The following is a 57,671-nucleotide window of genomic DNA, read 5'->3' on the forward strand; positions in this document are numbered from 1 at the left end:
TCGGGTCTCAGTCCAGGGCATAGCGAGTCTCCTCTTCTATGCCAGTTATAACTGTTACCCATGTATCCGGTCTAAAGTGTCACCCATGTTTCCGGTTCATACCGTAGCGCCACCCGGCAGGAAAGGCGGTTGTATAAAAGAGGGTAGGGTTTTTCATAAATTTAAGGCCGGGAATTTCCCGGCCTTATTAAATATTCATCTGCCATTACAGGCGAAAACAATTAGCGACTACGGAAGACAATGCGGCCTTTGCTCAGGTCGTACGGGGTCAGTTCAACAGTCACTTTGTCGCCCGTCAAAATGCGGATATAGTTTTTGCGCATTTTACCGGAGATGTGCGCAGTTACCACGTGACCGTTTTCCAGCTCTACGCGAAACATGGTGTTAGGCAACGTATCAAGTACGGTACCCTGCATTTCAATATTGTCTTCTTTGGCCATCTAATCCTCTGGGGTATCACTACCAAGTTTTGAACCGGCAAGATAATGCCGAAATTCATCAATTAAGTAAAGAATTGCGCGTTTAAAACGCAGCAAAACAGTTTCGGCGCATTGCCCAAGCGTCACGGTACAACCGAACGGAAAGCGCATTCGTAAAGGGGATACAACAGGATAAACGTCAGGACGTTATCTGAAGCGAAGGTCCCAAACGGCGGCGGGGCAACAGGCAGAAGCTACTCTGCGGCATAATTATAACACCCTCATAAAAAATATGCGGAAAACATTTAGACATTGGGCATAAAGAGTGTCCGCGGTACCCAAAAATCGCGCGGCAGCTTCTCCTGACGGCAGTTATCCAGGTGCTCAATGTAGTGGCGGCGGGAGATTTCAACCGCACCGAGGGAGGCGGTATGCTCGTTCAGAACCTGACAATCCAGCAACTGCCCGCCGCGCTGAGCAAACTCCTGGCAGAAAACTAGCAGGGCCGTTTTCGAGGCGTTTACCGCCCGGGAGAACATCGACTCACCGCAGAACAACGTCCCCTGCGCGACGCCGTACATACCGCCAACAAGTTCGCCACCTTCCCACACCTCAATGGAGTGGGCGTAGCCAAGCTCGTGCAGTTGATGATAGGCAGTGATGATATCGCGGGTGATCCATGTCCCCTCATGACGGTCTTCCGCACACCCTTCTATCACCTGACCGAAGGCGTGATTCAATGTGACCCGGTACGGTGATTTTGCGTGGAAACGCTTCATGCTGCGGCTCAGGTGAAACTGCGTGGGCCAGAGCACGGCGCGCGGATCGGGAGACCACCATAAAATAGGGTCGCCAGGTGAAAACCACGGGAATATGCCGCGCTGGTAGGCCATCAGGAGCCGGGCAGGGCTGAGATCGCCGCCAAGTGCCAGCAGCCCATTGGGTTCACGCAGCGCTCCCTCTGGCGACGGGAACGCAATGTTATGACGAGAAAGCTGGACCAGGCGCATGACAGCAAAACTCCAGTACGCGAGTGAGGACGCTACAAATATAGTCTACAGACGCTGTTTAAACTGGTAGTAGCGACCCTGTTTCGTCAACAGCTCTGCGTGACTACCTTGCTCAATAATGTGTCCGTTGTCCATCACAATTATCCGATCAAAACTTGCCAGTCCACGCAGGCGGTGTGTCACCATCAGGACGGTTTTACCGGCCATAACATTCGCAAGTAAATCAAGGATCTGGCTTTCAGTTGTCGCATCAAGCCCTTCTGTGGGCTCGTCGAGCAACATTAGCGGCGCATCATGCAGCAGCGCGCGCGCAATCGCCAGACGACGCAGCTCACCGCCAGAGAGTTGACGACCGCCTTCACCCAGCCAGCTGTTCAGGCCATCGTCTTCAAGCAGCTTATGCAGCCCGACCTGCTCCAGCATGGCGCGGAGTACGTCATCAGTGGCTTCCGGTGCAGCCAGCAGCAGGTTATCGCGCAGCGTGGCGCTGAAAAGATGAACGCGCTGCGGAACCACGCTGACGGTTTTGCGCAGCGCCTGTTCGCTGAAGTCTGTCAGCGGAGTTCCGTTAAACTGAATCTGACCTTGCTGTGGATCCCAGGCTCGCGTTAACAACTGCAAAAGCGTGGATTTGCCGCAGCCGGTACGGCCGAGGATCGCAATCCGCTGACCCGCATCCACAGCGAGGCTGATGCCTTCCAGCGCATTCTGTGCCTGCTTGTCATAGGCGAAGGTGACGTTACTGAGCGTCAGGGCAACCTGCTCAGGCGTGGCCGTTTGCTCTGCGGTGAACTTCACCTCCGGATCCTGCTCCGCAATCTCCGTGATGCGCAGGGCAGAGGCGATGACCTGGCCGAGATGCTGGAAGGCACCCGTCACCGGCGCCAGCGCTTCAAAGGCCGCCAGGGCACAGAATACGAACAAGGCAATCAGAGGGCCCGGCTGTGCGTTATTGCCAACGCCACCGGACGCCATCCAGAGCATGGCGATGACCGCGACACCCCCGATTAACATCATAAGCGCCTGAGAGAACGCGGTAAGCTCAGACTGACGGCGCTGGGCTTCATGCCAGTTCAGTTCTGTGTTCTCCATTCGCGCACGGTAGCGCTCGCTGGCGCCAAATATCGTCAGTTCGGCCTGCCCCTGTAACCAGGAGGTGAGCTGCTGGCGGTACTCCCCGCGCAGACGCGTCAGGTTCTCTCCGGTGGATTTACCCGCGCGGTAAAATAGCGGCGGCAGGATAATGAGCGTCAAAAGCATGATCCCGCCCAGCGTCAGCGCAACAGCGACATCCAGCACCGACAGACCCAGCGTGACCACCACAATCACCACAAACGCGCCGACTATCGGGGAAATCACGCGCAGGTAGAGGTGATCCAGGGTGTCGACATCCGCAACCACACGGTTGAGCAATTCCCCCTGACGAAAACGCGCCAGTCCGGCAGGGGAGAGGGGCAGCAGTTTACTGAAGGTGTAAATGCGCAGATGTTGCAGCACGCGGAATGTCGCGTCATGGCTGACCAGTCGCTCGAAGTACCGTCCTGCCGTACGGGTAATGGCAGTGCCGCGGACGCCCGCCGCCGGAAGCATGTAGTTGAAGCTGTAGAGCCCGGCGACCCCCGCCACGGCAGAGGCAGACAAGAACCAGCCGGAAAGCGTGAGCAGGCCGATGCTGGCAAGCAGGGTCACAATGGCCAGCACGATGCCCAGCGTCAGCATCCATTTATGGCGTTTATAGAGCGCGAGATAGGGAAGCAGGGCACGCATCAGATGTCCTCCTGACGATTCGCCAGCAGGGCAGCGAAAGGACCCTGCGCGGTAACGAGAGAGGCGTAATCGCCTTGCTCAACAATACGACCGTTTTCCATGACCCAGATCTGGTCCCAGTCGGCAATGCCTTCCAGCTGATGAGTGACCATCAGGGTGGTTTGCTGCCGCGAGGCGGCGTTCAGGGCCGCCATCACGCGCTGTTCACTGTGCGCATCCAGGCTGGCCGCTGGCTCGTCCAGCAGCATTAACTGGCATGGATTAAGCAACGCGCGGGCGACCGCCACGCGCTGCGCCTGGCCCACGGATAACCCGGCAGACTGATCGCCGACAACGGTATCGACGCCATGCGGAAGCAGCGGCAGAAACTCGCTGACCCAGGCGCGGTCGAGAACAGATTGCAACTCGTCTTCACGTGCATCCGGGCGAGCCAGCAGGACGTTTTCCCGCAGCGTCGGGGCTGGCAGCTGCGGGTTTTGCCCCACCCAACTGAGCTGTTTTCGCCAGGCGTTCGGATCGAGATCGCGCAGTTCGGTTTTGTTGATGCGCAGTGAGCCGGTATAAGCCATAAAACCGGATAACGCATTAATCAGCGAGCTTTTCCCTGAACCACTGGTCCCTACCAGCACCACCCGTTGCCCGGCGGGTAAGGTAAAGTTCAGTGGGCCAGCCAGCACTTTCCCTTCCGGTGACAGGATAGAGAAATCACGTGCTTCAATGGTAACGGGTTCATTGGCGTTCAGCGTTACCTCTCCCCGCTCCGGATGCGCCAACGGCGTCTCCAGGAACGTTTTCAGGCTGTCAGCCGCGCCAACGGCCTGCGCTTTGGCATGGTAGAAGGTGCCAAGATCGCGAAGCGGCTGGAAAAATTCCGGAGCCAGAATAAGCGCCAGGAAACCGGCCGACAGCGTTACCGCCGTACCGTAGTGACCAAAATCCAGCGCGCCGAGATACGAGAAACCAAAATAGACCGCCACGAGGGCGATAGAGAGCGAGGTAAAGAATTCCAGTACGCCAGACGACAGAAACGCCAGACGTAACACTTCCATCGTGCGCTGACGGAAATCCTGCGACGCCAGGCGAATGTTTTCCGTTTCGGCTTCACCCCGGCCAAAAATGCGTAACGTCTCCATCCCGCGCAGACGATCAAGGAAATGGCCACTCAGGCGACCCAACGCAAGGAAGTTACGGCGGTTCGCATCGGCCGCTCCCATCCCCACCATCGCCATAAACAGGGGGATCAGCGGGGCGGTGCCCAGCAGGATCAGCGCAGCTACCCAGTTGACAGGGAAAATGGTTATCACAATCAGCAGCGGGACGCAGACGGCAAGCGCCATCTGCGGAAGATAGCGGGCGTAGTAGTCGTGCATATCGTCAATCTGTTCAAGGATTAACGTTGCCCAGCTTCCGGCTGGTTTTCCCTGGATCCATGCGGGCCCGGCTTCCTGAAGACGATCAAGCACCTGTCGGCGAATTTCGTAGCGAATATGCTGCCCTGCGTGAAAACCAACGCGTTCGCGCAGCCAGACGACCCAGGCGCGCAGAATGAAAACCAGGATCAGGACGATGAAGGGCAGCAGAAGCGCTTCACGCGGAATGTTCTCCATGATCATATGATTGAGAATGCGGGCCAGCAGCCATGCCTGGGCAACAATCAACAGACCACTGATCAGTCCCAGAAGACGGGAAATCATGAGCCAGCGGCGGGAAAGAACGCTCTGCTGTTTTAGCCAGCGTGTTAACTCTTGTTGACGGGTTTTTTCCATTGCGTGCTTTGCAGGTGATGTTATTAGAAAGTGGGCAGCGCAATGTTACAACGAGGAGACAATAAAGGCGACTTATCGCCGCCTTTATTTACGTTTGTTACTGACTTGTAAAGATTATTTACCTTGTTCAGCCAGCCCATCAAGGTAGCGTTCAGCGTCCAGCGCGGCCATGCAACCGGTGCCTGCGGAGGTGATCGCCTGACGGTAAATGTGGTCCATGACGTCACCAGCAGCGAACACACCCGGGATACTGGTCTGGGTCGCGTTGCCGTGAATACCGGACTGCACTTTGATGTAGCCGTTTTCCAGCTCCAGTTGCCCCTCGAAGATCGCCGTGTTCGGGCTGTGGCCGATAGCCACAAACAGGCCCGCCACTTCCAGCGTTTCGACGTTATCGGTGTTCTGGGTATCACGAATACGCAGACCGGCAACGCCCATCTGATCGCCCGTCACTTCTTCCAGCGTACGGTTAGTGTGCAGCACAATGTTGCCGCTTGCCACTTTATCCATCAGACGTTTGATCAGGATCTTCTCGGCGCGGAAAGTGTCGCGACGGTGGATCAGGTGCACTTCTGAAGCGATGTTCGCCAGATAGAGCGCCTCTTCTACGGCGGTGTTACCGCCGCCGATGACCGCGACTTTCTGGTTGCGATAGAAGAAACCGTCGCAGGTTGCGCAGGCAGAAACGCCGCGACCTTTGAACGCCTCTTCTGACGGCAGGCCAAGGTAGCGGGCAGAAGCGCCCGTTGCGATAATCAGCGCATCGCAGGTGTACTCGCCGCTGTCGCCCGTCAGGCGGAACGGACGGTTCTGCAAATCGACCTTGTTAATATGGTCGAACAGAATTTCGGTTTCGAATTTAGCCGCATGCTCGTGCATACGCTCCATCAGCAGCGGCCCGGTCAGGTCGTTAGGGTCGCCTGGCCAGTTTTCCACTTCAGTGGTGGTGGTCAGCTGACCGCCTTTTTCCATACCGGTAATCAAAACCGGTTGCAGGTTAGCGCGTGCAGCATAGACCGCCGCGGTATATCCCGCAGGTCCAGAACCAAGAATTAGCAGCTTACTGTGTTTGGCCGTGCCCATGAGATCCCCATTGTTGTTGGCAGACAGTTGGCTGGATTGTAGGGAATTTGTTGCCGTAAAAAAAGAGCACAGCAATGTTGATCTCAATCTGTACGATAGGCAATGACGATAAATTGAGCGCTATAACATCAGGCTTACTTCTTAAATTCGCTTGTTTATAAGGCAATAAAATGAGGATTAATACCCCACCGAAATGAATATCCGGCATGTTGTACTAAAAATCGATGTTTTGCTTTGACAATCCCCTGCGCTTTTGCGAAAACATTCAAGGAAGAAAAAAAACCGCGTTAACCGTGTGCCGCATAGGCATGCATGTAAATGCCATTTTTACCGGGTCAGTGAAATCTACGCATGGCGTGGACAGACGCCATACGTGATGTCGGTGACTGCCTTCGGGCAACGGTCTTCTTACCAACAGAACCCGAATCCGCATCGCGTCTAATAGATAACCAGGCGATGTGATGACTAACGGGTACAGGCTCTGAACAGTGATGTGCACAGGGTCCAGGCAGGAGTAGGGAAGGAATACAGAGAGACAATAATAATGGTAGATAGCAAGAAGCGCCCTGGCAAAGATCTCGACCGTATCGATCGTAACATTCTTAATGAATTGCAAAAGGATGGGCGTATTTCCAACGTCGAGCTTTCAAAACGTGTGGGACTTTCCCCGACGCCGTGCCTTGAGCGTGTGCGCCGACTGGAAAGACAGGGTTTTATTCAGGGCTATACGGCTCTGCTGAACCCGCATTATCTGGATGCCTCACTTCTGGTATTTGTTGAGATTACTCTGAATCGTGGTGCACCGGATGTGTTTGAGCAATTTAACGCCGCTGTACAAAAACTTGAAGAAATTCAAGAGTGTCATCTGGTTTCTGGCGATTTCGACTACCTGTTGAAAACCCGCGTACCAGATATGTCCGCCTACCGTAAGCTGCTGGGTGAAACCCTGCTGCGTCTGCCAGGCGTGAACGACACCCGTACCTATGTGGTGATGGAAGAGGTCAAACAGAGCAATCGTCTGGTTATTAAGACGCGCTAACACGGAACAGGTGCAAAATCAGTGTAGTTTGATTACACTCCTGTTAATCCATACAGCAACAGTGCCGGGGTGTCCCGGCGCTGTTGTCCGTTTTAGCAAACAGGCAGGATATGCCTGATACCTGGAGAGCCTTTCTTGAGCCAGGAATACACTGAAGACAAAGAAGTCACATTATCGAAGCTAAGCAGCGGACGTCGGCTCCTTGAGGCGTTGCTGATTGTTATTGCCCTTTTTGCCGTCTGGCTGATGGCAGCCTTACTCAGTTTCAACCCCTCAGATCCCAGCTGGTCACAAACTGCATGGCATGAGCCTATCCATAATTTAGGCGGCGTTCCCGGTGCCTGGCTTGCGGACACCCTGTTTTTCATTTTCGGTGTGATGGCCTATACCATTCCCGTCATTATTATTGGCGGATGCTGGTTTGCCTGGCGCCATCGTCAGAATGACGACTACATCGATTATTTCGCGGTTTCGCTGCGCCTGATAGGCGCGCTGGCGTTGATCCTCACTTCCTGCGGGCTGGCAGCCATCAACGCCGATGACATCTGGTATTTCGCGTCTGGCGGGGTCATCGGTAGCCTGCTGAGCTCTGCACTGCAGCCTATGCTTCACAGCAGCGGCGGTACCCTGGCACTGCTGTGCATCTGGGCGGCAGGATTAACGCTGTTCACCGGCTGGTCGTGGGTGAGCATTGCCGAGAAGATCGGCAGTTTTGTCCTCACTATTCTGACCTTTGCCAGCAACCGTACCCGTCGTGACGACACATGGGTCGATGAAGACGAATATGAAGATGAGTACGAAGAGGAAGACGATGCGCCCGTACAGCGTCGTGAATCTCGTCGTGCACGTATTTTGCGTGGAGCACTGGCACGCCGTCAGCGCGTCGCCGAGAAATTTGCCAACCCACTGGGCCGTAAAACCGATGCGGCGCTCTTCTCCGGTAAACGCATGGACGAAGACGATCATGTTGAGTACCGTTCAGCCGGTGCCGCCGTCGATCCTGATGATGTGCTTTTCTCTGGCAGTCGCGCCACGCCGGGCGATTTTGATGAATACGATCCACTGCTAAACGGTCACTCTGTTACCGCACCGGTTGCCGCCGCGGCAGCCGCGACCACGGCGGCGCAGGCTTATGCTGCACCAGCGGAAGCCGTTATGCCGTCTGCGTCGGTTCCCGCTCCCGAGTCCGCTATTCAACAGCCTCAGGTAGAGTGGCAAACGGCGCCTGGCGTTCATACGCCAGAGCCGGTTATCGCACCAGAGCCAGAAAGCTATGCGCCGGTCCAGCAGGAGCCGTGGCAGCAACCTTATCAGCCTGAGCCCGTTCATGAGCCGCAGGGGTACCCGTACGACGAGCAGCCCGTCGCGCAACCGTATCAGGAGTATGTCCCTGAGCCTGTTCCGCCTGCTGAGCCTTACGTCGCGCCTCAACCAGAACCTGAGGTGGTGGAAGAGGTCAAACCCTCTCGTCCGCCAATGTACTATTTCGAAGAGGTTGAAGAGCGCCGTGCCCGTGAGCGCGAGCAACTGGCAGCATGGTATCAGCCTGTTCCCGAGCCGGTGCAGGAGCCTGTTGTGAATACACCTTCTTTCTCCGGACCGCCGGCTACTTCAACGCCTGCGGTTGCACCAGTGGCAGAGAGCGTGAAACAGGCTACAGCAGCCGCTTCGGCTGCGGCGCCGGTCTTTAGCCTGGCGACAGGTGGAACACCACGTCCTCAGGTAAAAGAGGGGATTGGCCCGCAGTTGCCGCGTCCTAACCGCGTGCGTGTGCCAACCCGCCGCGAGCTGGCATCCTATGGCATTAAACTGCCTTCTCAGCGTATGGCTGAGGAGAAAGCCCGTGAATCTGATTACGACGATGATGCAGATGAAATGCAGCAGGACGAACTGGCGCGTCAGTTCGCCGCACAGCAGCATCAGCGCTATGGCGAGGAGTATCAGCACGATCATCCTGCTCAGGCGGACGATGATGATGCCGCAGAGGCAGAATTAGCACGCCAGTTTGCGGCCACCCAGCAGCAACGCTATTCAGGCGAGCAGCCTACTGGTGCGAACCCGTTCTCGCTGTCGGATTTCGAATTCTCACCGATGAAAGATCTGGTGGATGATGGTCCGAGCGAACCGCTGTTCACGCCGAGCGTCATGCCGGAAGCCGAGCCGGTGCGTCAGCAGCCGGCCCCAGCGCCACAGGCTTACGCCCAGCCGCAGCAGCCTGCGCCACAATCTTATGCGCAGCCACAGCAGCCACAGCAGCCACAGCAGCCACAGCAGCCGCAATTCCAGCAGCCTCAGGCACAGCCGCAGGAAAGTCTCATTCATCCGCTGCTGATGCGTAACGGTGACAGTCGTCCGTTGCAACGTCCGAGCACGCCTCTGCCGTCGCTGGATCTGTTAACGCCGCCGCCAGCAGAAGTTGAGCCGGTCGATACCTTCGCGCTGGAGCAAATGGCCCGTCTGGTAGAAGCGCGTCTGGCTGACTTCCGTATTAAGGCGGACGTGGTCAACTACTCTCCAGGCCCTGTCATTACCCGTTTCGAACTCAACCTGGCGCCTGGCGTTAAAGCCGCGCGTATTTCAAACCTGTCCCGCGACCTGGCACGTTCTCTGTCGACCGTTGCGGTTCGTGTGGTTGAAGTCATTCCTGGTAAACCTTATGTCGGCCTTGAGTTGCCGAACAAAAAACGTCAGACCGTTTACCTGCGTGAAGTGCTGGACAACACCAAATTCCGCGACAACCCTTCACCACTGACCGTGGTGCTGGGTAAAGATATCGCGGGTGAGCCGGTGGTAGCCGATCTGGCGAAAATGCCTCACCTGCTGGTCGCGGGTACAACCGGTTCCGGTAAGTCGGTAGGTGTGAACGCCATGATCCTCAGCATGCTCTACAAAGCGCAGCCGGAAGATGTCCGTTTCATCATGATCGATCCGAAAATGCTGGAACTGTCGGTCTATGAGGGGATCCCGCATCTGCTGACGGAAGTTGTGACCGACATGAAAGACGCGGCCAACGCTCTGCGCTGGAGCGTCAACGAGATGGAGCGCCGCTATAAGCTGATGTCGGCTCTGGGCGTGCGTAACCTTGCCGGTTATAACGAGAAAATCGCCGAGGCGGCGCGGATGGGGCGTCCAATTCCCGATCCATACTGGAAACCGGGCGATAGCATGGATGCCCAGCATCCGGTGCTGGAAAAACTGCCTTACATCGTCGTGCTGGTGGATGAGTTCGCCGACCTGATGATGACCGTCGGTAAGAAAGTGGAAGAGCTGATTGCCCGTCTGGCACAGAAAGCGCGTGCGGCCGGTATTCACCTCGTCCTGGCGACGCAGCGTCCTTCTGTGGACGTCATTACGGGTCTGATTAAAGCCAACATTCCGACCCGTATCGCCTTTACCGTATCAAGCAAAATTGACTCGCGTACCATCCTTGATCAGGGCGGTGCTGAATCGCTGCTGGGGATGGGGGATATGCTCTACTCCGGCCCGAACTCCACCTCTCCGGTGCGCGTTCACGGCGCATTCGTTCGCGACCAGGAAGTGCATGCCGTGGTGCAGGACTGGAAAGCGCGCGGTCGTCCACAATACGTTGACGGCATTACCTCCGACAGCGAAAGCGAAGGCGGCGGCGGTGGCTTTGACGGCGGCGAAGAGCTGGATCCGTTATTCGACCAGGCGGTTAATTTTGTTACCGAAAAACGCAAAGCGTCGATCTCCGGCGTTCAGCGTCAGTTCCGTATTGGCTACAACCGCGCGGCGCGCATCATTGAGCAGATGGAAGCTCAGGGCATTGTCAGTGAGCAGGGGCATAACGGTAACCGTGAGGTGCTGGCTCCGCCGCCGTTTGATTGATCTTCAGCGTGTGCAAAGAAGGGTAAATCAGCCAAATTTAAGCATTTTCTTCTGTCACCTGCCTGCGGGCAGGTCCAGAATAGAAAACGGAAACCCCATTTCGGGATGACGTATTTTAAGGAACAACAATGAAAAAAATCGCAATCGCCTGTGCATTACTCACCAGTTTTGTCGCCAGCAGCGTCTGGGCTGATGCGGCCAGCGACCTTAAAAGCCGCCTGGATAAAGTGAGCAGCTTCCACGCCAGCTTCACGCAAAAAGTGACTGACGGCAGCGGTAATGCGGTGCAGGAAGGCCAGGGCGATCTGTGGGTAAAACGCCCAAATCTTTTCAACTGGCACATGACTCAGCCTGATGAGAGCATCCTGGTCTCTGACGGCAAAACCCTGTGGTTCTTCAACCCGTTTGTTGAGCAGGCAACCGCCACCTGGCTGAAAGATGCGACCAGCAACACGCCCTTTATGCTGATTGCCCGTAACCAGGCCAGCGACTGGCAGCAGTATAATATTAAGCAGAACGGTGATGAGTTTGTCCTGACGCCAAAAGGCAGCAACGGCAACCTGAAGCAGTTCACCATCAATGTAAGCACCAACGGTACCATCAATCAGTTCGGCGCCGTTGAGCAGGACGATCAGCGCAGCAGCTATCAGCTCAAATCACAGCAAAATGGCGCTGTCGATGCATCTAAATTTACCTTTACCCCGCCGCAGGGCGTAACGGTGGACGACCAACGTAAGTAAGAGGCATGAGTGGGCAACCTGTCGCTCGATTTTTCAGATAATGCGTTTCAACCTCTGGCCGCGCGTATGCGGCCAGAAAATTTAGCTCAGTATATTGGCCAGCAGCACCTGCTGGCTGCGGGTAAGCCGTTGCCGCGGGCCATTGAGGCCGGGCATCTGCACTCGATGATCCTCTGGGGACCACCCGGTACCGGTAAAACCACGCTTGCTGAAGTGATCGCCCGCTACGCTAACGCGGACGTCGAGCGCATCTCGGCCGTCACATCCGGTGTGAAGGAGATCCGCGAGGCAATTGAGCGCGCGCGGCAGAACCGTAACGCCGGGCGACGAACCATCCTCTTTGTGGACGAAGTCCATCGCTTTAATAAAAGTCAGCAGGATGCATTCCTGCCACACATCGAAGATGGCACCATCTTCTTCATCGGTGCCACCACCGAAAACCCGTCGTTTGAACTCAACTCAGCACTGCTTTCCCGGGCGCGCGTCTACCTGCTTAAATCGCTTACCACCGAGGATATTGAAAAAGTCCTCACCCAGGCGATGGACGACAAAGCCCGCGGCTATGGCGGACAGGACATTGTCCTGCCTGACGACACGCGTCGGGCAATTGCGGAACTGGTTAACGGCGATGCGCGGCGGGCGCTGAATACCCTGGAAATGATGGCCGATATGGCCGAAGTCGACGACGCCGGCAAACGGGTATTAAAACCGGAACTGTTGACCGAAATTGCCGGTGAGCGTAGCGCCCGTTTTGATAACAAAGGCGATCGCTTTTACGATCTGATCTCGGCGCTGCATAAGTCGGTACGCGGCAGCGCGCCGGATGCCGCGCTTTACTGGTACGCTCGCATTATCACTGCCGGTGGCGATCCGCTGTACGTCGCGCGTCGCTGTCTGGCGATTGCCTCAGAAGATGTTGGCAATGCCGATCCGCGCGCCATGCAGGTGGCGCTTTCGGCCTGGGATTGTTTTACTCGCGTCGGGCCGGCAGAAGGTGAGCGCGCTATTGCTCAGGCGATTGTCTATCTGGCCTGCGCGCCGAAAAGTAATGCCGTCTATACCGCATTCAAAGCGGCCATGTCAGATGCGCGTGAGCGCCCGGACTACGATGTGCCGGTGCATCTGCGTAATGCGCCAACGAAGCTGATGAAAGAGATGGGGTACGGGCAGGAGTATCGTTACGCTCACGATGAACCCAACGCTTACGCGGCCGGGGAGGAGTATTTCCCGCAGGAAATGGCACAAACCCGCTATTATCACCCCACAAACAGAGGTCTTGAAGGCAAGATTGGCGAAAAGCTCGCCTGGCTCGCCGGACAGGATCAAAATAGCCCTATAAAACGCTACCGTTAGTTCAGTCGTTGCGGTAATGTTGGCATTGTATCCCTGTGGCTGCAGGCTGTGGCCACATTTTCCTATTTTAATTCGATAAGCACAGGATAAGCATGCTCGATCCCAATCTGCTGCGTAATGAGCCAGACGCAGTCGCTGAAAAACTGGCACGCCGGGGCTTTAAGCTGGATGTAGATAAGCTGCGCGCTCTTGAAGAGCGTCGTAAAGTTCTGCAGGTACAAACTGAAAATCTGCAGGCAGAGCGTAACTCTCGATCGAAGTCCATCGGCCAGGCGAAAGCGCGCGGGGAAGACATTGAGCCATTACGCCTGGAAGTGAACAAACTGGGTGAAGAGCTGGACCAGGCGAAAGCTGAGCTGGACGTTCTTCAGGCCGAAATCCGTGATATCGCCCTGGCTATCCCGAACATTCCTGACGACAGCGTTCCTGTCGGTAAAGACGAAAACGACAACGTTGAAGTGAAACGCTGGGGTACGCCTCGTGAGTTCGACTTCGAGGTTCGCGATCACGTTACTCTGGGCGAAATGCACGCGGGCCTGGACTTTGCGGCAGCCGTGAAGCTGACCGGTTCTCGCTTCGTGGTGATGAAAGGTCAGATTGCTCATCTGCACCGTGCGCTGGCACAGTTCATGCTGGATCTGCACACTGAGCAGCACGGTTACAGCGAAACCTACGTTCCGTATCTGGTTAACCACGATACTCTGTACGGTACCGGACAACTGCCGAAATTTGCCGGCGATCTGTTCCATACCCGTCCGCTGGACGAGGAAGCCGACAGCAGCAACTACGCGCTGATCCCAACTGCGGAAGTGCCGCTGACCAACCTCGTGCGTGATGAGATCATCGACGAAGACGACCTGCCAATCAAATTGACGGCGCACTCTCCGTGCTTCCGCTCTGAAGCGGGTTCTTACGGCCGTGACACGCGTGGTCTGATCCGTATGCACCAGTTCGATAAAGTTGAGATGGTACAGATCGTTCGTCCGGAAGAGTCCATGGACGCGCTGGAAGAGATGACCGGCCACGCGGAGAAAGTGCTGGAGCTGCTCGGCCTGCCGTACCGTCGTATGGCGCTGTGCACCGGTGATATGGGCTTTGGCGCCTGCAAAACCTTCGATCTGGAAGTGTGGGTACCTGCGCAGAACACCTACCGTGAAATCTCCTCCTGCTCTAACGTCTGGGATTTCCAGGCGCGTCGTATGCAGGCACGCTGCCGCAGCAAGTCCGACAAGAAAACCCGTCTGGTGCATACCCTGAACGGCTCAGGTCTGGCTGTTGGCCGTACGCTGGTTGCCGTGCTGGAAAACTATCAGCAGGCAGACGGACGTATTGAGATCCCTGAAGTGCTGCGCCCATACATGAAAGGCCAGCAGTACATCGGCTAATTCTTTGCCTTACAACAAAAAAGCGCCTTTTGGCGCTTTTTTTATACCCTCGGTTTGATACGACGCAATACCCCCTCCCTCTAAAGTAGTAATACTCCTGCGAATGAAAGCCAGCATAAAACACGCATAACGCATTAGCTCGTTATATATAAAACTATATCGCGGTTAATTCCGCCCCTTATTCTTTGTGAGCAACCAAAGTGAGTCTTTATGAAAATCAAAGCGCCTGAAGCGTTAATGGCTGCCGAGGTCACTCGCCGTGGGTTGATGAAAACCACGGCTATTGGCGGTCTCGCCGTTGCCAGCAGTGCCTTCACTCTCCCTTTTACCCGACTGGCGTCGGCGGCGGATGCGTTTTCCCCGGCTACGGCCCCGGAAAACGTGGTGTGGAGCGCCTGTACCGTAAACTGTGGTAGCCGTTGTCCATTACGTATGCATGTGGTGGATGGCGAGATCAAATACGTCGAAACCGACAATACCGGTGACGATAACTACGACGGCTTGCATCAGGTTCGCGCCTGTCTGCGTGGCCGCTCAATGCGCCGCCGGGTTTATAACCCGGACCGTCTGAAGTACCCGATGAAACGCGTCGGTAAGCGCGGGGAAGGGAAGTTCGAGCGCATCAGCTGGGATGAAGCTTACGATATCATCGCCAGCAATATGCAGCGTCTGATAAAAGAGTACGGTAACGAATCCATCTACCTGAACTATGGCACCGGAACGCTCGGGGGAACGCTGACCCGCTCCTGGCCACCGGGCAAAACGCTGGTGGCGCGCTTGATGAACTGCTGCGGCGGTTATCTCAATCACTACGGTGACTACTCTTCTGCACAGATTGCTGCCGGTCTGAACTACACCTACGGTGGCTGGGCAGATGGTAACAGCCCGTCCGATATCGAAAACAGTAAGCTGGTGGTGCTTTTCGGTAACAATCCTGGTGAAACGCGCATGAGCGGCGGTGGGGTAACCTATTACCTTGAGCAGGCTCGCGCCAAATCTAACGCCCGGATGATCATCATCGATCCGCGTTATACCGATACGGGTGCAGGCCGGGAAGATGAGTGGATCCCTATTCGCCCGGGCACCGATGCGGCGCTGGTCAGTGCGCTGGCGTGGGTCATGATCACCGAGGACCTTGTCGATCAGCCATTCCTCGATAAATACTGCGTCGGATATGACGAGAAAACCCTGCCCGCCAGTGCCCCTGCCAACGGGCATTACAAGGCGTATATTCTGGGTCAGGGCAGTGACGGCGTGGCGAAGACCCCGGAGTGGGCATCAAAAATCACCGGGATACCGGCGGAACGTATTGTCCAGCTGGCGCGTGAAATCGGTTCAGCGAAACCGGCCTATATCAGCCAGGGCTGGGGGCCACAGCGTCATGCGAATGGCGAAATCGCCACTCGTGCTATTTCGATGCTCTCCATTCTGACCGGTAACGTGGGTATTAATGGTGGGAATAGTGGCGCGCGCGAAGGTTCCTATTCGCTGCCGTTTGAACGGATGCCAACCCTGGAAAACCCGGTTCAGACAAGTATCTCCATGTTTATGTGGACCGACGCCATTGAGCGCGGGCCGGAGATGACCGCCCTGCGCGATGGCGTACGGGGCAAAGACAAGCTGGATGTGCCGATCAAGATGATCTGGAACTACGCGGGTAACTGCCTTATTAACCAGCACTCGGAGATCAACCGCACCCACGAAATCCTGCAGGATGACAAGAAGTGCGAGATGATTGTGGTGATCGACTGCCATATGACCTCATCGGCGAAATATGCGGATATTCTGCTGCCGGATTGCACCGCCTCGGAGCAGATGGATTTCGCGCTGGATGCCTCCTGCGGCAACATGTCCTACGTGATCTTCACCGACCGGGCCATCAAACCGCGTTTCGAGTGCAAAACCATCTATGAGATGACCTCTGAGCTGGCGAAACGTCTTGGCGTCGAACAACAATTCACAGAAGGCCGCACTCAGGAAGAGTGGATGCGTCATCTGCATGAACTTTCCCGTAAAGCGATCCCTGACCTGCCGGATTTCGATACCTTCCGCAAGCAGGGCATCTATAAACAGCGCGATCCGCAAGGGCACCACGTGGCGTACAAAGCCTTCCGCGACGATCCGCAGGCGAATCCGCTGACCACGCCATCGGGCAAAATCGAGATTTACTCCGAAGAGCTGGCAAACATTGCCGCAACCTGGGAATTGCCGGAAGGGGATGTTATCGATCCCCTGCCGATCTACACGCCCGGGTTTGAAAACTATAACGATCCGCTGACCGCAAAATTCCCGCTGCAACTGACCGGATTCCACTACAAAGCGCGCGTTCACTCCACCTACGGCAACGTTGATGTGCTGAAAGCCGCCTGCCGCCAGGAGATGTGGATTAACCCGATGGATGCGAAAGCGCGAGGCATCAGTAATGGCGATCGCGTGCGTATCTTTAACGGTCGCGGCGAGGTGCATATTGAAGCCAAAGTGACGCCCCGCATGATGCCTGGCGTTGTCGCACTGGGGGAAGGCGCGTGGTACAGCCCGGATGCAAACCGCATCGACCAGGCTGGCAGTATTAACGTACTGACCACGCAACGCCCGTCGCCGCTGGCGAAAGGTAACCCGTCCCACACAAACCTTGTTCAGGTTGAGAAGGTGTAAGGAGTAACCGATGACAACCCAGTATGGATTTTTTATTGATTCCAGCCGTTGCACCGGGTGCAAAACCTGCGAGCTGGCCTGCAAGGATTACAAAGACCTGACCCCGGACGTCAGCTTCCGCCGGATCTACGAATACGCGGGCGGCGACTGGCAGGAGGATAACGGCGTCTGGCATCAGAACGTCTTTGCCTATTACCTGTCGATTGCCTGTAACCACTGTCAAGATCCGGCCTGCACCAAAGTGTGCCCGAGCGGGGCGATGCACAAGCGTGACGACGGGTTTGTGGTGGTGGATGAGGATGTCTGCATTGGCTGCCGCTACTGCCATATGGCCTGTCCGTACGGTGCGCCGCAGTACAACGCCGCCAAAGGCCACATGACCAAGTGCGACGGCTGCCACGACCGCGTCGCAGAGGGCAAAAAGCCGATTTGCGTGGAGTCCTGTCCGCTGCGGGCGCTGGACTTCGGCCCGATTGACGAGCTGCGTAAAAAACACGGCCAGCTTGCGGCCGTCGCGCCACTGCCGTCCGCGCACTTCACCAAGCCGAGCATTGTGATTAAACCTAACGCCAACAGCCGCCCGACGGGAGATACCACCGGCTATCTGGCAAACCCGAAGGAGGTGTGAGATGGGAAGTGGATGGCATGAATGGCCGCTGATGATCTTCACGGTCTTTGGGCAGTGCGTGGCGGGTGGCTTTATTGTGCTCGCGCTGGCGTTACTGAAAGGCGATTTGAAAGCTGAACAGCAGCAGCGCGTGGTGCTGAGTATGTTTGGTCTGTGGGTGTTGATGGGGATCGGTTTTATTGCCTCTACGCTGCACCTCGGCTCGCCAATGCGCGCGTTCAACTCTCTCAATCGCGTGGGGGCATCCTCACTGAGTAACGAAATTGCCAGCGGGGCGATCTTCTTTGCCGTCGGTGGGCTGGGTTGGCTGCTGGCAGCCCTGAAAAAGCTTCCTGCGGGGCTGCGCAACGTGTGGCTGATCGTGACAATGGTGCTGGGCGTGGTCTTCGTGTGGATGATGGTGCGGGTTTATAACACCATCGATACCGTTCCCACCTGGTATAGCGTCTGGACGCCAATGAGTTTCTTCCTGACGATGTTTATCGGCGGGCCGCTGCTGGGCTACCTGCTGCTGCGCGTGGCGGGTGTGGACGGCTGGGCGATGCGTCTGCTCCCTGCCGTTTCGCTGTTGGCGCTGGTGGTGAGCACGATGGTTGCGCTGATGCAGGGCGCTGAGCTGGCAACCATTCACAGCTCCATTCAGCAGGCCTCAGCCCTGGTGCCAGAGTACGGTTCTCTGATGGCCTGGCGTGTGGTGTTGCTGGCTGTTGCGCTGGTGTGCTGGATCGCCCCTCAGCTTAAAGGTTATCAGCCTGCACTGCCGTTACTGTCAGTGGCCTTTGTGCTGGTGCTGGCAGGAGAGTTGATCGGTCGCGGTGTGTTTTACGGCCTGCATATGACGGTAGGCATGGCTATCGCCAGCTGATTTGATTTTTCGTTATAAAAAGCCGGGACATAGCGCCCGGCTTTTCTTTTTTCCATCATGAAATTTTTCGACTGATGTTTGGTATTAAAAATCCCCTGAAATAAATAAAAACAACCAGATAATTAATATCAGTAGCAGACTTTGCATTAGCAGGATGAGTTTTTTAAATCGACATGGCACATATCGTGCGTGACGCCTGAATCGGTGGATTGACTTTGTTTTTGCCAGTGGCATGATGCGCACGAAATCTGAACTTCCTCACGGTTTTTAATCCATGACCATCTATACCCGGCCAGTGCTCCTGTTGCTCTGTGGCCTGCTTTTGTTGACCCTGGCGATCGCAGTGTTGAATACGCTCGTCCCGCTATGGCTTGCCCATGAAAACTTACCAACCTGGCAGGTGGGTATGGTCAGCTCGTCCTTTTTCACGGGGAACCTGCTGGGCACCCTGATGACGGGGAGCCTGATTAAACGCGTTGGCTTTAACCGTAGCTATTATCTGGCCTCGCTGATTTTCGCTGCCGGATGTGCCGGGCTGGGCCTGATGGTCGGCTTCTGGAGCTGGATGATCTGGCGCTTTATCGCTGGCGTAGGCTGCGCGATGATTTGGGTTGTGGTGGAAAGTGCGCTGATGTGCAGCGGTACCTCGCGCAACCGGGGACGTCTGCTGGCAGCGTATATGATGGTCTATTACGTCGGAACCGTGCTTGGGCAATTAATGGTCAGCAAACTGCCGACCGACCTGATGAGCGTTCTGCCGTGGGTAACGGGTATGGTCCTGGCGGCGATCCTGCCGCTGCTCTTTACACGCATTGTGAATCAGAACAGTGAGCATCAGGAAGCGACCCACGTCTGGCCGATGCTGAGACTGCGACAGGCGCGTCTGGGCGTGAACGGCTGCATCATCTCCGGGATTGTTCTGGGGTCGCTTTATGGTCTGATGCCGCTCTACCTGAACCATCAGGGCGTCAGTGATTCCGGGATCGGCTTCTGGATGGCGGTAATGGTCAGCGCGGGCATCGTCGGACAGTGGCCGATTGGCCGTCTGGCAGACCGTTTTGGGCGTCTGCTGGTGTTGCGCGTTCAGGTCTTCGTGGTGATCATGGGTTGCCTTGCCATGCTCAGCAATGCCGCGATGGCGCCAGCGCTGTTTATTCTGGGGGCGGCAGGTTTCACACTTTATCCGGTCGCGATGGCCTGGGCCTGTGAAAAAGTTGAACATCACCAGCTGGTGGCGATGAACCAGGCGCTGTTATTAAGCTATACCATTGGCAGTTTGCTGGGGCCGACATTCACCGCGATGCTGATGCAGAATTATTCCGACAATTTGCTGTTTATCATGATTGCCAGCGTGTCGTTTATTTATCTCTTAATGCTGCTGCGCAAAGCGGGCGAACATCCCACGCCAGTGGCGCATGCCTGATGAATTAAAAGCCAGTCGTTGACTGGCTTTTTTGTCCCCATCACATATAAGAATTTTACGCATTGTTTGTTTATCACGCCAGGCGATAATTCAGGTGAGTTCTAACACTAAAAGGCAGCAATCATGGCTACACGTCGTTTAACCACTACCGCACTGGCAGTAGTGTTGTCTTTAACGTTTGCTACAGCACCGGTCATGGCTAACCCTGGAAACGGGAATGGCGGTGGTGGTCACGGTAACAGTGGCGGACAAGGTAATGGCGGTAATCACGGCAACGGGAATTCCGGCAATCATGGCAACGGTAAGTCCGATACCCATGGCAATAAAAAAAGTGGTCTGGACAACCCGGGTAAATCGAATAAAAGCGTCAGCGATGATGTCGATGCTCGCGTGAGCTTCGATCATGCTCGCCATCTGGCAGTGAACTATGGATTAACGGGGTATGAATCGCTGCCTCCGGGCATCGCTAAAAACCTCGCACGCGGCAAACCACTGCCTCCAGGTATTGCGAAGAAAACCGTGCCAGCCTCCATGCTGGGCCAGCTCCCTAACTATCCTGGCTATGAATGGCGCGTGGTCGGTGACGATCTGGTCCTGGTTGCGCTGAGTACTGCGATTGTGACTTCCATTATTAATGGTGTCTTTAAATAAAATACAAAAAGGCCCGGTTCTCACCGGGCCTCTTCTTTAATACATGACCTTGTGTCCGTATTGTTCCAGAATACCTTTCACGCGCTCCATCGTCTCTTTCTTCGGCGGTTTAACGCCATCAAGCTTATATTCTTCACCCATCGCCACCCATTTATGTTTACCCAGCTCATGGTAGGGCAGAAGCTCAATTTTCTCGACGTTGCCCATATCGCGGGTAAATTCGCCCAGGCGATGTGCGGAATCATCATCATCAGACCAGCCTGGAACCACGACATAGCGGATCCAGGTTTTGATGCCCTTGGCTGAAATATATTTGGCGAACTCCAGCGTACGGTGGTTGGATACGCCAACCAGGTTCTGGTGGATCTCATCATTCATCTGTTTGAGATCGAGCATGACCAGGTCGGTGACTTCAAGCAATTCATCGATGACCGGATCGTAGCGTCGCACAAACCCGTTCGTGTCGAGGCAGGTGTGTATGCCTTCTTTGTGGCAGGCGCGGAACCAGTCGCGCACAAATTCCGCCTGAAGAATGGCTTCACCACCGGATGCGGTGACGCCCCCGCCGGACGCGTTCATAAAGTGGCGGTAAGTCACCACCTCTTTCATCAGATCTTCAACGGTCACTTCTTTGCCGCCGTGCGTATCCCATGTGTCACGGTTGTGGCAGTACAGGCAGCGCATCAGGCAGCCCTGGAAAAAGGTGATAAAACGGATGCCCGGGCCATCAACAGTGCCACAGGATTCAAAGGAGTGAATGCGACCAATAATTGACATTGCGGTGATATCTCCGAATTTGGCCCATCCCGGGGCCTGTGTTGATGCACAGCTCAAAGGCTATGTCGAGTCTGTTTTGGCTGTTATCCATTCAGTATAGATAGCGGCCAAAAGAGACTGGGGTGGGGAAGAAAAAGGCCCCACTGACGTGGAGCCTTTATTGTACGCTTTTTAACGCGTGATTTCAGTCAATTCCAGTTACATGGACTGAGTGAAAGTACGGGTGATAACGTCCTGCTGCTGTTCTTTAGTCAGGGAGTTAAAGCGTACTGCGTAGCCAGATACACGGATGGTCAGCTGAGGATATTTCTCAGGGTGTTCCATCGCGTCGAGCAGCATTTCACGGTTCATGACGTTCACGTTCAGGTGCTGACCACCTTCGATGGACGCTTCGTGGTGGAAGTAACCATCCATCAGACCCGCGAGGTTGGTTTTACGCACTTCGTCGTCTTTACCCAGCGCGTTTGGCACGATAGAGAAGGTGTAAGAGATACCATCTTTCGCGTAAGCAAACGGCAGTTTTGCAACGGAAGTCAGAGAGGCAACCGCACCTTTCTGGTCACGACCATGCATTGGGTTAGCACCTGGGCCAAATGGCGCGCCAGCACGACGACCGTCTGGGGTGTTACCGGTTTTCTTACCATACACAACGTTAGAGGTGATGGTCAGAACAGACTGAGTCGGGATAGCGTTACGGTAAGTAGTCAGTTTCTGAATTTTCTTCATGAAACGTTCAACCAGGTCAACCGCCATGTCATCAACGCGAGCGTCGTTGTTACCAAACTGCGGATATTCGCCTTCGATTTCGAAGTCGATAGCCAGACCGTCTTCGTCACGAATTGGTTTAACTTTCGCATATTTGATAGCAGACAGGGAGTCAGCAGCAACGGACAGACCTGCGATACCACACGCCATGGTACGGATAACGTCACGGTCATGCAGCGCCATCAGAGAGGCTTCGTAGCTGTACTTGTCGTGCATGTAGTGGATAACGTTCAGTGCAGTAACGTACTGTTTCGCCAGCCAGTCCATGAAGTGATCCATGCGATCCATGACTTCGTCATAGTTCAGCACATCGCCTTTGATTGGTTCAGACTTAGGACCAACCTGCATTTTCAGTTTTTCATCAACGCCGCCGTTGATAGCGTACAGCATGGTTTTCGCCAGGTTTGCACGCGCACCGAAGAACTGCATTTGTTTACCAACAACCATTGGGCTTACGCAGCATGCGATAGCGTAGTCGTCGTTGTTGAAGTCCGGACGCATCAGGTCATCGTTCTCATACTGCAGAGAAGAGGTGTCGATGGACACTTTAGCGGCGAATTTCTTGAAGTTCAGAGGCAGTTTTTCAGACCACAGAACGGTGATGTTTGGCTCCGGAGAAGGACCCATGGTGTACAGGGTGTTCAGGAAGCGGAAGCTGTTTTTGGTGACCAGAGTACGGCCATCTACGCCCATACCACCGATAGATTCGGTTGCCCAGATTGGGTCACCAGAGAACAGTTCATCATACTCTGGGGTACGCAGGAAGCGAACCATACGCAGTTTCATGACCAGGTGGTCAATCATTTCCTGAGCGTCTTGCTCGGTGATTTTACCTGCTTTCAGGTCACGTTCGATGTACGCATCCAGGAAGGTGGATACACGACCGAAGGACATTGCTGCACCGTTCTGAGACTTAACTGCGGCCAGGTAGCCGAAGTAGGTCCACTGGATAGCTTCCTGAGCGTTAGTTGCAGGACCAGAGATATCGCAGCCATATTTAGCAGCCATCTCTTTGATCTGACCCAGCGCACGGTGCTGTTCAGCGATCTCTTCACGCAGACGGATAGTCGCTTCCAGGTTTACGCCGTTTTCCAGATCGGACTGCAGGGAAACGAACTGCGCGTATTTGTCTTTCATCAGGAAGTCGATACCGTACAGCGCAACGCGACGGTAGTCACCGATGATACGGCCACGGCCATAGGCATCTGGCAGACCAGTCAGAACACCGGATTTACGGCAGTTCAGAATGTCTTTGGTGTAAACATCGAATACACCCTGGTTGTGGGTTTTACGGTATTCGGTGAAGATTTTTTTCAGCATTGGGTCCAGCTCGCGGTTGTACGCTTTGCAGGAACCTTCAACCATTTTGATACCACCGAACGGGATGATCGCACGTTTCAGTGGTGCTTCAGTCTGCAGACCAACGATTTTCTCAAGGGCTTTGTTGATGTAACCAGCATCGTGAGAAGTGATGGTGGAAGCAACGGAGGTGTCAAAATCAACTGGCGCGTGAGTGCGGTTTTCCAGTTTTACGCCTTCCATTACGCTGTCCCACAGCTTGGTGGTCGCTTCAGTTGCGCCAGCCAGGAAGGATTCGTCACCTTCATACGGGGTATAGTTTTTCTGAATGAAGTCACGTACGTTTACTTCATTCTGCCAGTCACCTTTTGCAAAACCTTCCCAGGCTGTGGCTAACTTTTCATTAAGCTCGGACATGTAACACCTACCTTCTTAAGTGGATTTTTTATTTACTGCCTGAGATAACCATCAATGATGATCGTCGCCACGCAGGTAAATGACCCAGTATGTCAACCCAACTAACAGACCCCCACCGATAATGTTCCCGATAGTGACAGGGATCAGGTTATCAGTAATGAAATTCATAATAGTCAGGTGAGAGAAACTTTCCGGGGTTGAACCAACTGCAGTCCAGAACTCCGGGCTCGCAAAGTTGCGGATTACAATACCCATTGGGATCATAAACATGTTCGCGATACTGTGCTCGAAGCCGCTGGCAACAAACATCGCAACCGGCAGAACCATAATCATGGCTTTGTCCATCAGGCTACGGCCGGAGTAACTCATCCATACCGCCAGACAGACCATCAGGTTCGCGAGGATGCCAAGTGCAACCGCTTCGATAAATGTGTGGTGCATTTTGTGGTCCGCGGTCTGCAGGACGTTCAGTCCCCAGCCACCGTTGGCGGTCATATACTCGCCAGAGAGCCACATCAACAAAACAAAGAGCAGACAGCCAATCAGGTTACCAACATAGACGTTAAGCCAGTTGCGCGCCAGTTGACCCCAGGTAATTCTTCCGCTGGCTTTTGCTACGACAATCAGCACCGTTGAGGTGAAGAGGTCGGCGCCGCAGATAACGCACAGAATCAGACCCAGTGAGAAGCAAATGCCGCCAATCAGTTTGGCCATGCCGTAAGGCATCGCGGCAGTACCGGTGGTGGCAGTGATGTAGAAGACGAACGCGATAGAGATGAACACACCGGCCGTGATCGCCAGATAGAACGTCTTCATCGGGTGTTTCGTTGCTTTATAGACACCTGCTTCTTCGGCCACTTTGGCCATCGCAGCAGGGAGTAAAAGATCAAAAGGGTTGTCAGCTTTCACACTAACTCTCTCTTTATTAAGTCGGCGACGAGATACTAACAAAGCATTATAGAAGAGAAATTGATATAGATCATATCTCGCCTGGCTTATAGGTCCGCAGTGTGTATGGTTTTACGACAAATGCGGTGTAAGTTTTTGATTATCCGTATAAAAATAAATTTTAAAAGTTATGAAAAGAGTTGAATTTTTTCGGTCGGCCACCTCTGAAACAGTTAATTAATATGGAGTATTTGCCATAAAAAGTAACAGTAAAGCCCAGGTAAATATTATTATATTTACCCATATTTAACTTTATTATTACATTCAACGTTCATTGCCGAAAAAAATAAAAAACGGGGCAATGAAATTGCCCCGTAATATAGCCCAGACGATTAAATACGCCTACTGCTGATAATGTTATATGCGCTTATTTTGACCAATAAGCGGCTTTTGCTTTCTGCAGTTTTTCATAGGCCTTCAACAGCGACTGATGCGCAGGGAAGGCTTTCAGATCGCTGTCTACCGCCTGCAGTCCGTAGAATGGCGCTTCGCCGCTCAGGGCCGCGCTGGCGGCTTCTACCGCCTCGGCACCGTACATGCGCACGAAGGCATTCAGGTACTGCAGTGGCTCACGATCCTCTTCCTGCGCAAGAAGCAGGAGGGTTTGCAGGCAGCGGTAGTAGTTGGTGCGCTCGGCAGAGAACACTGACTGGTTGAATTCCATGGTCCACTCGGTCCAGGCCAGGGCCTGATCCAGATCGCCGCCAGCCAGCGCCAGCATCGCTTTCAGCTCGCCGATGCGCAGGGTATACCAGCCGTTGTCTTTACCGGTAGCCAGACCCAGCAGTTCACGTACGCGCGTGAAGTCATCATGGCCTTCGTCGTCCAGCTGGGCGATCAGGTTCAGATAATCCTCTTTTTCCCACTCGCTGCCCGGCAGGGCCAGCAGCGTTTCACGCAGGTGCGCACCCATGCTGTTGTTCGCCAGCCACAGATCTTCAGCCGGATAGATATCGGACATGCCCGGCACCAGAATACGGCAGGCGTAAACACCCAGATGTTCGTAGTCAGCAATGTAGACTTCTTTATCTTCCGCGTTGAAGATGGCCATCAGGGTAGCGAACTCTTCTTCGGTCGTACCAGCAAAGCTCCAGTCGACGAATGGATAGTCTGCGTCCTGCTTGAACATATCCCAGGAGATCAAACCGCTGGAGTCGATGAAGTGGGTTTCGAGGTTGGTATGCTCGGCCACTTCTTCGTCGTCAAAGGTTGGTGGAGTAAATACATCGAGATCTTTCAGGCTACGGCCCTGCAGCAACTCGGTGACGGTACGCTCCAGCGCCACGCCGAAGTCAGGATGCGCGCCGAAGGAGGCGAAGCAGGTGCCGTTCGTCGGGTTAAACAGCACAACGCAGATAACCGGATATTTACCGCCCAGCGAGCCATCATACGCAAAGATAGGGAAGCCTTCTGCCTCCAGCTTAGCGATGGATTCCACCACGCCCGGATAGCGCGCCAGCACGTCGGCCGGAATTTCAGGCAGACTGATGGATTCAGCAATGATGCGGTTTTTAATGTGGCGCTCAAACACTTCTGACAGCCCCTGCACACGCGCTTCATTGCGGGTGTTACCGGCGGACATGCCGTTAGACACATACAGGTTACCGACAATGTTCATCGGGATGTACACGGTCTGTTCATCAGACTGACGGGTGAACGGCAGGGCGCAGATCCCACGCTCTTCATTACCCGACTGCAGATCGATCAGCATGCTGGCGGTCAGTTCATTTTCTGGATCGTAGAACGCACGCAGACGCGCATCCAGAATGCCTTCCGGCAGTTCATCGTCTTCGGTCAGCGGAAACCATTTTTCATTGGGATAGTGAACGAACGGGCCGTTAGCGATGGTTTCACCCAGCCAGAAATCGGCGAAGAAGTAGTTGGTCGACAGACGTTCAAAATACTCACCCAGCGCAGAAGCCAGCGCCGCTTTTTTCGTCGCGCCTTTACCGTTGGTAAAGCACAGTGCACAGTCTTTATCGCGAATATGCACGGACCAGACGTGAGGCACTGGATTAAGCCAGGAGGCTTCTTCGATATTAAAGCCCAGGTCGGTCAGTTTCTGCTGGAAGCGAGCGATGGAATCTTCCAGGGCGGCGTCTTTGCCGGGGATAAACGTTTGAGTCATGGCGTTCACTTTTATCGTACGTAAAGCGCGCAATGATACGGGTTTTGCGTGACGGGTGCTATCTCCGGCGAAAATAAAAGACTGGGCTATGCTTACTGTCAGTAACTGACTGTTAAGGCATAAAAAAAATGAAAGCATTCGATCTGCAAAGGATGGCGTTTGATAAAGTCCCACCCGAATTTTTAGGCGAAGTGGCGCTGCGTAGTCTGTATACCTTCGTCCTGGTCTTCCTGTTTCTTAAAATCACCGGTCGGCGTGGCGTACGGCAGATGTCGCTGTTTGAGGTGCTGATCATTCTGACGCTGGGTTCAGCGGCGGGGGATGTCGCTTTTTACGATGATGTGCCAATGGTGCCGGTGTTTATAGTCTTCGTCACGCTGGCGTTGCTTTACCGGCTGGTCATGTGGCTGATGTCGAAAAGTGAAAAGCTGGAAGACATGCTTGAAGGAAAACCCGTCGTTATCGTTGAGAACGGACAGCTGGCCTGGAAAAATGTCCAAAGCGCCAATATGACCGAATTTGAGTTTTTCATGGAGCTGCGTCTGAACAGCGTGGAGCAGCTTGGGCAAGTGCGTCTGGCGATAATGGAAACGAATGGGCAAATCAGCGTGTATTACTATCCTGACGACGAGGTTAAGCCAGGCCTCTGTATTCTGCCGGATATGTTGGTCGAGCGGTTTAAAACGGTACCGGAATCCGGCGAATATGCCTGTGTAAGATGTAGCCATGTCGTTGCCATGCACGTGGGCGATCATCAATTGTGTCCCCGCTGTACAAATCCGGAATGGTCGAAGGTTAGCCGGGCCAAACGCCTTGTCTGACAGCCATTTTGTCGGTTTTGTGACAGCGAGGCGGCAGATTGTATTGTGTGACGAGGGGCACATTTCACCGGTCATAAGTTTTAGACATTGCGGCGCGTGTCACTGAATGATAAAACCGATATCCACAGTTATAACTTATGGCTTTTAGCGTGGTGAGGGGAAATGGCTCAAGTCTTTAATTTCAGTTCAGGTCCGGCAATGTTACCGGCAGACGTGCTTAAACAGGCTCAACAGGAACTTTGTGACTGGAACGGTCTGGGTACGTCGGTGATGGAAATCAGCCACCGAGGTAAAGAGTTTATTCAGGTGGCGGAAGAGGCAGAAAAGGATTTTCGCGATCTGCTGAACATTCCCTCGAACTACAAAGTATTGTTCTGCCACGGTGGTGGACGCGGCCAGTTTGCTGGCGTACCGCTGAATATTCTGGGTGACAAAACCACGGCAGACTATGTTGACGCTGGCTACTGGGCTGCCAGCGCGGTGAAGGAGGCGCACAAGTATTGCACGCCAAACGTCATCGACGCCAAAGTGACCGTTGATGGCCTGCGTGCCGTTAAGCCAATGAGCGAGTGGCAGCTCTCTGACAACGCCGCGTATCTGCACTACTGCCCGAACGAAACCATTGACGGGATTGCCATCGACGAGACGCCGGACTTCGGTAAAGACGTGGTGGTTGCTGCTGACTTCTCCTCCACCATTCTCTCTGCGCCGATTGACGTCAGCCGCTACGGTGTCATCTATGCGGGTGCGCAGAAAAATATCGGCCCTGCAGGCCTGACTATCGTCATCGTACGTGACGATCTGCTGGGTAAAGCGCATAAATCCTGCCCGTCGATTCTTGATTACACTGTGCTGAACGATAACGACTCCATGTTCAACACCCCACCGACGTTTGCCTGGTATCTCTCCGGCCTGGTCTTTAAATGGCTGAAGCAAAACGGCGGCGTGGCGCAGATGGACAAGATCAATCAGCAGAAAGCTGAACTGCTGTACGGCGTCATTGATAAGAGTGATTTCTATCGTAACGATGTGGCGAAAGCCAACCGTTCCCGCATGAACGTGCCGTTCCAGCTGGTGGACAGCAACCTGGATAAAGTATTCCTGGAAGAGTCTTTCGCCGCAGGTCTGCATGCGCTGAAAGGTCACCGTGTGGTAGGCGGCATGCGCGCCTCCATCTATAACGCCATGCCGCTGGAAGGCGTTAACGCCCTGACCGATTTCATGATTGACTTCGAACGTCGCCACGGTTGATTGCGCTGTTTTCACCCCCGTAGCCCTGCTGCGGGGTTTTTATTATGTTGAGTTGAGAGTTAAGTTTCATGGAATCCCTGACGTTACAACCTATCGCGCGGGTAGATGGCACCATCAATCTGCCTGGTTCAAAAAGTGTCTCGAACCGCGCTCTGCTGCTGGCAGCTCTGGCAAACGGCACCACCGTCCTCACGAACCTGCTGGACAGCGATGACGTGCGCCATATGCTCAATGCGCTGAAAGCGTTGGGAGTTCACTACACGCTGTCTGACGACCGTACCCGCTGTGAAGTGACGGGGAACGGCGGTGCGCTACGTTCAGCCGAGGAACTGGAGCTGTTTCTGGGTAACGCGGGAACCGCCATGCGCCCACTGGCGGCAGCTCTGTGCCTGGGCAGCAACAATATTGTTCTGACCGGCGAGCCGCGCATGAAAGAGCGTCCGATCGGTCATCTGGTGGATGCCCTTCGTCAGGGCGGTGCCCAGATTGACTATCTGGAGCAAGAAAATTACCCACCACTGCGCCTTCGCGGTGGCTTTACTGGCGGCAACGTCGAGGTGGACGGCAGCGTCTCCAGCCAGTTCCTGACGGCACTGCTGATGACTGCACCGCTGGCACCGCAGGATACGGTCATCACCATCAAGGGCGACCTGGTGTCTAAGCCGTACATTGATATCACCCTGCATCTAATGAAAACCTTCGGTGTGGAGGTGGAAAACCACGCGTATCAGCGCTTCGTGGTTCGCGGTGCGCAGCAGTATCAGTCTCCGGGTAACTATCTGGTTGAAGGTGACGCCTCATCTGCGTCTTACTTCCTGGCGGCAGGTGCTATTAAAGGCGGTACGGTGAAAGTGACCGGTATTGGCCGTAACAGCGTGCAGGGCGATATTCGTTTTGCTGATGTGCTGGAGAAAATGGGTGCGGTAGTGACCTGGGGGGAGAATTTCATCGCCTGTACACGTGGTGAACTCAACGCCATCGATATGGACATGAACCACATTCCTGACGCGGCAATGACCATTGCCACCGCTGCGCTCTTTGCAAAAGGTACCACGACGCTGCGTAACATCTACAACTGGCGCGTGAAAGAAACCGACCGTCTGTTCGCGATGGCCACCGAGTTGCGTAAAGTAGGCGCCGAAGTGGAAGAGGGCGAAGACTACATTCGCGTAACGCCTCCGGCAAAACTGCAGTTCGCGGAAATCGGAACTTACAACGATCACCGTATGGCGATGTGCTTCTCGCTGGTGGCGTTGTCCGATACACCTGTCACGATCCTCGATCCGAAATGTACGGCGAAAACCTTCCCGGACTATTTCGAACAGCTGGCCCGCATCAGTACACTGGCCTGATGACAAGATGCCGCATCACCCGATGCGGCATTTCCTTACGTTTTCTGACGTTTGTTCCCGCACATTTCTTCTACACTCTGCTTCATTAATTCCGTAATTTGCACGCAAAGGTAACAGTTGCGCACGTTGGCGCGTATAATGCGCGGCGTTCATGTTAACGGTATGCCTTTATTAAGGAGAAAAAGATGACGGCAGTTGCCCCGGTAATCACCATTGATGGGCCTAGTGGCGCAGGGAAAGGAACTCTGTGCAAGGCGATGGCGGAAGCATTGCAATGGCATCTTTTAGATTCGGGAGCTATCTATCGCGTGCTGGCGCTGGCAGCGCTGCATCACCATGTTGATGTTGCGTCTGAAGAGGCGCTGGTTCCGCTGGCTGCGCATCTGGATGTGCGTTTTGTCTCGACCGATGGCAACCTCGAAGTGATCCTGGAAGGGGAAGATGTGAGCGGCGAAATTCGTACGCAGGAGGTCGCTAACGCTGCCTCTCAGGTGGCGGCTTTCCCGCGCGTTCGTGAGGCCCTGTTACGCCGTCAGCGTGCTTTCCGTGAAGCACCCGGCCTGATCGCTGACGGGCGAGATATGGGAACGGTGGTTTTCCCTGATGCGCCAGTGAAAATTTTCCTTGACGCCTCCTCGGAAGAACGGGCTCAACGCCGCATGCTTCAGTTGCAGGAGAAGGGGTTTAGTGTTAACTTTGATCGCCTTTTATCCGAGATAAAAGAGCGCGATGACCGCGACCGTAACCGCGCCGTCGCCCCACTTGTTCCTGCAGAAGATGCATTAGTTCTGGATTCCACCAGTTTAACTATTGAGCAAGTGATTGAAAAAGCGCTACAATATGCGCGCCAAAAACTGGCACTCGCGTAATTGCGACCGATTTAGCAGTACCCCCGCTGCAATGGATTGACGGCGGGTATGTGAAACAACCCCATCCGGCACGGAGCCAGGTGGACGTTAATATTAACCTGAAGATTAAACATGACTGAATCTTTTGCTCAACTGTTTGAAGAATCCTTAAAAGAAATCGAAACCCGTCCGGGTTCCATCGTTCGCGGTGTTGTTGTTGCTATCGACAAAGACGTAGTACTGGTTGACGCCGGTCTGAAATCTGAGTCCGCCATTCCGGCAGAGCAGTTCAAAAACGCCCAGGGCGAGCTGGAAATCCAGGTAGGTGACGAAGTTGACGTTGCTCTGGACGCAGTAGAAGACGGCTTCGGCGAAACCCTGCTGTCTCGTGAAAAAGCTAAACGTCACGAAGCATGGATCACGCTGGAGAAAGCTTACGAAGAAGCTGAAACTGTGGTCGGTGTTATCAACGGCAAAGTTAAAGGTGGCTTCACTGTTGAGCTGAATGGTATTCGTGCGTTCCTGCCAGGTTCTCTGGTAGACGTTCGTCCAGTCCGTGACACCCTGCACCTCGAAGGCAAAGAGCTTGAGTTCAAAGTAATCAAGCTGGACCAGAAGCGTAACAACGTTGTTGTTTCCCGTCGTGCCGTTATCGAATCCGAAAACAGCGCAGAACGCGATCAGCTGCTGGAAAACCTGCAGGAAGGCATGGAAGTCAAAGGTATCGTTAAGAACCTCACTGACTACGGCGCATTCGTTGACCTGGGCGGCGTTGATGGCCTGCTGCACATCACCGACATGGCGTGGAAACGCGTTAAGCACCCAAGCGAAATCGTGAACGTGGGCGACGAAATCACTGTTAAAGTGCTGAAGTTCGACCGCGAGCGTACTCGTGTATCCCTCGGCCTGAAACAGCTGGGCGAAGATCCATGGGTAGCTATCGCTAAGCGTTACCCAGAAGGTACCAAACTGACTGGCCGCGTGACCAACCTGACTGACTACGGCTGCTTCGTTGAAATCGAAGAAGGCGTTGAAGGTCTGGTACACGTTTCCGAAATGGACTGGACCAACAAAAACATCCACCCATCCAAAGTTGTTAACGTTGGTGACGTAGTGGAAGTTATGGTTCTGGATATCGACGAAGAACGTCGTCGTATCTCCCTGGGCCTGAAGCAGTGCAAAAACAACCCATGGCAGCAGTTCGCGGAAACCCACAACAAGGGCGACCGTGTTGAAGGTAAAATCAAGTCTATCACTGACTTCGGTATCTTCATCGGCCTGGACGGCGGCATCGACGGCCTGGTTCACCTGTCTGACATCTCCTGGAACGTTGCAGGCGAAGAAGCAGTTCGTGAATACAAAAAAGGCGACGAAATCGCAGCAGTTGTTCTGCAGGTTGACGCAGAGCGTGAGCGTATCTCTCTGGGCGTTAAACAGCTCGCAGAAGATCCGTTCAACAACTGGGTTGCACTGAACAAGAAAGGCGCAATCGTAAACGGTAAAGTGACTGCAGTTGACGCTAAAGGCGCAACCGTAGAACTGGCTGACGGCGTTGAAGGTTACCTGCGCGCTTCTGAAGCTTCACGTGACCGCGTTGAAGATGCCACTCTGGTTCTGAACGTTGGCGACGATGTTGAAGCTAAGTTCACCGGTGTTGACCGTAAGAACCGTGCAATCAGCCTGTCTGTTCGTGCGAAAGACGAAGCTGACGAGAAAGATGCAATCGCTACTGTTAACAAACAGGAAGATGCAAACTTCTCTAACAACGCAATGGCTGAAGCTTTCAAAGCAGCTAAAGGCGAGTAATATCAAGTCCTCAGCATCCTTTGAGCGGTAACGCATTTATCGCGCGAAGGATGAGGAGCAAACTTGACAGATTGCAGGATTCGTCCTGTAATCAATAACAAAGGGCGGCTACGGCCGCCCTTGTTTAATGAGCTGTTCAGCTAATTGGTTTGAAAGGAACCGGAGGAATCATGACCAAGTCAGAATTGATTGAAAGACTTGCCAGTCAGCAACCGCATATCCCAGCTAAAGCAGTGGAAGATGCCGTAAAAGAGATGCTGGAGCATATGGCCACCACTCTTGCCCAGGGCGAGCGCATTGAAATCCGCGGTTTCGGTAGTTTTTCTCTGCACTATCGTGCTCCACGTACCGGGCGTAACCCGAAGACTGGTGATAAAGTCGAGCTGGAAGGTAAGTACGTTCCACACTTTAAGCCGGGTAAAGAACTGCGCGATCGCGCCAATATTTACGGCAACTGAGTTTAGCCATCAGGTTAAACTGGGTTCAAAAGAAAGCACCTCCGGGTGCTTTTTTTGTACTTATCGTTTTTATTCTGAAGCCGTGCCGCAATCCCCGTGTCGTTTTCTGCAAACCGACAAAAACAGTGCAGCGCGCGCTGTAACCTGCATTTTATTCAACTGACGCCTCTTTCCCTCTTCTTACATACTGCCGCCCTGAAACAGGGAGGTCGTAATGGGAATTCCCACACTAAGTCTGTGCGCCATTCTGGCGATAGTGCCGCTACTCTGGTTACCTGAACTACCTGCACGGCATACTTTATGGATCATGGTTGCCGGCGGGTTGGTGCTGGGCTTACAGCGAAGCATCAGTCTGAAGTGTATCGGTATGGGGTTGTTATTTTGCGCGTGGGGCATTCTGGCTGCGCAGGAAAGCGTCTGGCCGATGCAGCATTTAACCACCGGTGCAGTCAAGGCTGAGGTGGAGATCACCGCCACCGATGGCGCAACAGTCCATCAGGGTAAAATCGTTGCACTTAATGGCAAACGCTGGTGGGCATCGACGGGCATCGTGTTGTATGGCAATTACCTGCCGCAAAAGGGCTGCGCGGGTCAACGCTGGGCCATGACGCTCAGGCTAAGGCCTGTACATGGTGAACTGAACGACGGAGGATATGATCCTCAGCGAAATGCTTTTGCCCGGCATCAAACGTTGAGCGGACGTTTTACACGGGCAGAAATCATTGATGAACGCTGCAGTTTGCGTGCCCGCTATCTGTCATCGCTGCACGACACCCTTTCAGCCTATCGTTGGGGAGCGGTGATCCTGGGGCTGGGGATGGGCGAGCGCCTGGATGTGCCCCGGGAAATAAAAACACTGATGCGTGAAACCGGCACGTCGCATCTGATGGCGATCTCGGGTTTGCACATCGCGCTGGCGGCTTCCATCGTCTGGTTGCTTGCCAGGGGTATTCAGTTTTTATTGCCGTGTCAGTGGATCCGCTGGCAGATGCCTCTGCTTGCGGGACTGTTTTTTGCGGCCTTCTACGCATGGCTAACGGGTTTGCAGCCGCCAGCATTACGCACGGTCATCGCGCTTGCGGTACTGGCGGCTCTGCGGATCGGCGCGCGTCAGTGGTCTGCATGGCAGGTCTGGTGTAGCTGTATTGCGGCGATAATCATCATTGATCCGCTGGCGGTGCTTTCTCAAAGCCTGGCGTTGTCAGCGTTTGCTGTCGCGGCGTTGATTTTCTGGTTTCAGTGGCTGCCACTCCCCAGCTGGCGCTGGACTCGCCGGGTGCGACCCCTGGTAAATTTACTCTATCTGCAGGTTGGGATGTTGCTGCTGCTCCTGCCTTTGCAGGTGTTGATGTTCCATGGCTTCAGCGTCTCTTCGCTGGTGGCCAATCTCTTTGCCGTTCCGCTGGTGACCTTTATCTCGGTTCCGCTGATCCTGCTCGGTATGCTACTGCACCTGCTCCCGCTGGTCTCTCTGGAAACTGGCGTATGGTTTGCGGCAGATAAGTCCCTGGCCGGTTTGTTCTGGCTGCTGCAGCGTCTGCCTGATGGCTGGCAGGATGTCGATGAGCGCTGGCAGTACCTGACATTACTGCCCTGGCTGGCCATTGTCGGCTGGCGTTTTCGCTCCTGGAAAAGCATGCCGGCGGTGTGTCTGACAGGAACTGTCGTGCTGGCATCCCCATTCATGCAAACGGAGAAAACCGATAGCTGGACGTTGCATATGCTGGATGTGGGGCAGGGGCTATCAATGGTTATTGAGCGGCAGGGTAAAGCGCTTCTATACGACACCGGTCCCGGCTGGCCAGGGGGAGACAGTGCGCAGCAGTTGATTATTCCGTGGTTACGCTGGCATCACCTGCAACCAGAGGGCGTTATTCTCAGTCACGAGCACCTGGACCATGCTGGTGGTCTGGCATCGCTGCAGGCGGCATGGCCCGGATTGTGGGTAAGAAGCCCGCTGGGGTGGGCGCAGCATCTTCCCTGCTTTCGCGGGCAGCAGTGGAAATGGCAGGGGCTAACATTGACCGTTCACTGGCCACCGGCTGGATCCACTGCCCAGGGTAACAATCGCTCCTGCGTGGTTAAAATTGATGACGGTGAGCAGAGTGTTTTGCTGACAGGGGACATTGAAGCGCAAGCGGAACAGGCTATGCTTAGCCATTACTGGCGCTATCTGACGTCAACGGTGATGCAGGTGCCGCACCATGGCAGTAATACCTCCTCATCGTTGCCGCTGGTACAACGGGTGGGAGGCGAAATCGCGCTGGATTCTGCGGCCCGTTACAATGCGTGGCGATTCCCGTCAGTGAAGGTGGTGAAGCGTTATCGAAAAGAGGGCTATGTCTGGCACGATACCCCACATTCGGGCCAAATATCGGTGACGTTTTCGCAACATGCCTGGCAAATCCGACAGTTGCGGGAGCAATATTTACCGCGTTGGTATCATCAGTGGTTTGGCGCGCCCGTCGATAACGGGTAGAATATGCGGCTATTTCAACAGATGCTGGTTTTTTGAATGCATAACGACAAAGATCTCTCCACGTGGCAAACCTTCCGCCGACTCTGGCCGATGATTGCACCTTTTAAAGCAGGTTTAATCGTGGCGGGTATAGCGTTAGTTCTCAACGCAGCCAGCGATACTTTTATGTTATCGCTCCTCAAACCGTTACTGGATGACGGTTTTGGTAAAACGGATCGCTCAGTGTTGCTATGGATGCCTCTGGTGGTGATCGGACTGATGATCTTACGCGGTATCACCAGCTATATTTCCAGTTATTGCATCTCCTGGGTGTCAGGAAAAGTGGTCATGACAATGCGCCGTCGGCTGTTCAGCCACATGATGGGCATGCCGGTGGCCTTCTTTGACAAACAATCGACGGGTACGTTGCTGTCACGTATTACCTATGACTCAGAGCAGGTGGCATCCTCTTCCTCCAGCGCACTGATTACCGTTGTGCGTGAAGGTGCGTCAATTATCGGTCTGTTCGTGATGATGTTCTATTACAGCTGGCAGCTGTCGCTGATCCTCATCGTGCTGGCTCCGGTTGTTTCTGTCGCGATCCGCGTCGTTTCAAAGCGTTTTCGCAATATCAGTAAGAATATGCAGAATACGATGGGGCAGGTGACCACCAGCGCTGAGCAGATGCTGAAAGGGCATAAAGAGGTGTTGATTTTCGGCGGGCAGGAGGTCGAAACAAAACGCTTCGATAAAGTCAGCAACAAAATGCGTCTGCAGGGGATGAAAATGGTCTCGGCCTCTTCAATCTCTGACCCCATTATTCAGCTGATTGCCTCTCTGGCTCTGGCATTCGTCCTGTATGCGGCAAGCTTCCCGAGCGTAATGGAAACGCTGACGGCGGGGACCATCACCGTTGTGTTCTCTTCCATGATTGCGCTGATGCGTCCGCTGAAGTCGCTGACCAACGTTAACGCCCAGTTCCAGCGCGGGATGGCAGCATGCCAGACGCTGTTCAGCATCCTGGATTCTGAGCAAGAGAAAGACGAAGGCACTCGCGTCATTGAGCGCGCAAAGGGCGATGTCGAATTCCGCAATGTGACCTTCACTTACCCTGGCCGTGAAGCTCCAGCATTACGTAACATCAACCTGACCATTCCGGCAGGCAAAACCGTTGCGCTGGTCGGCCGTTCCGGTTCGGGTAAATCGACGATTGCCAGCCTGATTACCCGTTTCTACGACATCGATCAGGGTGAAATTCTGTTAGACGGTCACGACCTGCGGGAATACACCCTGCAGTCGCTGCGTAACCAGGTTGCGCTGGTGTCTCAGAACGTGCATCTGTTCAACGATACTGTTGCGAACAATATTGCCTATGCGCGCACTGAAGAGTACAGCCGCGAGCAGATTGAAGAAGCCGCTCGCATGGCCTATGCCATGGACTTTATTAACAAGATGGACAACGGCCTGGATACCATCATCGGTGAGAATGGAGTTCTGCTCTCCGGTGGTCAACGCCAGCGTATCGCCATCGCCCGTGCACTGCTGCGTAACAGCCCTATTCTGATCCTTGACGAAGCAACCTCTGCTTTGGATACAGAATCTGAACGTGCAATTCAGTCTGCGCTGGATGAACTGCAAAAGAACCGTACATCACTGGTTATTGCGCACCGCCTGTCAACGATTGAACAGGCTGACGAAATCGTTGTTGTGGAGGATGGGGTCATTGTAGAACGCGGTAGCCATACCGATTTACTGGCACAGCGTGGTGTTTACGCTCAGCTCCATAAGATGCAGTTCGGCGAATGATTGCCCGCATCTGGTCCGGTGAGTCCCCGCTGTGGCTGCTGCTTCTGCCGCTCTCCTGGCTGTATGGTCTGGTGAGCGGCATTATCCGTCTGCTTTACCGTCTGGGGCTAAAGCGGGCGTGGCGTGCGCCAGTGCCGGTTGTCGTGGTGGGCAACCTCACGGCAGGGGGGAACGGTAAAACCCCTGTGGTCATCTGGCTGGTTGAGCAACTGCAAAAGCGCGGCATCCGCCCCGGCGTGGTGTCGCGAGGTTACGGCGGCAAAGCGGCGCACTATCCACTGCTCCTGTCGCCGGTCACGACGACCGCCGAGGCGGGGGATGAGCCGGTATTGATTTATCAGCGTACTGGCGCGCCTGTCGCAGTCTCTCCGGTGCGTAGTGATGCTGTTCAGGCGTTGCTTGCCGAACACGACGTGCAAATAATTATTACCGATGACGGTCTGCAGCATTACGCGCTGGCGCGTGATAAAGAGATTGTGGTCATTGATGGCGTCCGCCGTTTTGGCAACGGCTGGTGGCTGCCTGCAGGCCCCATGCGTGAACGCGCTTCGCGCCTGAAGTCCGTGGATGCGGTGATTGTTAACGGCGGTGCGGCACAGCCGGGGGAGATCCCGATGCAACTCCAGCCAGGTATGGCAATTAACCTGTTGACCGGTGAACGACAGGCCGTTTCCCGGCTACCCGCGCTGGTCGCGATGGCAGGTATTGGTCATCCTCCGCGTTTCTTCGCAACGCTGGAACAGTGTGGTGCCCGCCTTGAAAAACGTGTTCCGCTGGCCGATCACCAGGCGCTGGTGGCGGAGCAGGTAGACGCGTTGACAACATCCGGTCAGACATTAATCATGACCGAAAAAGATGCGGTGAAATGCCGCGCTTTTGCGAAAGAAAACTGGTGGTATCTGCCGGTTGACGCTGAACTCAGCGGCGAGCAGCCGGAACACTTGCTCCAGGAACTGATTGCGTTGGTGCATTAAGAGCTTACGCGGTTCTGGTGGCGCTTTGACTGACAGGAAAACGCATGTCTTTACCGCAACTCTCGCTTTCAGCCGCACGTAACTTGCACCTTGCTGCGCAAGGACTTCTTAAAAAGTCCCGTCGCCGCGCGCAGCCTGCCGATATCCTCACTACCGTGCAACGCATGTCGTTGTTGCAAATCGACACCATCAACATTGTGGCTCGTAGCCCCTACCTGGTGCTGTTCAGCCGGCTGGGCAATTATCCGCCTCAGTGGCTCGATGATGCGCTCAGCAAGGGAGAGCTGATGGAATACTGGGCACATGAAGCCTGTTTCCTGCCCCGCAGCGATTTTGCCCTGGTTCGCCATCGTATGCTTGCCCCGGAAAAAATGGGCTGGAAATACCGGCAGGCGTGGATGCACGAGCATGCGGCTGAAATTGAGCAGCTCATTGCCCATATCGTGGAAAAGGGGCCAGTACGTTCCGCGGATTTTGAACATCCACGAAAAGGGGCAAGCGGCTGGTGGGAATGGAAGCCGCACAAGCGTCATCTCGAAGGGTTGTTTACATCAGGCAAGGTGATGGTAGTCGAGCGGCGTAATTTTCAACGGGTGTACGACCTGACGCAGCGGGTGATGCCTCACTGGGACGACGAGCGCGACCTGCTCACACAGGAGGCAGCCGAAGCCGTCATGCTTGAAAACAGCGCCCGCAGTCTGGGTATTTTCCGTCCGCAATGGCTGGCCGATTATTACCGTCTCCGACAGCCCGCGCTGAAACCGTTGCTGGATAACTGGCAGCGTGAACAGCGGGTTATCCCGGTCTCTGTAGAGAAGTTGGGCGAAATGTGGCTGCATGCGGATTTACTCCCGCTGCTGCCACAAGCTGAAGCAGGTAAACTTCAGGCAACCCATAGCGCGGTGCTGTCACCTTTTGATCCGGTGGTCTGGGACAGAAAACGGGCCGAGCAGCTGTTTGATTTCAGCTACCGGCTGGAGTGCTACACTCCCGCGCCAAAGCGCCAGTACGGTTACTTTGTTTTGCCCCTGCTGCACAAGGGACAACTGGTAGGGCGCATGGATGCCAAAATGCACCGTAAAACCGGCACGCTAGAGGTCATCGCGCTGTATCTGGAAGAGGGCGTCAGGTTAACCGCGACCCTGGAAAAAGGGTTAACATCCGCCATCAATGATTTCGCCTGCTGGCAGAAGGCCTGTGAAGTGACGCTGGGCCTCGTGCCTGACGGACTCTTTACATCCTGTCGAAGTGGCTGGGAAACAGGCACGCCCTGAAAAGGGAATGTGATAAGCTTCAGCGATTACCCATACGGAGGAACTATGGATCACCGTTTACTTGAAATTATTGCCTGCCCGGTGTGCAACGGCAAACTCTACTATAGCCAGGACAAACAAGAGCTGATTTGCAAACCGGACAGCCTCGCTTTCCCGCTGCGTGACGGTATTCCGGTACTGCTGGAAAACGAAGCCCGTTCCCTGGTGGCTGAAGAGAGCAAACCATGAGCTTTGTCGTCATTATTCCTGCCCGTTACGCCTCAACGCGTCTGCCGGGTAAGCCGCTGGTAGATATCAACGGCAAGCCAATGATTGTGCATGTACTTGAACGCGCCCGTGAGTCCGGCGCTGACCGTATTATCGTGGCCACCGATCATCCTGATGTTGCGCGTGCGGTTGAAGCCGCAGGCGGGGAAGTGTGCATGACCCGCGCCGATCACCAGTCTGGTACTGAACGACTGGCTGAAGTGGTTGAGAAATGCGCATTCAGCGACGATACGGTAATCGTTAACGTGCAGGGCGACGAGCCGATGATCCCGGCGGCGATTATTCGTCAGGTGGCGGAAAACCTGGCGCAGCGTCAGGTTGGCATGGCAACTCTCGCGGTACCTATCCACCACGCGGAAGAAGCGTTCAACCCGAACGCGGTGAAGGTTGTGACGGATGCGGAGGGCTATGCGCTCTATTTCTCCCGTGCCACCATCCCGTGGGATCGCGATCGCTTTGCGGTGTCCAAAGAGACCATTGGCGATACCTTCCTGCGCCATATTGGCATCTACGGCTATCGCGCTGGCTTTATTCGCCGGTATGTAACCTGGACACCGAGTCCGCTGGAGCATATTGAAATGCTGGAACAGCTTCGTGTGCTCTGGTACGGCGAAAAGATCCACGTTGCCGTCGCCGAAGAGGTGCCTGGTACAGGCGTAGACACCCCAGAAGATCTTGAGCGCGTTCGCGCTGAATTGCGTTAATCCTTGCGGCATCCCTCTTTTGGGAGGGATGCACTCCGCCGTTTATTTTCTCTTATCTTTTCCATAATTGATCTACGCAGGGTGACATCTGCGTCCTGCGCGCTCATTATAAAAGCAGTAGTCTTAATGGGGGTAATCTCATATGGAACAGCTGCGTGCCGAACTGAGTCACCTGCTTGGCGAGAAGTTAAGCCGGGTGGAATGTGTAAGTGAAAAGGCAGATACCGCGCTCTGGTCGTTGTACGACAGTCAGGGAAACCCAATGCCGCTGATGGCCCGAAGCTTTACCTCGCCGGGTGTGGCCAGGCAGCTCGCCTGGAAAATTTCAATGCTCGCGCGGCAAGGAACCGTGCGTATGCCGACGGTTTACGGAGTGATGACGCATGAAGAGCACCCCGGTCCGGATGTTCTGCTGATTGAGCGTTTACGCGGAGTATCCGTTGAAGCCCCGGCGCGTACACCGGAGCGCTGGGAACAGCTGAAAGACCAGATTGTGGAGGCTCTGCTGGCCTGGCACCGGCAGGATAGCCGTGGCCTTGTGGGACCCGTCGACAGCACTCAGGAAAATCTCTGGCCGCTGTGGTATCGCCAGCGGGTGGAGGTGCTGTGGGGAACGCTTAATCAGTTCAACAACACCGGCTTGACCATGCAGGATAAACGTATCCTGTTCCGCACCCGGGAGTGTTTACCGGCGCTGTTTGAGGGCTTTAACGACAACTGCGTGTTGATACACGGTAATTTTACCCTGCGTAGCATGCTTAAAGATTCTCGTAGCGATCAGCTTCTGGCAATGCTGGGGCCAGGGGTCATGCTCTGGGCTCCGCGCGAGTATGACCTGTTCAGGCTCAGCGACAGCGCGGCCGCTGAAGGCTTGCTGTGGCACTATCTGCAGCGCGCGCCCGTTGCGGAGGCGTTTCTCTGGCGGCGCTGGCTTTATTTATTGTGGGATGAAGTGGCGCAGCTGGTGAATACCGGACGTTTCAACCGCGCCAACTTTGACCTTGCGACAAAATCACTCCTGCCCTGGCTCGCCTGAGGAGCCTTTCAGCCACTGCCAGACGCGTCCCAGCGTCTCATAGCCGACGCGATCGCTATGCATCAACCACATCGGGGACGGGATCACCCGTTCCCATGGGTTGAGCGGGGCGTTAATGGCCATCTGGTTCGCCGGCGCGGGAAGCGGGTGCAGTCCTTGTTTTTCGAAGAAAATCATTGCCCTTGGCAGATGCGAAGCAGATGTAACCAGTAAGAACGGAACATCGCCAATAGCCTGTTTCACCGCTGCGGCTTCTTCTTCGGTATCTTTCGGACTGTCCAGCGTGATAATAGCGGAGCGCGGCACGCCGAGGGATTCCGCCACCCTGGCGCCGGCTTCAGCCGTGCTGACCGGGTTGGTTTTGGCTGGCGCGCCGGTGAAGATCATTTTTGATCCCGGATTAGCCAGCCACAGGCGAATACCTTCGTTCAGGCGCGGCAGGCTGTTATTGATCAGGTTGGAGCTGGGGGCCCAGTTTGGATCCCAGGTATACCCACCGCCCAGCACCACGATGTACGCCACTTTCTGGTTTCCCTGCCAGGTTGGGTAGGTGTTTTCGATGGGACGTAACAGTTTGTCTGCGACGGGTTGCAGGCTCAGCAGCAGCAGTACCAGCCAGCCGAAGGTGATCAGCGTTTTGCCACTTTTCTGAAAGCGACTAAACCACACCAGCCCCAGCCCCAGCGCGATGATGAGCAGCAGTAGCGGAAGGGGAAGCATCATGCCTCCAATGTATTTCTTCAGGGTAAAAAGCATCCTTTTTGGTTCCTTTTTTAACCATATAGCAGGCGAATACCCGTGATATTACACCAGAGAGGTTCATTCTCCGCGCGGGTGTGACAAAATAGCGGTTTTGCAGTTAGCGAGTGGAACTCTCCCAATGCGGGATCGCAATTTTGATGACATCGCGGAAAAGTTTTCGCGCAACATATACGGCACCACAAAAGGGCAGTTACGTCAGACGATCCTCTGGCAGGATCTGGACACCATTCTGGCCACGTATGGAGGTCAAACGTTGCGCGTGCTTGACGCCGGAGGCGGTGAAGGGCAGACGGCCATAAAAATGGCTGAGCGCGGTCATCACGTCACACTTTGCGATCTTTCTGCTGAGATGGTTGCGCGTGCCACGCGTGCAGCAGAGGAGAAAGGTGTGAGCGACAACATGCATTTTGTACAATGCGCCGCTCAGGACATCGCACAGCATTTGGAAACCCAGGTTGATCTGATATTGTTTCATGCGGTGCTGGAATGGGTAGCCGATCCGTTAAGCGTGTTACAAACTCTGTGGTCGATGCTACGCCCGGGCGGTACGCTGTCGCTGATGTTCTACAATGCTAACGGCTTCCTGATGCACAACATGGTTGCGGGCAACTTCGACTATGTTCAGGTCGGAATGCCGAAAAAGAAAAAGCGCACGCTTTCCCCGGACTATCCGCGCGATCCCCAGCAGGTTTACGGCTGGCTGGCAGAGATTGGCTGGCAGATAACCGGGAAGACGGGCGTCAGGGTGTTTCATGATTATCTGCGTGAAAAACACAAACAGCGTGACTGTTTTGACACCTTAACAGAATTAGAAACGCGGTATTGCCGTCAGGAACCGTTTATCAGTCTTGGCCGCTATATTCACGTCACCGCGCACAAGCCGCAGATGCAAGGATAACCTATGAGTGAATTTTCCCAGACAGTCCCCGAACTGGTTGCCTGGGCCAGGAAAAATGATTTCTCCATCTCGCTGCCGGTAGACAGACTCTCTTTCCTGCTGGCGGTTGCCACGCTGAACGGCGAACGGCTCGATGGCGAAATGAGCGAGGGTGAACTGGTGGATGCGTTCCGCCATGTGAGTGATGCGTTTGAGCAAACCAGCGAAACCATTAGCGTGCGTGCCAACAACGCAATCAACGATATGGTGCGTCAACGTCTGCTGAACCGCTTTACCAGCGAGCAGGCGGAAGGTAACGCCATTTATCGACTGACGCCACTGGGCATCGGCATTACCGATTACTACATCCGCCAGCGTGAGTTTTCCACGTTGCGCCTTTCCATGCAGCTCTCCATTGTGGCGGGTGAACTCAAGCGTGCAGCCGATGCTGCGGATGAAAACGGGGATGAATTCCACTGGCACCGTAACGTCTTCGCGCCGCTGAAATATTCGGTAGCGGAGATTTTTGACAGTATCGATCTGACCCAGCGTCTGATGGACGAACAGCAGCAGCAGGTGAAAGATGATATCGCGCAATTGCTGAATAAAGACTGGCGTGCGGCCATCTCCAGCTGTGAGTTGCTGCTGTCGGAAACCTCCGGCACGCTGCGTGAACTGCAGGATACGCTGGAAGCCGCAGGCGATAAGCTCCAGGCCAACCTGCTGCGCATTCAGGATGCGACCATGGCACATGACGATCTGCATTTTATCGACCGTCTGGTCTTTGATTTGCAGAGCAAGCTCGATCGCATCATTAGCTGGGGCCAGCAATCGATTGACCTGTGGATCGGTTACGATCGTCACGTACATAAATTTATCCGTACCGCCATCGATATGGATAAAAACCGCGTCTTTGCTCAGCGTCTGCGTCAGTCTGTTCAAACCTACTTCGATGCGCCGTGGGCGCTAACCTACGCCAATGCCGATCGTCTGCTCGATATGCGTGACGAAGAGATGGCGTTGCGTGATGAAGAGGTAACCGGTGAGCTGCCACCGGATCTGGAGTACGAAGAATTCAACGAAATTCGTGAGCAACTTGCGGCCATGATCGAAGAACAGCTCGCTGTCTACAAAACCAGACAGGTACCGCTGGATCTTGGTCTCGTGGTGCGCGACTATCTGGCGCAATATCCTCGCGCGCGCCACTTCGACGTTGCCCGCATTGTGGTAGACCAGGCGGTTCGCCTGGGTATCGCGCAAGCAGATTTCACCGGACTGCCGCCGAAGTGGCAGCCGATTAACGATTACGGAGCCAAGGTACAGGCGCATGTCATTGACAAATATTGAACAAGTGATGCCATTAAAGCTGGCACAGGCGCTGGCGAATCCGTTATTTCCGGCGCTGGACAGCCAGCTGCGTGCCGGTCGTCATATTGGCCTCGACGAGCTGGATAATCACGCCTTTTTGATGGACTTCCAGGAGTATCTGGAAGAGTTTTACGCACGCTATAACGTTGAGCTTATCCGCGCGCCGGAAGGTTTCTTCTACCTGCGTCCGCGTTCCACCACGCTTATTCCGCGCTCCGTGCTTTCCGAGCTGGATATGATGGTCGGCAAAATTCTGTGCTACCTCTACCTCAGCCCGGAACGTCTGGCAAATGAAGGGATCTTCACCCAGCAGGAGCTTTACGATGAGCTGTTGACGCTGGCAGACGAAAGCAAGCTGCTGAAGCTTGTGAACAACCGTTCTACGGGGTCGGATCTCGATCGTCAGAAATTGCAGGAAAAAGTTCGCTCTTCTCTGAACCGTCTGCGTCGTCTGGGGATGGTCTGGTTTATGGGCCACGACAGCAGCAAATTCCGCATTACGGAATCTGTTTTCCGCTTCGGTGCCGACGTGCGTGCGGGCGACGATGCGCGTGAAGCGCAGCTTCGCATGATCCGCGACGGTGAGGCGATGCCGGTGGAAAACCATTTGCAGCTCAATGACGAGCCTGAAGACAATCAGCCGGATAGCGGGGAGGAAGAGTAATGATTGAACGCGGTAAATTTCGCTCACTAACGCTGATTAACTGGAACGGCTTTTTTGCCCGAACCTTTGATCTCGATGAGCTGGTGACAACGCTCTCCGGCGGTAACGGTGCGGGTAAATCCACCACCATGGCGGCCTTTGTGACGGCGCTGATCCCTGATTTGACGCTGCTGCACTTCCGTAACACCACCGAAGCGGGCGCGACAAGCGGCTCCCGCGATAAAGGCCTGCACGGTAAGCTCAAAGCTGGCGTCTGTTATTCGGTGCTGGATGTGATCAACTCCCGTCACCAGCGTGTGGTGGTGGGCGTGCGTCTGCAGCAGGTCGCCGGTCGCGACCGAAAAGTGGATATCAAGCCGTTCGCGATTCAGGGCCTGCCAACCTCAATGCAGCCAACGGCGCTGCTGACGGAAACGCTCAATGAGCGCCAGGCGCGCGTACTGACGCTGCAGGAGCTGAAAGACAAGCTCGAAGCTATCGAAGGCGTGCAGTTCAAGCAGTTCAACTCAATTACCGATTACCACTCCCTGATGTTCGATCTGGGCGTGGTGGCGCGTCGTCTGCGTACCGCATCCGACCGCAGCAAATATTACCGTCTGATTGAAGCCTCCCTGTACGGTGGGATCTCCAGCGCCATTACCCGCTCCCTGCGCGACTACCTGTTGCCGGAAAACAGCGGCGTGCGTAAGGCCTTCCAGGACATGGAAGCCGCGCTGCGTGAAAACCGCATGACGCTGGAAGCGATTCGCGTTACCCAGTCTGACCGCGATCTGTTTAAACACCTGATCAGTGAAGCCACCAACTATGTGGCGGCGGATTATATGCGTCACGCCAACGAGCGCCGCGTGCATCTCGATCAGGCATTAGAGTACCGCCGCGAGCTGTTCACCTCGCGTAAACAGCTGGTGGCTGAGCAGTATAAGCACGTTGAAATGGCCCGTGAACTGGGCGAACACAACGGGGCTGAGGGCGATCTGGAAGCCGATTATCAGGCCGCCAGCGATCACCTGAACCTGGTTCAGACCGCGCTGCGCCAGCAGGAAAAAATCGAGCGCTACGAAGCCGATCTCGATGAACTGCAAATTCGTCTCGAAGAGCAAAACGAAGTGGTGGCCGAAGCCGCCGACATGCAGGAAGAGAACGAAGCGCGTGCCGAAGCCGCCGAACTGGAAGTGGATGAGCTGAAAAGCCAGCTCGCCGATTACCAGCAGGCGCTAGACGTACAGCAGACGCGTGCAATTCAGTACAACCAGGCCCTGCAGGCATTGCAGCGTGCGAAAGAGCTATGCCATCTGCCTGACCTGACGCCGGACAGCGCCGATGAATGGCTGGACACCTTCCAGGCGAAAGAGCAGGAAGCCACGGAAAAACTGCTCTCCCTGGAACAGAAAATGAGCGTCGCGCAGACCGCGCACAGCCAGTTTGAACAAGCTTATCAGCTGGTGGTGGCGATTAACGGCCCGCTGGCGCGAAACGAAGCGTGGGACGTAGCCCGCGAGTTGCTGCGCGACGGCGTCAACCAGCGTCATCTGGCCGAGCAGGTGCAACCGCTGCGTATGCGTCTGAACGAGCTGGAACAGCGTCTGCGCGAGCAGCAGGAGGCCGAGCGTCTGCTGGCCGAGTTCTGTAAGCGTCAGGGTAAACATTACGATATTGACGATCTTGAGGCTCTGCACCAGGAGCTTGAAGCCCGTATCGCCGCCCTTTCCGATACAGTATCCAGCGCCAGCGAACAGCGGATGACGCTGCGTCAGGAGCTGGAGCAGCTTCAGTCCCGCTCGCAGACGCTGTTGCAACGCGCACCCGTCTGGCTGGCGGCGCAAAGCAGCCTGAACCAGCTCAGCGAACAGTGCGGTGAAACGTTCGAATCCAGCCAGGAAGTGACCGAATATCTGCAACAGCTGCTTGAGCGCGAGCGCGAGGCGATTGTTGAGCGTGATGAAGTTGGCGCGCGCAAGCGCGAGGTTGACGAAGAGATTGAACGCTTAAGCCAGCCGGGCGGTGCGGAAGATGCACGCCTGAATACGCTGGCGGAGCGTTTCGGTGGCGTACTGCTGTCAGAAATTTATGATGACGTGGGTCTGGACGATGCGCCGTACTTCTCCGCGCTGTATGGCCCGTCGCGTAACGCGATTGTGGTGCCGGATCTGTCTCTGATTGCCGAACAGCTCGAAGGGCTGGAAGATTGCCCGGAAGATCTCTATTTGATCGAAGGGGATCCGCAGTCGTTCGATGACAGCGTGTTCAGCGTTGACGAGCTGGAAAAAGCGGTAGTGGTGAAAATTGCTGACCGTCAGTGGCGTTACTCGCGCTTCCCGGAACTTCCTCTGTTTGGCCGCGCCGCGCGTGAAAGTCGTATTGAGAGCCTGCACGCTGAGCGTGAAACACTGTCTGAACGTTTTGCGACGTTGTCGTTTGACGTGCAGAAAACCCAGCGCCTGCATCAGGCATTTAGCCGCTTTATCGGTAGCCATCTGGGAGTGGCCTTTGAGGCTGACCCGGAAGCGGAAATTCGCAAGCTTAACACCCGCCGTGGCGAGCTTGAGCGCGCGATTGCCAGCCATGAAAATGACAACCAGCAGAGCCGCGTTCAGTTTGAACAGGCGAAAGAGGGCGTTGCTGCCCTGAACCGCATTCTGCCGCGTCTGAATCTGCTGGCGGACGATATGCTGGCTGACCGTGTGGATGAAATCCAGGAACGTCTGGATGAAGCGCAGGAGGCTGCGCGCTTCGTGCAGCAACACGGTAATCAGCTGGCGAAGCTGGAGCCGGTCGTTTCGGTGCTTCAGAGCGATCCAGAGCAGTTTGAGCAGCTAAAAGAAGATTATGCCTGGTCCCAGCAGGTGCAGCGTGAAGCACGCCAGCAGGCGTTTGCCCTGACGGAAGTGGTGCAGCGTCGCGCTCACTTCGGCTACTCTGACTCGGCGGAAATGCTGAGCGGTAACAGCGATCTGAACGAGAAATTACGCCAGCGCCTTGAGCAGGCTGAAGCGGAACGTACGCGTGCCCGTGAAGCGATGCGTAGCCACGCGGCCCAGTTGAACCAGTACAACCAGGTTCTGGCCTCGCTAAAAAGCTCCTTTGATACCAAGAAAGAGCTGTTAAACGATCTGCAAAAAGAGCTGCAGGATATCGGCGTCCGTGCCGACAGCGGGGCAGAAGAGCGGGCGCGTGTTCGTCGTGATGAGCTGCATGCCCAGCTGAGCAATAACCGTGCGCGTCGTAATCAGCTGGAAAAAGCGCTGACCTTCTGTGAAGCGGAGATGGATAACCTGACCCGCCGCCTGCGCAAGCTGGAGCGCGACTATCACGAAATGCGCGAGCAGGTGGTATCTGCGAAGGCTGGCTGGTGCGCGGTGATGCGCATGGTGAAAGACAATAATGTTGAACGCCGTCTGCATCGTCGTGAACTGGCGTACCTCTCTGCGGATGAACTGCGATCTATGTCGGATAAGGCGTTGGGTGCGCTGCGTCTGGCGGTGGCCGATAACGAACATCTGCGCGATGTGCTGCGTATGTCTGAAGATCCGAAGCGTCCTGAGCGTAAAATTCAGTTCTTCGTGGCGGTATACCAGCATCTGCGTGAGCGTATTCGTCAGGACATCATCCGTACCGACGATCCGGTCGAAGCCATTGAACAGATGGAAATTGAACTGGGGCGCCTGACGGAAGAGCTGACCTCCCGTGAACAGAAGCTGGCTATCAGCTCCCGTAGCGTGGCGAACATCATCCGCAAGACCATTCAGCGCGAGCAGAACCGTATTCGCCAGCTGAACCAGGGTCTGCAGAGCGTATCGTTTGGTCAGGTGAACAGCGTACGTCTGAATGTAAACGTCCGTGAAGCGCACTCTACGCTGCTGGATGTGCTCTCTGAGCAGCATGAACAGCATCAGGATCTGTTTAACAGCAACCGTCTGACCTTCTCCGAAGCGCTGGCGAAGCTGTATCAGCGTCTGAATCCGCAGATTGATATGGGGCAACGTACGCCGCAAACCATCGGTGAAGAGCTGCTGGATTACCGTAACTACCTGGAGATGGAAGTTGAGGTTAACCGTGGTTCAGACGGCTGGCTGCGTGCGGAATCCGGGGCACTGTCGACCGGTGAAGCTATCGGTACCGGGATGTCGATTCTGGTGATGGTGGTGCAGAGCTGGGAAGATGAAGCGCGTCGTCTGCGCGGCAAAGATATTTCCCCATGCCGTCTGCTGTTCCTTGATGAGGCAGCGCGTCTGGATGCCCGCTCCATCGCCACGCTGTTTGAGCTCTGCGAACGTCTGGATATGCAGCTCATTATTGCGGCACCGGAAAATATTAGTCCGGAAAAAGGCACAACCTATAAACTGGTGCGTAAAGTGTTCCAGAACAGCGAGCACGTTCACGTTGTAGGCCTGCGCGGCTTTGCTCCGCAGCCGCCGGAGTCCTTACCGGGCACGGCAGACGCCTCCTGAGGCGTGTTGTTACAAAGCGCGGCGCATTAGCGCCGCTTTTTTTTACGCTTAACTTATGCTTACGGCTGCGTTATCTTTAAACTTCTTTACATAAGGTAAGGCAACTGCGTTTGTGCCTTCCTATAATGAATAAAAGCCCCAGTGTGATGGGCATGTCGTGAGAAAACAGGGGGCAAGGGATGTTGCTAAAGAAAAATCGTGGTCATCAGCTGTCAGCGTTGAGTTTGTGTCTGGCGGTGATGTTTGCTCCACTGTTAAGCGCTCAGGCCGATGAGCCTGAAGTTGTACCGTCAGACAGTTCCGCGACGATGGGTGCGCAGCCGACGTCGCTGTCACAACCGCTGGATCAATCTCCGGCGACGGCCATTTTAGCGGGTATCAGACCGCTACCCGAAGGTATCGACACCGGCGCGCTCCGCCAGCAGCTTCTTACCGGGCTTCCTGCAGGATACACGCCTGCCTACATCAACCAGCTTACGCTGCTTTATGCCGCGCGTGATATGAAGCCGATGTGGGAAAACCGGGACGCCGTGCGGGCTTTCCAGCAGCAGCTGGCGGAAGTCGCCATTGCTGGTTTTCAGCCGCAATTCACCACCTGGGTTGAGCTCCTCACCGATCCAGCCGTTACCGGTCAGGCGCGTGATGTGGTGCTGTCTGATGCCATGATGGGCTACCTCCAGTTTGTGGCGGGCATTCCGGTCAATGGCAACCGCTGGTTATACAGTCAAAAACCGTACAAGCTGGCGACGCCGGCGCTGTCGGTCATTAACCAATGGCAACTGGCGCTGGATAACGGTGACCTGCCGCGCTTTATCGCAAGCCTGGCACCGGCCCATCCGCAGTATGCCACCATGCATCAGTCGCTGCTTGAGCTGGTTGCGGATTCCCGCCCGTGGCCTCAGGTGCGTGGCACAACCACGCTTCGTCCGGGACAGTGGAGCAGCGATGTCCCGGCGATCCGCGAAATTATGAAACGCTCCGGCATTCTCGAAAGCGGTCCTAAGATTGCGCTGCCCGGCGACGATACGCAAAGCGCGGTCGTCAGCCCGTCGGCCCCGGTAAAAGAGAAAAAGGCCGTTGCACAGAGCAACAAACCCGCCGCCTACGATCGCGAACTGGTCGCGGCGGTTAAGCAGTTCCAGGCCGCGCAGGGGCTGGGCGCAGACGGGGTGATCGGTCCGTCCACCCGCGACTGGCTGAACGTCTCGCCTGCCCAGCGTGCTGGGGTGCTGGCGCTGAATATCCAGCGTTTACGTCTGCTGCCGGGAACACTGTCGACCGGGATTATGGTGAATATACCAGCGTATTCGCTGGTTTATTATCAGAACGGTAGCGAGGTGCTGGCGTCGCGTGTGATTGTCGGACGTCCTGACCGTAAAACGCCGATGATGAGCAGCGCCCTGAATAACGTAGTGGTAAACCCGCCGTGGAACGTGCCGCCGACGCTGGCGCGCAAGGATATTCTGCCTAAGGTCTGGAACGATCCTGGCTATCTGGAGCGTCATAACTATACGGTGATCCGCGGCTGGAACAGCAAAGAGACGATCGATCCGTGGATGGTTGACTGGTCAACGATTACGCCGTCGAACCTGCCATTCCGTTTCCAGCAGGCACCGGGTGCGCATAACTCGCTGGGGCGCTATAAATTCAACATGCCAAGTTCGGACGCTATCTATCTGCATGATACGCCGAACCATAACCTGTTCCAGAAAGATGCCCGCGCGCTCAGCTCAGGCTGCGTTCGTGTGAATAAGGCATCGGAACTGGCGAATATGCTGTTGCAGGATGCGGGCTGGAACGACACGCGGATCTCCGATGCCCTCAAGCAGGGGGACACCCGTTACGTTAACATTCGACACAATATACCGGTCAATCTTTACTATCTGACGGCGTTTGTTGGTGAAGATGGACGTACCCAGTATCGTACAGATATTTACAATTATGATCTCACGGCGCGATCCGGCGCACAAATTTTGCCAAAAGCTGAACAATTAATCAGGTAAATGAAGCAGTTCGGGAAAATAGGTTGTCGTAAGTTAGGGCAAATACGTGGCGATATGGCTGGAAGCCGCGTGTTTGCTGGGGTTGGGTGCCTTGACGTCGTTGGCTTTGCCAGTTAAGGTGCCCTTCGTGCGCTAAGCATATTACGATTTCTTTGACCTGTAGACCTGATTATCATGGACAAATTTGACGCTAATCGCCGCAAACTGCTGGCGTTAGGTGGCGTTGCGCTCGGCGCAGCGGCCATCCTGCCGACGCCAGCATTTGCCACCCTCTCGACACCTCGTCCGCGTATTTTAACGCTCAACAATCTGCATACTGGTGAGTCGCTAAAAGCGGAATTCTTCGATGGCAGAGGCTATATTCAGGATGAATTAGCAAGACTTAACCATTTTTTCCGTGATTTCCGCGCGAATAAAGTAAAAGCCATCGACCCAGGATTATTTGACCAGTTGTTCCGCCTTCAGGGCCTGCTGGGTACCAGCAAGCCGGTGCAACTCATTTCCGGTTATCGTTCCATTGATACCAATAATGAATTGCGCGCCCGCAGCCGTGGGGTAGCGAAAAAAAGCTATCACACCAGGGGACAGGCAATGGATTTCCATATTGAAGGCGTTTCGTTAGCCAATATTCGCAAAGCTGCGTTATCTATGCGCGCAGGTGGTGTAGGATATTACCCAAGTAGTAACTTTGTGCATATTGATACCGGTCCAGTTCGGCACTGGTAATAACGAAACACAGGAGCAGTATGAACTATCGTATTATTCCGGTTACGGCGTTCTCCCAGAATTGTTCATTGATCTGGTGTGAGCAAACCAAACTGGCCGCGCTTGTCGATCCCGGCGGTGACGCTGAGAAGATCAAACAGGAAGTTGCAGAAAGCGGTGTGACGCTGATGCAGATTTTACTGACGCATGGTCACCTTGACCATGTTGGCGCAGCGGCGGAGCTGGCACAGCACTATGGAGTGCCGGTGATCGGTCCGGAAAAAGAAGATGAGTTCTGGCTGCAGGGTTTGCCAGCCCAAAGCCGCATGTTTGGCCTCGATGAGTGTCAGCCATTGACGCCCGATCGCTGGTTAAACGAAGGAGAGCGTGTGAACGTAGGGAATGTGACTTTACAGGTGTTGCATTGTCCTGGGCATACGCCAGGCCATATTGTCTTCTTTGATGACCAGTCCCGTCTGCTGATTTCCGGCGATGTGATTTTCAAAGGTGGCGTAGGGCGCAGCGATTTCCCGCGTGGCGACCACGGACAGCTGATCCAGTCTATTAAACAGAAGTTATTGCCGCTGGGCGATGACGTGACGTTTATCCCTGGACACGGCCCGATGTCGACGCTGGGCTACGAGCGGGTGCATAACCTCTTCCTTCAGGATGAAATGCCTGTCTGGTAAATCCGGATAATAAAAAAAGCCTGCATCGTGCAGGCTTTTTTGTGGGCGCTAATTACATTACAGTACGGCGACGATTGCTTCGCACAGTGGCGCCATGTTGTCAGGGGTCATACCTGCAACGTTCACGCGGCCAGAGGCCACGGCGTACACGCCAAACTCTTCACGCAGACGCAGAACCTGTTCTTTGGTCAGGCCACTGAAAGAGAACATACCGTTCTGCTTAGTAATAAAGCTGAAATCACGGTCTGCACCTTTCTCTGCCAGGGTGTTCACAAACAGCAGGCGCATGCGCTGAATACGCTGACGCATATCGTTGAGCTCTTGTTCCCAAATCGCGCGGAGCGCATCGTTGCTCAGGATGGTGGCAACGACAGAAGCACCGTGTGCTGGTGGGTTAGAGTAGTTAGCGCGGATAACTGATTTCATCTGGCTGAACGCACGATCGGCAGTCTCTTCGTTTGCTGCGACCAGCGTACAGGCACCAACACGCTCATTGTACAGGCCAAAGTTCTTGGAGTAGGAGCTAGCAACGATCAGCTCCTGATGGACGGCTGCGAAAGCGCGCAGACCTTCAGCGTCTTCTTCCAGACCACGGGCGAAGCCCTGGTAAGCGAAGTCAAACAGCGGCAGCCAGCCTTTATCGACTGACAGTTTTGCCAGCTGTTCCCACTGTTCAAGCGTCGGATCAATGCCGGTTGGGTTGTGGCAGCAGCCGTGGAACAGTACCACGTCGCCCGCCTGGGCTTCACTCAGGCTCGCCAGCAGACCGTCGAAGTCCAGAGCATGGTTTGCGGCGTCGTAGTAGGCATATTCGCGCACTTCCAGACCCGCAGAGTTAAAGACGCTCTTATGGTTCGGCCAGCTTGGGTTGCTTACCCATACGCGCTTAACAGCGGTATTTTTTGCAAGGAAATCCGCCGCCACGCGCAGTGCGCCGGTACCGCCAGGCGTTTGTGCTGTGCGCGCGCGTTTGTCGCTCACAATTGTACTACCTTTACCGAACAGCAGCTCCTGCGTGCAACGACCAAACTCAGGGATACCATCAATACCGAGGTAATTCTTGGTGGTTTCATTTTCCAGCAGATACTGCTCAGCTTTTTTTACGCTGGTCAGTACTGGGGTTTTGCCGGTTTCATCTTTATATACACCAATACCCAGGTTGATTTTGCCAGGGCGGTCGTCGGCACGAAACAGATCGGCCAGGCCCAGAATAGGGTCGGCAGGAGCGGCGGTAATGTTCTCAAACATGACGAAGTTCCATTGTGATTACAGAAGTGAAATCCGCTATCAGGTTAACGGTAGATTTACAAAATGCCAACCGTTTGCGACGAAAAGCGTGCGGCTTTTCAAAAGTCGCCATTATTTTCTGTCAGGCATAAAAAAACAGGGCCGAAGCCCTGTTCATTAAGCATATAACAAAGTGGTGTACTGATTAGAACTGGTAAACCAGACCTACAGCAACGGTATCATCGTTGTTGATGCCCAGCTTGTTGTCGTCTTTCAACTGGTTGATCTGGTAGTCAACATAGGTGGACATGTTTTTGTTGAAGTAGTAAGTCGCGCCGATGTCGATGTAGTTGATGTAGTCTTCGTCACCGATGCCTTCTACGTCTTTCGCTTTAGATTTGTAGTAAGCGATGGATGGACGCAGACCGAAGTCGAACTGATACTGAGCTACAACAGAGAAGTCCTGAGTTTTGTTAGCGAAACCATTGTCCAGACGAGCCGCGTTACGCATCTCACCGTACAGTGCTGCCAGGTAGATGTTGTTCGCGTCATATTTCAGACCGGTTGCCCACTGCTCAGCTTTATCGCCTTTACCCCATTGCAGATTCTGCTGGGCATTGGTGCGGTCAGCCGCGCCGTAAGCACCGACGATACCGAAGCCATCGAAATCATAGCTCAGAGAGGTTGCCCAGCCGTCACCGTTGGAACGCAACGCATCGGTACGCTCATTTTTGCCCAGGTACTGAACGCCAAAGTTCAGACCATCAACCAGGCCGAAGAAGCCGCTGTTACGGTAAGTCGCCAGACCACCGGTACGACCAGAGAAGAAGTTATCGCTCACGCCGGTGTCACCACCGAACTCAGGCAGCATATCGGTGATACCGATTGCATCATAAACCAGGCCATAGTTACGACCGTAGTCGAAGGAACCTGCGTCACCGAATTTCAGGCCTGCGAATGCCAGACGGGTTTTGTTACCTGACTGAGCATCAGCGCCTTCAGAGTTGTTACCCTGGAAGTTATATTCCCACTGACCATAGCCGGTCATCTGGTCGTTGATTTTGGTTTCGCCTTTGAAGCCCAGACGAGCATAAGTTTTGTCGCCATCGTTGCCGTCATTATCAGAGAAGTAATGCAGGCCAACTGCTTTCCCGTACAGATCCAGTTTGTTGCCGTCTTTGTTATAGATTTCTGCAGCGTTAGCTGCACCGGCTACCAGCAGGGCAGGGACTACCACTGCCAGAATATTGCGCTTCATCATTATTTATTACCCTCATTGGTTTTTTTATGACACTCGCCACTGCCGCCAATAAATTCCGTCAATAAATATTTCCGGAACTATTGATGAGAGTTTGGTGTCTTTATGTATCTGTCAGGCATCTTTCCATTCATAGAAGCGTTTCGCTAGCCTGAAAGTGCTACAGTTTTCAAGATTGAGTAACAAAAAGAAATTATATGTAACTAAATGTGTATTTTTCGGAACTTTGTGAACCACCTCAAATTTCAGAAAGACCTGGCGAATTAAACGGCAGGCAGATTACTATATATATGAATTCCTTATAATTAATTTAGATAAAGGCAATTCGTATACGCGCACCTTCAACGACTCATTTTTTCTTATGACCCAAAAGGGACTTCTGGATGGCTGTGATTTTGGTTGAAATTTGTGCTATTGCTTGAGGATTAAATAATCGCAATAAGAATAGGGTTTATTTTTTGTTCGTAGATATTTCGTGGAAACAAAACGTAACAACTAGTGGTTGTGACGGGGTCAAAGTTGAAAGGTGCTTACTTTACGCTGACGAAAATTGACAGAGCAGAATAAAATAATGGCCAGCAAATGCTGGCCATTATGATTTTGGTTACTTAGAAGCTGGCATTACGCGGCGTACGTGGGAACGGAATAACGTCACGTACGTTCTGAACACCTGTGACGTAGGCGATCAGACGTTCGAAGCCCAGACCAAAGCCTGAGTGTGGCACAGTACCGTAACGGCGCAGATCGCGATACCAGCTGTAATCCGCCGGATTGAGCCCCATCTCTTGCATGCGCGCATCCAGCACGTCCAGACGCTCTTCACGCTGGGAGCCACCGATAATTTCACCAATGCCCGGTGCCAGTACGTCCATTGCGGCAACGGTTTTACCGTCTTCGTTAAGGCGCATATAGAACGCCTTAATGTCTTTCGGGTAGTTTTTCACAACAACCGGTGCTTTAAAGTGCTTCTCAGCCAGGTAACGCTCATGCTCGGAAGAGAGATCCACGCCCCAGTAAACCGGGTTCTCAAACTTCTCACCGCATTTCTCGAGAATAGCGACCGCATCGGTGTAATCCACCTGGGCAAAGTCGGAGGAAACAAAGCGCTCCAGACGTGCAATCGCTTCGTTATCGACACGCTCAGCGAAGAATTTCATGTCATCAGCACGTTCTTCCAGTACCGCTTTGAAGACGTACTTGAGCATGGCTTCCGCCAGGCCAGCGACATCGTTCAGATCTGCGAAAGCCACTTCAGGCTCCAGCATCCAGAATTCTGCCAGGTGACGGCTGGTGTTGGAGTTTTCCGCTCGGAAGGTTGGGCCGAAGGTATAGATTTTAGACAGCGCACAGGCGTAGGTTTCGCCGTTGAGCTGGCCAGATACCGTCAGGAAGGCTTCTTTACCAAAGAAGTCTTTGTCAAAGTCCACTTTACCTTCTGGCGTGCGCGGCAGGTTTTCCAGATCCAGCGTAGAAACGCGGAACATCTCGCCAGCGCCTTCGGTATCGGAGGCGGTGATCAGCGGGGTAGATACCCAGAAATAACCCTGCTCATCGAAGAAGCGATGCAGTGCCTGCGCCAGCGTGTGGCGGACACGTGCCACCGCACCAATCAGGTTGGTGCGTGGACGCAGGTGAGCCACTTCACGCA

At 54.6% G+C, this 57,671-nt stretch carries 43 protein-coding genes (1 of these 43 running past the window's edge); 30 read left to right on the top strand and 13 right to left on the bottom strand.

All coding sequences use genetic code 11. The annotated features are described in order from the left end of the window. Window positions 1-221: 221 nt before the first annotated feature. From infA to trxB, 5 genes are all read right to left on the bottom strand, one after another. The gene (gene infA / locus AC2FAK_RS12920) at window positions 222-440 is read right to left on the bottom strand and encodes a translation initiation factor IF-1 (protein ID WP_002211347.1); all 219 of its coding nucleotides are present in this window, start codon (window positions 438-440) and stop codon (window positions 222-224) included. Between the two features lie 284 nt (window positions 441-724). Beyond that, a complete protein-coding gene (aat, locus tag AC2FAK_RS12925; protein WP_013097324.1) occupies window positions 725-1,429 on the bottom strand; it encodes a leucyl/phenylalanyl-tRNA--protein transferase in 705 nt (234 codons plus the stop codon). Window positions 1,430-1,474: 45 nt separating this feature from the next. After that, the gene (gene cydC / locus AC2FAK_RS12930) at window positions 1,475-3,196 is read right to left on the bottom strand and encodes a heme ABC transporter ATP-binding protein/permease CydC (RefSeq protein ID WP_095455486.1); all 1,722 of its coding nucleotides are present in this window, start codon (window positions 3,194-3,196) and stop codon (window positions 1,475-1,477) included. Further along, entirely contained in the window at window positions 3,196-4,962 is a 1,767-nt protein-coding gene (gene cydD, locus AC2FAK_RS12935) for a heme ABC transporter permease/ATP-binding protein CydD (RefSeq protein WP_013097322.1), read from the bottom strand. The genes cydC and cydD overlap by 1 nt, the downstream gene beginning before the upstream one ends. Window positions 4,963-5,076: 114 nt before the next feature. Beyond that, on the bottom strand, window positions 5,077-6,045 hold the full coding sequence (gene trxB, locus AC2FAK_RS12940; RefSeq protein WP_013097321.1) for a thioredoxin-disulfide reductase: 969 nt from the start codon (window positions 6,043-6,045) through the stop codon (window positions 5,077-5,079). Between the two features lie 544 nt (window positions 6,046-6,589). Between trxB and lrp the strand changes: the two genes are divergently transcribed. The 10 genes from lrp to AC2FAK_RS12990 all read left to right on the top strand — a co-directional run bounded on the left by lrp (window position 6,590) and on the right by AC2FAK_RS12990 (window position 20,633). After that, complete coding sequence (lrp, locus tag AC2FAK_RS12945; protein WP_000228469.1) at window positions 6,590-7,084, top strand: leucine-responsive transcriptional regulator Lrp; 495 nt, start codon at window positions 6,590-6,592, stop codon at window positions 7,082-7,084. Between the two features lie 135 nt (window positions 7,085-7,219). Further along, the gene (locus AC2FAK_RS12950) at window positions 7,220-10,933 is read left to right on the top strand and encodes a DNA translocase FtsK (protein ID WP_095455487.1); all 3,714 of its coding nucleotides are present in this window, start codon (window positions 7,220-7,222) and stop codon (window positions 10,931-10,933) included. A 128-nt stretch (window positions 10,934-11,061) separates the two neighbouring features. Then, window positions 11,062-11,673 carry an outer membrane lipoprotein periplasmic chaperone LolA gene (lolA, locus tag AC2FAK_RS12955; RefSeq protein ID WP_013097319.1) on the top strand — a complete coding sequence of 204 codons (612 nt, stop codon included), beginning with the start codon at window positions 11,062-11,064 and terminating at the stop codon, window positions 11,671-11,673. Window positions 11,674-11,682: 9 nt separating this feature from the next. Then, window positions 11,683-13,026: a replication-associated recombination protein RarA gene (gene rarA, locus AC2FAK_RS12960; protein WP_029882995.1), complete on the top strand. Its 1,344-nt coding sequence runs from the start codon at window positions 11,683-11,685 to the stop codon at window positions 13,024-13,026. 92 nt (window positions 13,027-13,118) lie between these two features. Next, window positions 13,119-14,411 carry a serine--tRNA ligase gene (serS, locus tag AC2FAK_RS12965; RefSeq protein WP_008499983.1) on the top strand — a complete coding sequence of 431 codons (1,293 nt, stop codon included), beginning with the start codon at window positions 13,119-13,121 and terminating at the stop codon, window positions 14,409-14,411. A gap of 210 nt (window positions 14,412-14,621) precedes the next feature. Further along, window positions 14,622-17,066: a dimethylsulfoxide reductase subunit A gene (gene dmsA / locus AC2FAK_RS12970; RefSeq protein WP_095455488.1), complete on the top strand. Its 2,445-nt coding sequence runs from the start codon at window positions 14,622-14,624 to the stop codon at window positions 17,064-17,066. 10 nt (window positions 17,067-17,076) lie between these two features. Further along, window positions 17,077-17,694 carry a dimethylsulfoxide reductase iron-sulfur subunit DmsB gene (dmsB, locus tag AC2FAK_RS12975; RefSeq protein ID WP_095455489.1) on the top strand — a complete coding sequence of 206 codons (618 nt, stop codon included), beginning with the start codon at window positions 17,077-17,079 and terminating at the stop codon, window positions 17,692-17,694. 1 nt (window position 17,695) lies between these two features. Further along, window positions 17,696-18,559 (top strand): dimethyl sulfoxide reductase anchor subunit family protein, encoded by an 864-nt coding sequence (locus AC2FAK_RS12980; RefSeq protein WP_058651188.1) that lies wholly within the window; start codon window positions 17,696-17,698, stop codon window positions 18,557-18,559. Between the two features lie 274 nt (window positions 18,560-18,833). Next, a complete protein-coding gene (locus tag AC2FAK_RS12985; RefSeq protein WP_013097314.1) occupies window positions 18,834-19,982 on the top strand; it encodes an MFS transporter in 1,149 nt (382 codons plus the stop codon). A gap of 123 nt (window positions 19,983-20,105) precedes the next feature. Next, on the top strand, window positions 20,106-20,633 hold the full coding sequence (locus AC2FAK_RS12990; protein WP_095455490.1) for an anti-virulence regulator CigR family protein: 528 nt from the start codon (window positions 20,106-20,108) through the stop codon (window positions 20,631-20,633). A gap of 36 nt (window positions 20,634-20,669) precedes the next feature. Here AC2FAK_RS12990 and pflA read toward each other — a convergent pair whose 3' ends face one another. The 4 genes from pflA to ycaO all read right to left on the bottom strand — a co-directional run bounded on the left by pflA (window position 20,670) and on the right by ycaO (window position 26,967). Further along, the gene (gene pflA / locus AC2FAK_RS12995) at window positions 20,670-21,410 is read right to left on the bottom strand and encodes a pyruvate formate lyase 1-activating protein (RefSeq protein WP_014831281.1); all 741 of its coding nucleotides are present in this window, start codon (window positions 21,408-21,410) and stop codon (window positions 20,670-20,672) included. 198 nt (window positions 21,411-21,608) lie between these two features. Next, window positions 21,609-23,891 (bottom strand): formate C-acetyltransferase, encoded by a 2,283-nt coding sequence (pflB, locus tag AC2FAK_RS13000; RefSeq protein WP_013097311.1) that lies wholly within the window; start codon window positions 23,889-23,891, stop codon window positions 21,609-21,611. A gap of 51 nt (window positions 23,892-23,942) precedes the next feature. Then, window positions 23,943-24,800 carry a formate transporter FocA gene (gene focA / locus AC2FAK_RS13005; protein ID WP_013097310.1) on the bottom strand — a complete coding sequence of 286 codons (858 nt, stop codon included), beginning with the start codon at window positions 24,798-24,800 and terminating at the stop codon, window positions 23,943-23,945. Between the two features lie 406 nt (window positions 24,801-25,206). Next, on the bottom strand, window positions 25,207-26,967 hold the full coding sequence (gene ycaO, locus AC2FAK_RS13010) for a 30S ribosomal protein S12 methylthiotransferase accessory factor YcaO (protein WP_038981416.1): 1,761 nt from the start codon (window positions 26,965-26,967) through the stop codon (window positions 25,207-25,209). A gap of 128 nt (window positions 26,968-27,095) precedes the next feature. Here ycaO and AC2FAK_RS13015 point away from each other — a divergent pair, with 128 nt between their 5' ends. The 13 genes from AC2FAK_RS13015 to AC2FAK_RS13075 all read left to right on the top strand — a co-directional run bounded on the left by AC2FAK_RS13015 (window position 27,096) and on the right by AC2FAK_RS13075 (window position 42,022). After that, complete coding sequence (locus AC2FAK_RS13015) at window positions 27,096-27,788, top strand: DUF421 domain-containing protein (protein ID WP_058682859.1); 693 nt, start codon at window positions 27,096-27,098, stop codon at window positions 27,786-27,788. Between the two features lie 162 nt (window positions 27,789-27,950). Then, window positions 27,951-29,039, top strand: coding sequence for a 3-phosphoserine/phosphohydroxythreonine transaminase (gene serC / locus AC2FAK_RS13020; protein WP_058682860.1), 1,089 nt, complete (start codon window positions 27,951-27,953; stop codon window positions 29,037-29,039). Between the two features lie 68 nt (window positions 29,040-29,107). Then, on the top strand, window positions 29,108-30,391 hold the full coding sequence (gene aroA, locus AC2FAK_RS13025) for a 3-phosphoshikimate 1-carboxyvinyltransferase (protein WP_095455491.1): 1,284 nt from the start codon (window positions 29,108-29,110) through the stop codon (window positions 30,389-30,391). A gap of 185 nt (window positions 30,392-30,576) precedes the next feature. Further along, window positions 30,577-31,260: a (d)CMP kinase gene (gene cmk, locus AC2FAK_RS13030; protein ID WP_013097305.1), complete on the top strand. Its 684-nt coding sequence runs from the start codon at window positions 30,577-30,579 to the stop codon at window positions 31,258-31,260. Window positions 31,261-31,371: 111 nt separating this feature from the next. Continuing rightward, entirely contained in the window at window positions 31,372-33,045 is a 1,674-nt protein-coding gene (rpsA, locus tag AC2FAK_RS13035; RefSeq protein ID WP_008499966.1) for a 30S ribosomal protein S1, read from the top strand. Between the two features lie 170 nt (window positions 33,046-33,215). Further along, a complete protein-coding gene (gene ihfB / locus AC2FAK_RS13040) occupies window positions 33,216-33,503 on the top strand; it encodes an integration host factor subunit beta (protein WP_003858233.1) in 288 nt (95 codons plus the stop codon). 214 nt (window positions 33,504-33,717) lie between these two features. Further along, on the top strand, window positions 33,718-35,982 hold the full coding sequence (locus tag AC2FAK_RS13045; protein ID WP_311379634.1) for a ComEC family protein: 2,265 nt from the start codon (window positions 33,718-33,720) through the stop codon (window positions 35,980-35,982). A gap of 36 nt (window positions 35,983-36,018) precedes the next feature. Further along, complete coding sequence (gene msbA / locus AC2FAK_RS13050) at window positions 36,019-37,767, top strand: lipid A ABC transporter ATP-binding protein/permease MsbA (RefSeq protein WP_020689713.1); 1,749 nt, start codon at window positions 36,019-36,021, stop codon at window positions 37,765-37,767. Continuing rightward, complete coding sequence (lpxK, locus tag AC2FAK_RS13055) at window positions 37,764-38,741, top strand: tetraacyldisaccharide 4'-kinase (protein WP_045295730.1); 978 nt, start codon at window positions 37,764-37,766, stop codon at window positions 38,739-38,741. Before msbA ends, lpxK begins: the two co-directional genes overlap by 4 nt. 44 nt (window positions 38,742-38,785) lie before the next feature. Then, on the top strand, window positions 38,786-40,015 hold the full coding sequence (locus tag AC2FAK_RS13060; RefSeq protein ID WP_095455492.1) for a winged helix-turn-helix domain-containing protein: 1,230 nt from the start codon (window positions 38,786-38,788) through the stop codon (window positions 40,013-40,015). 45 nt (window positions 40,016-40,060) lie between these two features. Then, window positions 40,061-40,243 (top strand): protein YcaR, encoded by a 183-nt coding sequence (gene ycaR / locus AC2FAK_RS13065; protein ID WP_013097300.1) that lies wholly within the window; start codon window positions 40,061-40,063, stop codon window positions 40,241-40,243. Further along, window positions 40,240-40,986, top strand: coding sequence for a 3-deoxy-manno-octulosonate cytidylyltransferase (gene kdsB / locus AC2FAK_RS13070; protein WP_013097299.1), 747 nt, complete (start codon window positions 40,240-40,242; stop codon window positions 40,984-40,986). The genes ycaR and kdsB overlap by 4 nt, the downstream gene beginning before the upstream one ends. A gap of 142 nt (window positions 40,987-41,128) precedes the next feature. Beyond that, a complete protein-coding gene (locus tag AC2FAK_RS13075; RefSeq protein ID WP_013097298.1) occupies window positions 41,129-42,022 on the top strand; it encodes a YcbJ family phosphotransferase in 894 nt (297 codons plus the stop codon). Here AC2FAK_RS13075 and elyC read toward each other — a convergent pair. Beyond that, the gene (elyC, locus tag AC2FAK_RS13080; RefSeq protein ID WP_095455493.1) at window positions 41,999-42,778 is read right to left on the bottom strand and encodes an envelope biogenesis factor ElyC; all 780 of its coding nucleotides are present in this window, start codon (window positions 42,776-42,778) and stop codon (window positions 41,999-42,001) included. The two genes, AC2FAK_RS13075 and elyC, sit on opposite strands and share 24 nt — an antisense overlap. 124 nt (window positions 42,779-42,902) lie before the next feature. Between elyC and cmoM the strand changes: the two genes are divergently transcribed. The 7 genes from cmoM to AC2FAK_RS13115 all read left to right on the top strand — a co-directional run bounded on the left by cmoM (window position 42,903) and on the right by AC2FAK_RS13115 (window position 53,538). After that, window positions 42,903-43,682 (top strand): tRNA uridine 5-oxyacetic acid(34) methyltransferase CmoM, encoded by a 780-nt coding sequence (cmoM, locus tag AC2FAK_RS13085; RefSeq protein ID WP_058680319.1) that lies wholly within the window; start codon window positions 42,903-42,905, stop codon window positions 43,680-43,682. A 3-nt stretch (window positions 43,683-43,685) separates the two neighbouring features. Next, window positions 43,686-45,008: a chromosome partition protein MukF gene (gene mukF, locus AC2FAK_RS13090; RefSeq protein ID WP_095455494.1), complete on the top strand. Its 1,323-nt coding sequence runs from the start codon at window positions 43,686-43,688 to the stop codon at window positions 45,006-45,008. Then, window positions 44,989-45,693, top strand: a complete 705-nt coding sequence (mukE, locus tag AC2FAK_RS13095) for a chromosome partition protein MukE (RefSeq protein WP_013097294.1) — start codon at window positions 44,989-44,991, stop codon at window positions 45,691-45,693. The genes mukF and mukE overlap by 20 nt, the downstream gene beginning before the upstream one ends. Beyond that, complete coding sequence (gene mukB / locus AC2FAK_RS13100) at window positions 45,693-50,141, top strand: chromosome partition protein MukB (RefSeq protein ID WP_095455495.1); 4,449 nt, start codon at window positions 45,693-45,695, stop codon at window positions 50,139-50,141. Before mukE ends, mukB begins: the two co-directional genes overlap by 1 nt. Before the next feature lie 179 nt (window positions 50,142-50,320). Then, the gene (gene ldtD, locus AC2FAK_RS13105; protein WP_013097291.1) at window positions 50,321-52,144 is read left to right on the top strand and encodes a L,D-transpeptidase; all 1,824 of its coding nucleotides are present in this window, start codon (window positions 50,321-50,323) and stop codon (window positions 52,142-52,144) included. A 174-nt stretch (window positions 52,145-52,318) separates the two neighbouring features. Next, window positions 52,319-52,870 carry a peptidoglycan L,D-endopeptidase MepK gene (mepK, locus tag AC2FAK_RS13110; protein WP_013097290.1) on the top strand — a complete coding sequence of 184 codons (552 nt, stop codon included), beginning with the start codon at window positions 52,319-52,321 and terminating at the stop codon, window positions 52,868-52,870. Window positions 52,871-52,890: 20 nt separating this feature from the next. Beyond that, window positions 52,891-53,538 carry an MBL fold metallo-hydrolase gene (locus tag AC2FAK_RS13115; protein ID WP_095455496.1) on the top strand — a complete coding sequence of 216 codons (648 nt, stop codon included), beginning with the start codon at window positions 52,891-52,893 and terminating at the stop codon, window positions 53,536-53,538. A 57-nt stretch (window positions 53,539-53,595) separates the two neighbouring features. Here AC2FAK_RS13115 and AC2FAK_RS13120 read toward each other — a convergent pair whose 3' ends face one another. The 3 genes from AC2FAK_RS13120 to asnS form a co-directional block, all read right to left on the bottom strand. Further along, window positions 53,596-54,786, bottom strand: coding sequence for an amino acid aminotransferase (locus AC2FAK_RS13120; protein WP_058680322.1), 1,191 nt, complete (start codon window positions 54,784-54,786; stop codon window positions 53,596-53,598). Between the two features lie 184 nt (window positions 54,787-54,970). Next, window positions 54,971-56,026, bottom strand: coding sequence for a porin OmpF (gene ompF, locus AC2FAK_RS13125; RefSeq protein ID WP_095455497.1), 1,056 nt, complete (start codon window positions 56,024-56,026; stop codon window positions 54,971-54,973). Window positions 56,027-56,631: 605 nt separating this feature from the next. After that, on the bottom strand, window positions 56,632-57,671 hold the 3' portion of the coding sequence (asnS, locus tag AC2FAK_RS13130; protein WP_058680323.1) for an asparagine--tRNA ligase. 361 nt of this gene lie beyond the right edge of the window; 1,040 of the gene's 1,401 nt are visible here — the last part of the coding sequence; its start codon lies beyond the right edge, outside the window — the gene reads right to left on this strand; it ends in the stop codon at window positions 56,632-56,634.

It is taken from the genome of Enterobacter cloacae complex sp. 394F7, from assembly GCF_057320385.1.

Coding starts and splice junctions, on each gene's coding strand:
- AC2FAK_RS13120 (WP_058680322.1), bottom strand. CDS start 54,786: ATGTTTGAGAACATTACCGCCGCTCCTGCCGACCCTATTCTGGGCCTG.
- cydD (WP_013097322.1), bottom strand. CDS start 4,962: ATGGAAAAAACCCGTCAACAAGAGTTAACACGCTGGCTAAAACAGCAG.
- AC2FAK_RS12990 (WP_095455490.1), top strand. CDS start 20,106: ATGGCTACACGTCGTTTAACCACTACCGCACTGGCAGTAGTGTTGTCT.
- mukB (WP_095455495.1), top strand. CDS start 45,693: ATGATTGAACGCGGTAAATTTCGCTCACTAACGCTGATTAACTGGAAC.
- elyC (WP_095455493.1), bottom strand. CDS start 42,778: ATGCTTTTTACCCTGAAGAAATACATTGGAGGCATGATGCTTCCCCTT.
- dmsA (WP_095455488.1), top strand. CDS start 14,622: ATGAAAATCAAAGCGCCTGAAGCGTTAATGGCTGCCGAGGTCACTCGC.
- mukE (WP_013097294.1), top strand. CDS start 44,989: ATGTCATTGACAAATATTGAACAAGTGATGCCATTAAAGCTGGCACAG.
- cydC (WP_095455486.1), bottom strand. CDS start 3,196: ATGCGTGCCCTGCTTCCCTATCTCGCGCTCTATAAACGCCATAAATGG.
- aat (WP_013097324.1), bottom strand. CDS start 1,429: ATGCGCCTGGTCCAGCTTTCTCGTCATAACATTGCGTTCCCGTCGCCA.
- lrp (WP_000228469.1), top strand. CDS start 6,590: ATGGTAGATAGCAAGAAGCGCCCTGGCAAAGATCTCGACCGTATCGAT.
- mepK (WP_013097290.1), top strand. CDS start 52,319: ATGGACAAATTTGACGCTAATCGCCGCAAACTGCTGGCGTTAGGTGGC.
- cmoM (WP_058680319.1), top strand. CDS start 42,903: ATGCGGGATCGCAATTTTGATGACATCGCGGAAAAGTTTTCGCGCAAC.
- AC2FAK_RS13060 (WP_095455492.1), top strand. CDS start 38,786: ATGTCTTTACCGCAACTCTCGCTTTCAGCCGCACGTAACTTGCACCTT.
- ycaR (WP_013097300.1), top strand. CDS start 40,061: ATGGATCACCGTTTACTTGAAATTATTGCCTGCCCGGTGTGCAACGGC.
- aroA (WP_095455491.1), top strand. CDS start 29,108: ATGGAATCCCTGACGTTACAACCTATCGCGCGGGTAGATGGCACCATC.
- AC2FAK_RS13075 (WP_013097298.1), top strand. CDS start 41,129: ATGGAACAGCTGCGTGCCGAACTGAGTCACCTGCTTGGCGAGAAGTTA.
- dmsB (WP_095455489.1), top strand. CDS start 17,077: ATGACAACCCAGTATGGATTTTTTATTGATTCCAGCCGTTGCACCGGG.
- AC2FAK_RS13045 (WP_311379634.1), top strand. CDS start 33,718: ATGGGAATTCCCACACTAAGTCTGTGCGCCATTCTGGCGATAGTGCCG.
- mukF (WP_095455494.1), top strand. CDS start 43,686: ATGAGTGAATTTTCCCAGACAGTCCCCGAACTGGTTGCCTGGGCCAGG.
- rpsA (WP_008499966.1), top strand. CDS start 31,372: ATGACTGAATCTTTTGCTCAACTGTTTGAAGAATCCTTAAAAGAAATC.
- serS (WP_008499983.1), top strand. CDS start 13,119: ATGCTCGATCCCAATCTGCTGCGTAATGAGCCAGACGCAGTCGCTGAA.
- pflA (WP_014831281.1), bottom strand. CDS start 21,410: ATGTCAATTATTGGTCGCATTCACTCCTTTGAATCCTGTGGCACTGTT.
- serC (WP_058682860.1), top strand. CDS start 27,951: ATGGCTCAAGTCTTTAATTTCAGTTCAGGTCCGGCAATGTTACCGGCA.
- pflB (WP_013097311.1), bottom strand. CDS start 23,891: ATGTCCGAGCTTAATGAAAAGTTAGCCACAGCCTGGGAAGGTTTTGCA.
- ldtD (WP_013097291.1), top strand. CDS start 50,321: ATGTTGCTAAAGAAAAATCGTGGTCATCAGCTGTCAGCGTTGAGTTTG.
- AC2FAK_RS13015 (WP_058682859.1), top strand. CDS start 27,096: ATGAAAGCATTCGATCTGCAAAGGATGGCGTTTGATAAAGTCCCACCC.
- ihfB (WP_003858233.1), top strand. CDS start 33,216: ATGACCAAGTCAGAATTGATTGAAAGACTTGCCAGTCAGCAACCGCAT.
- AC2FAK_RS13115 (WP_095455496.1), top strand. CDS start 52,891: ATGAACTATCGTATTATTCCGGTTACGGCGTTCTCCCAGAATTGTTCA.
- ycaO (WP_038981416.1), bottom strand. CDS start 26,967: ATGACTCAAACGTTTATCCCCGGCAAAGACGCCGCCCTGGAAGATTCC.
- infA (WP_002211347.1), bottom strand. CDS start 440: ATGGCCAAAGAAGACAATATTGAAATGCAGGGTACCGTACTTGATACG.
- AC2FAK_RS12985 (WP_013097314.1), top strand. CDS start 18,834: ATGACCATCTATACCCGGCCAGTGCTCCTGTTGCTCTGTGGCCTGCTT.
- AC2FAK_RS12980 (WP_058651188.1), top strand. CDS start 17,696: ATGGGAAGTGGATGGCATGAATGGCCGCTGATGATCTTCACGGTCTTT.
- ompF (WP_095455497.1), bottom strand. CDS start 56,026: ATGATGAAGCGCAATATTCTGGCAGTGGTAGTCCCTGCCCTGCTGGTA.
- cmk (WP_013097305.1), top strand. CDS start 30,577: ATGACGGCAGTTGCCCCGGTAATCACCATTGATGGGCCTAGTGGCGCA.
- msbA (WP_020689713.1), top strand. CDS start 36,019: ATGCATAACGACAAAGATCTCTCCACGTGGCAAACCTTCCGCCGACTC.
- lolA (WP_013097319.1), top strand. CDS start 11,062: ATGAAAAAAATCGCAATCGCCTGTGCATTACTCACCAGTTTTGTCGCC.
- lpxK (WP_045295730.1), top strand. CDS start 37,764: ATGATTGCCCGCATCTGGTCCGGTGAGTCCCCGCTGTGGCTGCTGCTT.
- trxB (WP_013097321.1), bottom strand. CDS start 6,045: ATGGGCACGGCCAAACACAGTAAGCTGCTAATTCTTGGTTCTGGACCT.
- kdsB (WP_013097299.1), top strand. CDS start 40,240: ATGAGCTTTGTCGTCATTATTCCTGCCCGTTACGCCTCAACGCGTCTG.